Below are 57,671 nucleotides of genomic sequence, written 5' to 3'. Positions count from 1 at the left end.
TGCTCGTGTCGATCTGGGGTTTGGGCGTCTCGGCCGTCATTGAACGCTCCCATGAGTGGAGGCGGGGAAAGAACCTGGTGAAGGGGACCGCATCGCCGATGTGCCCGTTTCGGGTGATCCGGGTGGGGCGAGCGGTAACAGCGTATGCGATGGGGGGAGTTGCTGTTCGAATCAGGTGTGTATGTACGGGCGGCCGGATGCCACGGGCATACGGCCGGATGCGAGCCGGGCTGGGCTCGCACAGGATTCTCGTCCATACTTCCGGACGTGGAGCAGCGCATAGACTCGAATATCTGGCCCGAGCGTGCCGTGGGGAAAGACCCGGCGTACGTTCCCGGCCTCATGGTCCCCCGCCCCGCGGGCACAGCGGAGACGGACCCGGAGCAGGCGGAGACCGAGGAGCGCGCGCCCGAAGGCGGCGCCCCCTCGGACGCCCTTCCGGCGGCCGTTCCCGATGAGCCCGCCCTCGACGCGAACGGCACCACCACCGACAAGACCGAAGCGGCCGACGAGGTTTCCTCCGACGCTTCTTCCGAGGAGGACACCCCTGAGGACGGCGCCTCCGCCGAGGACGGCCCCGTCTTCGAGGTCACCGACCGCCGTGGCGCGATCATCGCGGACAGCAAGGGCGTCCGGTTCCGGCTGGACGACCAGGAGGCCGACTTCTGGTGGAGCGAGATCGGCGCGGTCGAGATCAAGACCCCTCGCTTCGGGCGCCGGTTCACCGTCACGGTGCATGTGTCGGAGCGCCGCTGGTTCGACGCCGAGGTCGAGGCCGACACCAGGAACCGCCTCAAGGAATGGACGGAAGAGCTCGACGCCGTCCTGGACGCCTACTTCGAGGAATCCTGAGCGGCCGATCCGCCGGCCGGGACCACGAGGCCCGGCCGGCGGCGGTCTGCCGACGCTGAACGGCGGTCTGCCGACGGCTGGTCCCCGGACGGCTGTACGCCGCGACTGATCGCATCCGGACGACGTCCCGGAAGTCCCAACTGAGCGGGGACGGCGACCGGCTGAGGGGGTATCCGCCGCGCCATGACGTGCCGCGCGGTCAGCCGCTCTTCGTGAGCACCCGGTCCCCGAGTCGCGCCCGGCGCCCGTCCGTCACGCCCTCCCGGCGGCGCTCCCGCTCGCCCTCCCGCACGCGCGCGAGCAGCAGCGCCGGGTCGGGGTCGGTCTGGAGCGCGGCCAGGAGCAGCAGCCACAGATCCGACAGCCCCTCCTCGATCTGCCGCCTCCCCTCCAGGGCGTCGGAGACCGTGTGCAGCCCGAAGAAGGCGCAGACGAGTCCGTGCGCGGCCACTTCGGGACATACGCTCTCGGCGAGCGATCCCTCGGCGTGTGCCTCTTCGAGCAGCCCGGTGACCGTCTCCAGCCAGCCGACGAAGGGCCGGGGCAACGTGACGTCGATGGCCGCGCGTTCCGCCCACAGCCGGGATCCGGCGCGGATGACGACATCGTCGCGGAAGGCCCTGGCCACATCGAAACTCAGGGCGACCAGTCTTTCCAGCGCCGGGCGGTCGGCCGCCTTGTAACGGCCGATCAGCTCCGGCCAGGTCGCGAAGTGCTCCTCCACAATGGCCAGGGCCAGATTCTCCTTGCTGGCGTAGTGGAAGTAGATGGCGCCGCTCGTACGGCCGGACCGCGCGCTGATGTCGCTGATACTGGTACCGGCATAGCCACGCTCATCGAACAAATGTGCCGCGGCCTCCAGCAGAAACCTGCGCGTCGCTTTCGCCCGAACCTGCTCCGCCCGAACCTGCACGTGTACCCCGGATTCCCGTTCCGTTAAATGACAGCACGCAATGTAGCGGCTTTTCACGCGGGGTGTGATGGCGTACGGCGGCGTTGAGCTGGGGTGCGAGTGTCGGAGAATTGCGATGTTCTTATCGCATGAATACATCGGTTGGTGACATCGCCGGGGAGGTCCGGCCGCTGTCCTGGTCGCGCACTGTCGCCCGGGAGATGGTGCATCGCGCCTCCGTGGCGGAGGTACTGCTGACCGACGTACGGGGGACCGAAAGCGGTGATTTCGAAGCCGCCGCCTCCTGGCCCCGGTCCCATCCGACTTTTCCGCGCGACGGCGCCGATCTGCACAGCCCGTTGATGATCGTGGAGACACTGCGTCAGCTCGGGATCTACATTCCGCTGCGGTATTTCGGCGTCTCGTCCGTCGCGAGCCTGGTCATCACCGATCTCTTCTTCGAGCTCGATCCCGTCTCGGAGCCGCGCGCTCTCTCCGGCGCCACCAGGGTCACCTGCCGGGTGCGGGTGACCCAGGTGCGACGCGGGCCCGACGGGTCCGCGACCGGGCTGCGCCTCCTGGTCTCCTATCAGGCCGACGGCGCGCTCTTCGCGCTGGCCGGCGGCGGTGCGCGCTTTCTCGAACCCGAGCAGTACGACGCCGTACGGGCGGGCCGCGCGGGCGCCGCCGCTCCGTCCGTCGTGCGCGCGGACGGCCACCTCCGTCCCGACGCCCGGCGGCTGGGGGTGACCGGCGCGCACGATGTCGTGATCGGTTCCGAGGGCGCCACGCTGCTGGTGGATCCCGCCGATATGCGGCATCCCTTCTTCTTCGACCACGCGACGGATCATGTCCCGGGCATGATCGTGCTGGAGGCCGCCCGGCAGGCCGCCGCCCTCGAAAGTGGCGGAAGGCTGCTACGGCCTACCGCCGGTCGGCTGAAAACGGCGCGCTTCATCGAATACCGCCCGCCCGCCCGCGTTCTGTGCGTGCCGCACCACGCGACCTGCGTCTTCCGCTTTCTCCAGGACGGCGAACAGAAGGCCTTTGGAGTCCTCCGCTACCAATAAACAGATTTAGACACTAAATGCAATCGCTTGACTGCCGAGAGTAGTCCTCTCTAGCGTAGCGATCGTTATGTTCCTGGCGGACGCCGGAACAGGCCTTCTCCATATGGCCGCGCCCGCCAGGGATCGCACCCGTCCGACAACGGGTGACCAACACGCCCGCGGTGTTTCGCACCGTTGCGGCGGCCAGCGCTGCCGCTTTTAGGGCACTCCTGAACGGAAGCACGCGGATGACAGCTCAACGCATCCTTTCCTGGACTCCCTCAGCCATCGTCTTCGACTGCGACGGCACTCTCATGGACACCGAATGCCACTGGCAGGACGCGCGCATTCTGGCGTTGCGCGAGTTCGGATTCACCCCCGCTCCCGGCTTCGCGGAGCGGGCCAAAGGGCTCCACTACAGCGAATGCGGGCGCCTGATGGCGGACGAGGCGGGGCGCCCGGACCTCGGCGAGGAGATGACCGACCGACTGCTCGCGCATTTCCGCGCCCTGGTCGCCGACAACCCCCTGACCATGCCCGGCGCCCGTCAACTCGTGGAAACGGCGGCGCAGTTCGCGCCGCTCGCCGTCGCCAGCAACTGCCCGCGGGAGGTCGTCGAGTCCTGCCTCGACACCGCGGGCCTGCTCGACCTCTTCGGGCACATCGTGGTGCCCGAGGACGAGATGCGGCCCAAGCCGCATCCGGACGTCTATCTCACCGCGGCCAGGCTCTGCGGCGCCGACCCGGCCGACACCCTGGCGATCGAGGACTCCCACTGTGGCATCCAGGCCGCGGACCAGGCCGGTATGCGCATCATGGGCGTGGGCCCCTGGCCCGACGCGCGGACCGTGGCCCTGGTCGACCTCTGGGTCCGCTCGCTGGACGAGCCGGAAGTCTCCGGCTGGGCCACCGGGCGCGTACCGCCGCAGTACTCACGCTGACCGCCGGCCCCGTCGGTCGCCACGCCAAGGGCTGTCCGGCGGGGCGGGATCGAACGGCCTACCATGAGTGCCAGAGGACATATCCGTCCAGAAGCTGCCGCACAGGGAGATGGCCATCGGATGGATGAGGATCGAGCCGGCCGTCTCGTGGCGTCGCTGCGCGCCCGTGGGGTGATGGCCCATCTGGCGCACCTGGGGGTCTACCAGTGCGGGGTGCAGATCGTGCTCGCCGAGGGCGGCGAGGCGATCTGGGACATCGACGGGGTGCTGGGGCTGCGGGCCGAGGTGGTGGAGGACGGCGTCCTCGTAGGATTCGTGCCGCATGTGCGGGGCTCCGAGACCTTCACCGAGGAGCAGCTCGTGGCGACGATCGCCGCCACTCGGTACGACAAGGAGGGCCTGCGCCTTCCGGCGGACACGGGCATCGGACCGTACGGCACCGACGGCGCGGACGGTGACGGCGCCCGACCGTACGAGGGCCGCTTCTCCGGCCCCGCGCTGCCGCGGCGGGCCGGCCGCCGCCGGTTCCGGCTTCCCTGGCGCCTTCGCCGGCCGAAGTGACTCGTACACCGGTTCGGCTCGACACTCGGCCGGATGGGCGTACGTATGTGCGGGTATGCGCGGTGTCACGCGGTCGGTGGTTCTTTCCGTGGAATCGCCCCGTGCGCCGTGGCTGTGTGGGCATGCTCGGGGCATGGCTGAGCTTGGTGAGAACGTGCCCGCGTACCGCACGATCCGGGTGTCAGGACCGGCGGGACCGGTCGAGGCGGTGGCCGATGTGGAGGCATGGCGCGCCCGGGAGAGCTATCCGGACATCCTCTCGGCGGGCGGGCCGCTCTTCGGAGTGGTGCGCGAACGCGAGGCGGGCGGCTGGGAGCTGGTCTCGTCGTTCTCGGGGCTGGCCCCGCAGGACGGCCGCGACAGCATGGGCTCCCAGTTCCGCAGACGGGCCGAGGAGTGCGAGAAGGCCGGTGACCGGGCCGGGTACGAGGAGTGCATGCGCGCCGCGGAGCGGATGGAGTGGGAGACGCTCGACGAGCTGACCGTGCTCGGTGTCCGCCACCGGGTCGCGCGGGCGGAGTGCTACGTACGCTCGGGGCCCGACGGACCGGAGCCCCCGCGGCCGGGCGATCCGGACCCCATGGCGTCCGGCGAGTCGCACAAGGCCCCGGATCCCACGGCCGGGTTCGTCTTCGATCCCGTCATCGCCACCGGTATGTCCCAGGGCATCCTCAAGGTCGAACTGCTCTCCCTCGTACGCAAGTCGGGGACGGTACCCGACGAGATCCGCGACGATTCCCGGATCGCGGCACGCACACACCCGGGAGGTGTCCTCCTGCCGCCGACCTTCATGACGGCGGAGAAGGAGTCCGGGCGCTGGCGGCCCGACTCCACCGGGACCTGCACCACACCGCAGGGCGCGCGGGACACCCTCGCCGTCGCGCTGCGCGTCATGATCCCCTGGCAGCTCGGCCTCGAAGCCGAGCGGCGCGCACCGTACTTGGCCGCGGCCGACCGGCTGGACGCGGAGCGCGGCAATGAAGTGGAGGTGGAGGGACGGCGGTTCAGGGTGGTACGGATCGAACGCCTGGTCCGTATCGGGCCGGACGGCCCCGAGGGCCCGCGCCCCTCCGACCCCGACCCGCAGCCTCCCGTGATGGTGCAGCACCAGCGGGCCGTCGCGGAGGGGCTGATCTCCGAGGACGACGACGAGGACGCCCCCATCGAACTCGACGAGAGGACACAGCGGCTGGCGGCGCTCTTCAGCGAGGAGGAGGCGCGCCGCAAGGAGCTGCTGGCCCAGCGGCGGGAGCGGGGCCGCGACGCCTGACCGGGGACGTCGGCGCGAGGGCGCACCCAACGAGCCTTTCAGCAGCGCGCGTTGACTCAGCAGCGCGCGTTGACATGGCCGGGCTCTCCGGCCGGTACGACATCCCGGTCCCGCAGGACGACCGAGAGCCGGTCGCCCCACTCCCGGCACGCGACGGTGAAGTCCGCCCGCCGGTACTCGATCACCAGCACCTTGTCGTCATAGGCCGCCGCGTACGCGTCGCACTCCTCGTAGCGCGCGCACTCCTCGGCCACGGCGAAATCGAAGCCGATCCCGTCCCCTGTCCCCGTCATCTCCGCCGCGTTCTTCTGGCCGATCGCCAGCCCGGCCCGGTGGGCGTGCTCGGCCAGCCGCTCCGCGAAGGCCGCCGCATCGGCGCGGTCGAGCAGGCCGTCCGAGCGCAGATACGAGTCCAGGTTGTCCGCCTCGACGGCATCGAATCCCCGGTCGGCACATCCGTCGATCCAGCCGCCGACGATGCCGGCGAGCCGGTCACGACGCTCGTCGGAGGAGATGTCCAGCAGTGGTTCCGCCCAGTCCTCGTCGATGACGGCCGCGCCGTCCGCGTCGCGCAGCAGCAGGTCGGGGTGGTTCTGCCGCCACCACGCCACGGCGTCCGGCTGGGTCTGGTACGCGTTGATGTAGCAGATGTTGTAGATGCCGGGGTCCGGATCCGGGGCCGCCGTACGGTCCCTGATGACCGTCCGCACCCCCTCGGGCGGGTCGTACGCTCCGCCGAGCTGGTAGTCGAAGGGATCGTTCGCCCGGGGCTCGCGTACCGCGTGACCGGTCGCGGCGGAGTTCTTGGACTCCTTGGCGGCGGCGCCGGAGTCATCGGCCGTGTCGGTGGCGGCGCATCCGGAGAGGGCCAGTGCCAGCGCGAGCAGTGGGGCCACCGATATACGGGCGGTGGGGGCGAACGGCACGGCGGTGTCTCGATTCCGGAGCGGTGGGAAGGACCTCGCAAGTCTCGCACCGTAGCCGGGGGCGGGGCGTGCCCGGCCCTGGGGCACGCGAGCGCACGCCCCCCTGAGCAGGTCGCGGGATCACACCGTCAGCAGACTCGGCCTGGCCGCGCGTTCGATGTGCAGGAACGCGTCGGGCACCGGGTACTGGCCCAGGAGGAAGCGCAGGATCGAGGCGTGCATCGCCTCGACGGGGGCGATCGTGGCCGCGGTCTCCGTCTCCGAGGCGCCTGTCAGGCCGTAGGTGGCCATCAGATAGGTCCCCGCGGCCTGTTCCTCCAGCTGCAACGCGAGCGCCGCGGCGTCGTCCGCGCTGGTGGCCTTGGCCAGCGTGGTGGTGATCTCCTTCTGGTCGGAGAGCGGCACCCCCGTGAGGGCGGGCTTGCCGGCGCGGGTCAGTACGTCGTTCCACACTTTGGCGTGGTCGCTGTGCTGGGCCATCGCCTCGGCGAGGAAACTCGTCAGCGCGCGCGGTACGGTCCCGAGCCTGCCCGACCTGGCCGAGGCCAGGGCCGACGTATAGACGCCGACGGCCTGGTTCTCCAGCGCGACCGCCAGCGCGACCGTCCGCAGATCGCCGGGGTAGGTGACGCGGTGCGCGATGACACTGGCCTCGTCGACGGGGGAGCGCGAGGACAGGTCGTTCCCACCGGAGCAGGACGGCAGCAGGAACGAGGCCCCCGCGCCTGACGCCCCCAGCAGGAACCTCCGGCGGCCGGGTCCATGGGTCCCGGTCTCATCGGCGGGAACGGTGGGACTGGTAGGACAGGTAGGACTGGTGGGACCGACGAGGGGCGCTTCCCGGCGGCCCCGTTCGGGTGCGGCACTCACCGCACGGCCCCTTCGGAGCTCGGCGAGGCCTTGCCCGTCGGATAGAAGGCGTCGGGGAATCCGACCGTCCCCGCGGCGGCGTGCAGTGCGTCGGCGTCCGTCGGGATCGCGATCAGATCGGTGTCGCCCGAGCCGAGGAGCGACTGAATGGTCAGCAGGGTGGCGCGGTGCTGCGCCTCGACCGGGGCGACGGAGGCGAAGAGCCGGCGCAGTCGCGCGGTGCCGGCCGGAGCCACGTTCTTGGTGTACGTCTGCGCGGCCACGTCCTCCAGCGAGAGAGCGAGCGTGATCACGTCCTCCGGGGTCCTGGCGGCGGGCAGCGCCTTCTGGACGATGGCCGCGTACTTCGGGTCGGTCCCGGTCTGTGGTTGGCCGCCCGCCTGGACGGCCGCCGTGTTGAACGCCTTGGCGTGCTCCTCGTGGTGCCGGGTGGTCGAGGCGATGAACTCCTGGATCGTGGCGTTGCCGTCCTTGATGAACGGCAGCTCGGCGGCGGTGCGGTAGACGCTCACCGCGAGGTTCTCCAGCGACGCCGCCGTCTGCAGCGCCATGATGTCGTCCCGCGGCGTGGGTTCCAGCAGCCGGGTGTCGATGTGCTCCGCGCCCATCACGCCCCTCCTTCCTCGGCGCCCGCACCACCGCGGGTGCTCTCTGTCACCGACACATTCGCGACGCGGGCGCCGCCGAGAGGCAGGACATCCGGGTCGGTCCGGGGTGTTTCACCTCTATGGCCCAGTACGCGTCCCTGGCGAGAACGCGACCGCCCCGTCGCCGTACCCGGCGACGGGGCGGTGCGGTCTGCCGGTCTCCGGCCGTACGGCCGCTACTCCTTGACCGCGCCCGAGTTGGCGCCGTTGACGAAGTAGCGCTGGAAGCAGAAGAACAGCGCGGCCACCGGCAGGGTGGACAGCAGCGCCGCCGCCAGCTTCAGCGGATACTGCGTGCCGCCGCCGAGACCGCCCGATATGAAGCGGGCGAGCCCGGTGGTGAGCGTCTCGTACTGACCGGACTGGGTGGCGACCAGGAAGTGCGTGAACTCGTTCCACGATCCCTGGAACGACAGGATCGTCAGCGTGATCAGCGCGGGCCTGGCCATCGGCAGGACGACGGACCAGAAGATCCGGAACACCCCCGCCCCGTCGACCCGCGCGGCCTCCTCGACCTCGCGCGGCACCGATTCGAAGAACTGCTTCATGATGAAGATGCCCGCCGCGTCCACCAGCAGCGGCAGGATCATGGCGGTGTACGTGTCGAAGATTCCGAAGGTGTTGAGCACCAGGAACTTCGGGATGAGCAGGGCCACCCCGGGCACCGCCATCACCGCGAGCACGAAGCCGAACAGCACCGTGCGGCCCCGGAAGCGCAGTCGCGCCAGCGCGTACCCGGCCATCGAGTTGAACAGCACCCGGCCCGCGGTCACGATCACCGTGACCAGCGTCGAGTTGGAGAGCCAGCGCAGGAAGGGCACCCCGTCCGCCGACTCGCTCAGCCCGAACAGCCGCTGGTAGGCGGCCGTCGTCGGAGTGGTCGGCACCAGGGAGAGGGGGTTCGCCGCCGCGTCCGGGTCCGTCTTGAAGCCCGTCACCAACTGGAGGAGGAACGGCAGCAGATAGAGCAGCGCCACCCCCACCACCAGGCAGTACCCCAGCACCCGCAGCGGGACCGGGAACCGCCCCAGGACCGGCGGACGGGCGGCGTTGCGCGCCGCGCGCCGCAGCCGGGCCCGCCCGACCCGGTCGCGTACGGCCGTACCACCGGCGCTCATCGCTTCCTCCCCTTACGTACGCCGCGCTCCCGCAGAACCCAGCGCTGGAACCCGGTCAGACAGAGGATCAGGGCGAGCAGGACGAACGCGATCGCGGCGCCCTGGCCGAAGTCCGCGTTGTCGAAGCCCGCGGAGTACGACAGGAACGCGGGCGTGAGTGTCGTATTGCCCGGGGCGCCCTGGCCCATCACATACACCTGGTCGAAGACCTGCCAGGTGGAGATCAGCCCCAGCGTGAGCACCAGGAACAGCACGGGACGCAGCGCGGGAAGCGTCACGTACCGCAGCAGCTCACGGCGGTTGACCCCGTCCAGCGCGGCCGACTCCTCCAGCTCCCTGGGGATGTCCTGGAGCGCCGCGAGGAAGATCAGCATGAAGGTGCCCGAGGTGGTCCACACGGCCAGCAGGATGATCGTGCACATCGCGATCGAGGGTCCTGACAGCCACTCGAACCACGAGAGCCCCATGAAGGAGTGGTCCGCCAGCACCCCGGAGGGCTGTTCGGGATCGACGATCCCCAGTTTGCCCAGGAACAGGGAGAGCACCCCGCGCGGGTCCGCGAACCAGTTCGGTCCCTTCACCCCGACCCAGGAAAGCAGGGAGTTGACGGCCCCGCTGCCCTGGAAGAGGAAGAGGAAGACCGTGGAGACGGCGATGGAGCTGGTGACCGACGGGAAGAAGAAGGTCGTACGCAGCGCACCGCGCGCCCGCAGCAGCTTCTGGTTGACGATCAGGGCCAGGCCCAGCGCCAGCCCGGTCTGCAGGGGCACGGTCAGCAGGACGTAGTAGGCGTTGTTGCGCAGGGCGGTCGCGAAGAGGGTGCGGTCGAGACCGTCCTGCGTGAACAGCGTCCGGTAGTTGTCCAGGCCCACGAAGTCGGCTTCGCCGCTGAACGGGTTCGACTGTCCGTCCCAGTTCAGCAGGGAAACCCAGAGCGCCATGAGGATGGGCAGGACCAGGAAGAGCCCGAGGACCAGCACCATGGGGCTGACGAACAGCCAGGCCCAGGCGGTTTCCCGGCGCGGGTCCCCGCGACGGCCCGCGCGCGGGGCGTTGGCACGGGCCGTCGCGGTCGTACCGGTCACACCGGGCGTGTCAGGTTCGCCCGATGTGCCGGTCGATCGGTGCGCGCGGGGCGCGCGCACGGTACGGAGGGGCATGGGGCTCAGTTGCCCTTCGCGATCGCCTGTTCGCCGTTGCGCTGGAGGTCGGCGAGGATCTTCTTCGGGTCCGCCGTACGCAGCGACTGGAGGTCGGTGTTGAACTGGCTGGCCACCTTGTCGAAGCCGGCGATCGTGACCGGGCCCTGCGCGTACGCGCTGCCGTCCACCCACGCCTTGGCCTGCGGCGTCTTCTCGGCGTACGTCTTGAGCGCGCTCGTCCGCGACGGCATCACACCGAACGCGTCGGCGAAGGCGAGCTGCTGCTCGGCGGAGGTCAGGTGCTTGACGAGGTCGACACTGGCCGCGTGGTGGGTGCTGTCGGCGGCGACGCCCCAGCAGGTGCTGAAGGCGAGCGTGCCCTTGCCCTTCGGACCCGCCGGCAGCTCGGCGACGGCGTACTTCACATCCGGGTAGTCGAGCTTCATGCCGCCGTCGAGCCAGTTGCCCTCGATGGTCATCGCGGCCTTGCCCTTGCCGAGCGCCTCGCCGCCCCAGCTGGTGTCCACCTGCTTGGCGAACTTCATCGAGCCCGACTTCAGCATCGACTGGACGAAGGCGAGACCCTCGGCGTTCTCCGGGGTGTCCGCGGTCATCTTCTTCTGGTCCGCGTCGGTGAGCCAGCCGCCCGCCTGCTTCATGAAGACGCCGAGGCGCTGGTACTCGTCGCTGGTCACCAGGCCGGTGACGCCGTTCGTGGTGAGCTTGTCCGCGACGCTCTGAAGCTCCTGCCAGGTCTTCGGGTAGTCCTTCTCCGTCAGCCCGGCCTTCTTCCACAGGTCGGTGTTGATGGTGAGACCGAGGGTGGAGGTGTCCTTGGGCAGGCACATCTGCTTCCCGCCGTACGAGAAGGACGTGAGCAGCTGCTCGGAGAAGTCGGAGGAGTCGGATATCTGGTCGCCGTACGGGTACAGCGAACCGCCCTTGGAGTAGTTCGCGAACTGGTCGGAGTTGACGTAGAAGACGTCCGGCGGCTTGTGCCCGGCGAAGGACTGCGCGAGCTGCTGGTTCATGTCCTTGGCGACCTCGACGGTCACCGTGTTGCCGGACTTCTTCGCGTACGCGGCGGCGGCGGCCTTCACCGCCTGGGTCTCGGCGTCACCCGAGGTGGCGATCAGGACGGTCAGCTTCTGCTTCTCTGCCTTGTCCTGCGCCTGGTCCTTGCCACTGTCGAAGTTGGACGAGCAGCCGGTGGCGGCCAGGAGCGCCGCGCAGGTGACGAGTGCGGCGGCGGCGGCCGTGCGGGTGACCATGAATTCCTCCAGAAGAGATGAAACGTGCGGCTATATGGCCCGGGAGAGACCTGGGGTGAATCGATGGCCCGGGAGCGTTCTTCGCCCCGGGGCGATGGTGGGCGCGGTCAGCTTCCCGGAGCGGGTGTGCTGTCGCGGACGACGAGGGACGGTTCGAGCACGACATGCTCGGGCGGGGCACCGGGCTGCGACATCCGGGCGAGCAGGAGACGTACGCACTCCCGGCCGACGGCCTCCAGCGGCTGGGCGACCGTGGACAGACCGGGGGAGAGCAGGGCCGCGGTCGGCGAGTCGTCGAAGCCGATGACGGCGACGTCCTTGCCCGGCGTGGCCCCCCGCTCGCGCAGCGCCTGGTAGCAGCCCATCGCGAGCATGTCGCTGGCGGCGATCACGGCCGTCGCACCGGTGTCGAGCAGCGGTGCCACGGCGGCCCGCGCCGAGGCGGTGTCGTCGACGCTCTGCGCGCGTCGGCCGCGTACCGGCAGACCGTGCCTGCGCATGGCGCGCTGCCAGCCCTCGGCCCGGTCGTCGCCGACACCGGAGCCGCGCGGCCAGCCGAGGAACGCGATTCTGCGATGCCCGAGGGCCACCAGATGCTCGACCGCGGCGTCCGTGCCCGAGGCGCCGTCGACATCCGCCCAGTCGCCTATCTGCCGGCCCGACCACATCCGGCCGAAGCCCACGAACGGTATGCCGCGCTTGGCCAGCCAGGCCTGGCGGGGGTCACCGCGGTCGGTGCCGCTGAGCACGAACCCGTCGACGCTGTGCAGATCGATGAGCTCCTCGTGCCCGTCCAGACTGGCGTTGCCGGGCGGCGAGGCGAACAACAGGATCCGGTAGCCGGCCTCGTCGGCCGCCTGGGACAGCGCGTGCAGGAAGCGGTCCATGACCGGGGCGGACATTCCTGGCGCACTGGGACGTATGCCATAGCCGATCAGTTTGCTGGAGCGGGTGCGCAGCGTCTGCGCCGCCCGATGCGGGCGGTATCCCATCTCGTCGATGGTGCGCTGAACCCGCTCCAGCGTCTCGGGGCGCAATAGTTCGGGCGAATTGAGGGCATTTGACACCGTCTGCGGGGAGACCCCGGCGCGCCGCGCGACCATGGCCAGGGTTACTGAACCGGCCTTGGGCGAGGGCGCGTTGGCGGGGCGGGGCATGACGGTCTCCGGGACGGTTTGTGCGAATCGATGAGTTCTTTTGGAGCGTTCCAATGCCATTGTCAACGAGCTGAACTCGTCGTTAGGGTTCTTGGAACGCTCCAATGACTGAGAGGTTCTGCTCTGTTGTCCACTACTGTCAAGACCCACGACACTATGAACTCCGTCGCAGCCGCGGTCCCCTCGGCCGAGGGCCTCCAGCCGTTCCTGCACGACGCCTGCGTGACCCTGTACGCGCCGAGCTTCGCGATCTCCCACGCGGACGGACAGATCGACGGCGGCGCCGACGGCTTCTACCACGCCGACAGCAGAGCGCTGTCCCGGCTGACGGTCGAGGCCGACGGGATCGCGATCGCGCCGGTACGCGGAGCCTTTGACGGTGCGGACCGGGCGGCCTTCCGCGGAGTGCTGCGCGGCCTCGGCGAGACGACCGCGGACCCCGCGGTCACCCTGCACCGGAAGCGGCATGTCACCCCCGGCCGGCTGGAGGAGACGCTGGAGGTCTCCAACGAGGGAGGGCGGCACGTCCGCGTCCGGCTGATCGTCACCGCCGCCACCGACCTCGCCGAGATGGAGCGCGTCAAGACCGGGCAGGCGCAGAGCCCGGTCCCCGCGACCGCCACCCCGGACGGACTCGGCTGGTCCAGGCAGGGGTTCGCCGTACGTCTCTCCTCCACCCCGGTGCCCACCGCCACCGCCCCGGCGTCCGGGCGGCTGGAGTACGAGATCGAGCTGGCGCCCGGAGAGGCCTGGACCGCCGTACTGCACGGTGACGCGGCGCACGAGGACGGCGACCAGTTCCCCGCCCCGGCGGCGGACAGCGTGCCCTGGCGCACCCCGGTGCTGCGCAGCGCCGACCGGCGCTTCGACCACTGGATCAGCCAGTCGGCCGCCGACCTCGACCGGCTGCGGCTGACCGACTCCGAGGAGCCCGCCGACCAGTTCCTGGCGGCCGGAGCCCCCTGGTTCCTCACGCTCTTCGGCCGTGACTCCCTGTGGGCCGCCCGGATGCTGCTGCCGCTGGGCACCGAACTCGCCGCCGGTACGCTGCGTACGCTCGCGCGCCGTCAGGGCGTGAAGTCCGACCCGGGCACCGAGGAGCAGCCCGGCAAGATCCTGCACGAAGTGCGCCGTGGGACCCAGACCTTCCACGACAACTTCTCGCTGCCGCCCTCCTACTACGGCACGGTCGACGCCACCCCGCTCTGGATCACGCTGCTGCACGACTCCTGGCGCTGGGGTCTCGCCCCCGACCAGGTCGAACGGCTGCTGCCGAACGCCGAGGCAGCCCTCGCCTGGATGCGCGACTACGGTGACGCCGGCGGTGACGGCTTCCTGAAGTACATCGACGGCACCGGCCGCGGACTGGCCAACCAGGGCTGGAAGGACTCCGGCGACGCCATCCGGCACCGCGACGGACGCCTCGCGAGCTCTCCGATCGCGCTGTGCGAGGTCCAGGCGTACGCCTACGAGGCCGCCCGGGGCGGCGCCGCGCTGCTGCGCGCCTTCGGCCGGCCCGGCGCCGACGAGTGGGAGGAGTGGGCGGAGCGGCTCTCCGACCGGTTCCGCAGCCACTTCTGGGTGGAGGACGAGCGCGGCGCCTACCCGGCCGTCGCCCTCGACCGGGACAAGCGGCCGGTGGACTCGGTCACCTCGGGCTTCGGCCATCTGCTGGGCACGGGCCTGCTCAACCACGAGGAGAGCGCCCTGCTGGCCGCCCGGCTCAGCGCGCCCGACCTCGACTCGGGCCATGGGCTGCGCACCCTGAGCAGCGACTCGGTGGGGTTCAACCCGTACGGCTACCACATCGGTTCCATCTGGCCGCACGACACCGCGATCGCGGTGCACGGGCTGACCAGGGCCGGTTTCCCGGACGCCGCCGCGGGGCTCGCCGCGGGGCTGCTGACCGCCTCCGCGGGCTTCGACGCCCGGCTGCCGGAGCTGTTCGCCGGCCATGGTTCGGCGACCGACGCGGTGCCCTCGCCCTATCCGGCGTCCTGCCGGCCGCAGGCATGGGCGGCGGCCTCGTCCGTCCTGGTCCTCCAGTCCGCGCTGGGGCTCTCTGCCGACGTCCCCGGCGGCACCCTCACCGTCGCGCCCGCGTTCGCCGAGGCGTACCGGCCGTTGAAGGTGGAGGGGTTCGATGTCGCGGGAGGGCGCCTGGACATATCCGTGGCCGCCGACGGCACGGCGCGCATCGAGGCGCCGGCCGGCCTGGAGGTGAAGAGGGAGTCCGTGACGCCCCGTTGAGGCCATGGGCGCGCGGTGTGAGGATGGGGCCCCGGCGAGACGGACTCACCCGTCTCGGGGGGCGGGGTCCCGGCGTCGCCCGGCGTCGCTTCGGCGCGCGGCGGCGGTTTTCCGGTCAGGGCCGATGAAGCCGGTCCGCTGCCGGGCCGTGTCGCTGTTGGGCCGAACGGGTGAGGCGCGGGAGGATGGCCGGATGCAGACACAGCGTACGGGCGGGGTGGTCCGATGAGCCGCTACGGCAGGTACGACGGATACGACGCGACCGACGAGCAGTGGGAGGGCCTGGCCCAGGTCGTGCCGCTGCGCGGTCGCAACGAATGGCCCTCGCGGGTCGATCACCGCACCGTCCCCCAGGACTTCGAGGCGGCGAACCGGCGCTTCATCGTGCTGCGGGTACAGGTGTTCGCGGACGCGCGGGAGGTCGCCGACCATCTGATCGCGCGGATCCCGGTACTGCTGGATCTGACCGGTGCGGAGCCCGATGTGGCCAAACGCATCCTGGACTTCAGCAGCGGGGTCGTCTTCGGGCTCGGCAGCGGGATGCACCGGGTCGACAAGAACGTCTTCCTGCTGGCCCCGATCGGCACGGAGGTCGAGGGGATCGCGGCCGACGCCGTCCCCCGATCGTAGGAAGGTGGCCAAGGCGTAACGGTTCGGCAGCTTTTGGGCCGCATACGGTCCGGCCATGGAAGCAACCCGCGCGCGTCCCACCATCACCGAACTAAGGCTCTCCGCCTTCACCTCGCACCGCGGAGCGGCTTTTCCCCTGAGCCCCATGACCCTGTTCACCGGAGCGAGCGGCAGTGGGAAGTCCACCGCGCTGCGGGCCTACGAGTCGCTTGCCAGACTCGGTGCGGGCGCGCCCCTCGCCGATGTCTTCCCGGATCCGGTGGCCTGCGTTCCGGAACGGGCCGCGCCCGACGCCCAGGGGCGGCGCGGCTTCCGGATCGGCTGCACCGTCGACGGCCCGGTCGGTCCCGTACGGCTCGATCTCGCCGTCCAGGCCGAGCCCGAACTCCGCATCGTCGGCGAGCGGCTGACCGGTCGCGGGCAGACCCTGCTCACCACGGCGCTGCGCGACCCGGGACGGCCCACGGTGCAGGCGGCCTGGCACACGGCAGGCGCCGTACCGGTGACCCGGGCGCCGCTCCCCGACGACCGGCTGGGCACGGCGCTGCTCCCGCTGCGGGTGGGGGGCCGTACGGAGGGCGAGTCGCTGGTGCTCGCCGCCGCGGAACAGACCGTGCTGGCCCTGCGGTCGGTCTTCGTCTGCGACCCGCAGCCCCAGCTCATGCGGTATCCGGTGGCGGCGGGGCAGGGGCGGCTGCGCCGGGGCTGCGAGAATCTGGCGGCGGTGCTCGACCGGACGCTGGACCGCTCGCGCGACGGCTGCGCCCGCCGGCGGGCCCGGCTGGCCGCGGCGGCGCGGGCCGGCTGCGCGGGGCCGGTGACGGAACTCGCCGTCGAGCAGCTCGCCGACGGTACGGTACGCGCGCTGCTCGCCCGGGACGCCTCGGGCACCAGGGCGGCCACCCCCGTGGGCCGGCTCGGTGAGGGCGAGCTGAGATATCTGGCGCTCGCGCTCGTACTGCTCACGGGACCGGGCGTACTGGCCGGCGACCAGACCCCTGAGGTGCCCCCGGGGCTGCGATCGCTCACCGTCCTCGCGGACGGATTCGACCGGAGCCTGGACCGGCGGCAGGCGCGCGAACTGCTCTCGCTGGCTTCGGCGGTCTGCGCGGAGGGGCGCATCACCCTGGTCGGGGCGGTCGGCGACGCCTCCTGCGCGCGGGGGGCCGCCGGGGTGACGGTGGTAGACCTGGATCCGTGACGGAACTCGATGTAGCGGAAATGCAGCGCAGACTGGCCCGGTTCGCGGCGGCGCGCGACTGGGAGCAGTACCACACCCCCAAGAACCTGGTGGCGGCGCTGAGCGTCGAGGCGTCGGAACTGCTGGAGATCTTCCAGTGGTTGACGCCCGAGCAGTCGGCGCGGGTGATGGAGGACCCGGACTCCGCCCACCGGGTCTCGGACGAGGTCGCGGATGTGCTCGCCTACTTGCTCCAGTTCTGCGAGGTGCTGGGGATCGATCCGCTCGTCGCGCTCGCCGACAAGATGGACCGGAATGAGGTCCGCTACCCGCCCAAGCGACCGGCGGTTGGCCGCGATTCTTCCTGATCGTCACTCTATGGAGTTGCCGAGTTATGCACAACGAGCCTGCTGTCCAGAGATTTCCGCATTGCTCTGGCCTTTCTGCCGCCAATACCTCACTCTGGGTAGTGGAGTGCGTGGGCAGGATTGTCGTACGAACGGGGGCAGCGGATGGATGCGGAACGGCTCATCGGAGTGAGCCGGCATGCCCTGGCCGGGAGCACGGACGAGTGGGATGTCATCGCGGAGGCCTGGCAGGCGCAGAGCCTGGCCCGGGCGATCGGCGTCCAGTTGGCGTTGAACGGACCGAAGGAGCTGAAGAGCGAGGCGCGGGAGCTGGCCGAGGGGGGCGGGCAGGACTGCGGACCGCCGGACGGACTGCTCGAAGGGCTTGCGGGGTTATCGGACCGTCCGGCGCCGCGCATCGGCCGGATACGGGCCGGACAGCTCTCCGGGGTGGCCGACATCCGGGCGGCCCTGACCGGGCTCGGCGCGCTGCTGGGCGAGGTCGGGATCGCGCTGGTGGCGGTGGCGTGCGCCACGGACGAGGAAGGGCTGTACTGGCAGTGCATCGACGCGATCGACGCGGCCGACGAGTCCAATGACCGGGTGGGCGTGATGCTGCGCAGGCTCGTGGCGCGGGACCGCGAGCGGGAGCGGGAGTGGGCGCGTCAGCGCGAGGAGCGGCAGCTCGGGCTGGAATGGCAGCGGCAGCGGCAAAGGGAACGGGAGGGGGAGTGGGAGCGGGAGAGCAGGATCGGCAGGGAGGTCAACGGGGACCCCTGCCCGAAGGTGCAGGATGGAGGACATGGATCTTCGAATCTTCACCGAGCCCCAGCAAGGGGCGAGCTACGAGACACTGCTGACCGTGGCCAAGGCCTCTGAGGACCTGGGCTTCGACGCCTTTTTCCGTTCGGATCACTATCTGAAGATGGGGTCCGCCGATGGGCTCCCCGGGCCGACGGACGCCTGGATCACCCTGGCCGGGCTGGCCAGGGAGACCAAGCGGATCCGCCTCGGCACGCTGATGACGGCCGGTACGTTCCGGCTGCCGGGCGTGCTGGCCATCCAGGTCGCCCAGGTGGACCAGATGTCCGGCGGCCGGGTCGAACTGGGCCTGGGCGCGGGCTGGTTCGAGGAGGAGCACAAGGCGTACGGGATTCCGTTCCCCAAGGAGAAGTTCCCCCGGCTGGAGGAGCAGCTGGCGATCGTGACCGGCCTCTGGGCCACGGAGACCGGCCGGACCTTCTCCTACGACGGCACGTACTACCAGCTGACCGACTCACCCGCGCTGCCCAAGCCCGCGCAGCGCAAGGTGCCGATTCTGATCGGCGGCCATGGCGCGAAGCGCACCCCGCGGCTGACCGCGCGGTACGCGGACGAGTTCAATCTTCCGTTCGCCTCCATCGAGGACACCGACGCACAGTTCGCCCGGGTGCGGGCGGCCGCCGAGGCCGTGGGGCGCGCGGCGGACGATCTTGTGTATTCGAACGCGCTGATCGTGTGTGTCGGCAAGGACGACGCGGAGGTGGCCCGCCGGGCCGCGGCCATCGGACGGGAGGTGGCGGAGCTGAAGGTGAACGGACTCGCGGGCTCGCCCGACGAGGTGGTCGACAAGATCGGGCGCTACGGCGCGGTCGGCGCGTCGCGGATCTATCTCCAGGTGATGGATCTGGACGATCTCGACCATCTGGAGCTGATCTCCTCACAGGTCCAATCCCAGCTGAACTAGCTTCGTTCGGCGACCGGGGCAGGGGCAGAGCCTGGTACCTGCCCCTGTCCCTGCCGTACCGCGTACTGGAGCGACCGTGAAACCCACCCGCACACTCGCCTCCGCCCTTGCCGAGGGGACCGTCGTTCTCGACGGCGGTCTCTCCAACCAGCTCGCCGCGCAGGGCGCCGATCTGTCCGACGCCCTCTGGTCGGCACGGCTGCTCGTCGAGGGCCCCGAGCAGATCGAGGCGGCCCACGTGGCGTATGTGCGGGCGGGTGCGCGGGTGTTGATCACCTCCAGCTATCAGGCGACATACGAGGGGTTCGCGCGGCGCGGGGTGTCGCGCGACACGGCGGGCGCGCTGCTGGTGCGCAGCGTGGAGCTGGCACGCCGGGCGGGCGAGGCGGAGCGGGACGAGGTGTGGGTGGCGGCCTCGGTCGGACCGTACGGCGCGATGCTCGCCGACGGCAGTGAGTACCGGGGCCGGTACGGACTGTCGGTGCGGGAGCTTGAACGGTTCCACCGGCCGAGGATCGAGACCCTCGCCTCGGCCGGTCCCGACGCGCTGGCGCTGGAGACCGTCCCGGACACCGACGAGGCGGAGGCGCTGCTGCGGGCCGCCGCCGGCTGCGGGGTGCCGGTCTGGCTCTCGTACTCCATCGAGGGCGAGCGCACCCGGGCCGGACAACCGCTCGCCGATGCCTTCGCCCTGGCGGCGGGCGACGACCAGGTGATCGCGGTGGGGATCAACTGCTGCGAGCCGGGGGACACGGACGGCGCGGTCGAGCTGGCCGCCTCGGTGACCGGCAAGCCGGTCGTCGTCTATCCGAACAGCGGGGAGAGCTGGGACGCCGGGACGCGGAGCTGGCGCGGGGACGCCACGTTCGACCCGTCCCGAGTGCGGTCCTGGCAGGCGGCGGGGGCGCGGCTCGTCGGGGGCTGCTGCCGGGTCGGGCCGGAGCGGATCGCGGAGCTGAGCGCGCTCACCGACGCGGACGCACGCTGAGGGCCTGCCCTCCGGGGCCACCGAGTTCCGCTGCCCGCCGAGGACGATCGCGCTGCTGCCATCGCCTCCGCCACCCGCACCCCGGGGCGGGACAGCCGCTCGGACTCACCGCGTAGTGCGCGAGCGCCGTCGCGGACCCGGCCGTTCACCGAGTGAACCGCGCTCCATGCGGTGAGGATGGGAGACATGGGATTCCATGTCGACTCCGAGACCGGGCGGCTGCGCCGCGTCATACTGCACCGCCCCGATCTGGAGCTGAAACGCCTCACACCCGGTAACAAGGACACACTGCTCTTCGACGACGTGCTCTGGGTACGCCGCGCTCAGGAGGAGCACGACGCGTTCGCCGCGCTCCTGCGTGAGCGGGGGGTTCAGGTGCATCTCTTCGGCGATCTGCTGCGGGAGTCCCTGGACCTCCCGGCGGCCCGGCGGCTTGTTCTGGACCGGGTCTTCGACGAGAAGGAGTACGGGCCGCTCGCCACCGGCCATCTCCGGGCGATCTTCGATGAACTGCCCACGGACCGGCTGGTCGAGGCGCTGGTCGGCGGGATGACCAAGCGGGAGTTCCTGGAGCAGCACGCGGAGCCGGTGTCCGTACGTTTCCACGCGATGGAGCTGGACGACTTCCTGCTCGACCCGCTGCCGAACCATCTCTTCACCAGGGACACCTCGGCCTGGATCTATGACGGCGTGAGCATCAACGCGATGCGCTGGCCCGCCCGGCAGCGCGAGACCGTGCACTTCGAGGCGATCTACAAACACCATCCGCTGTTCACCGGGCCCGCCGCCGGGGCCTTCCACCACTGGTCGGAGGGGCAGGACGACTACCCGTCCACCATCGAGGGCGGAGACGTCCTGGTCATCGGCAAGGGCGCCGTACTGATCGGGATGAGTGAGCGGACCACTCCGCAGGCGGTCGAGATGCTGGCGCGCGGGCTCTTCGCGGCAGGCTCCGCCACCACGATCGTGGCGCTCGACATGCCCAAGCGGCGGGCGTTCATGCATCTCGACACCGTGATGACGATGGTCGACGGCGACACCTTCACGCAGTACGCGGGCCTCGGCATGCTCCGCTCGTACACCATCGAACCGGGCGGTGACGGCCGGGAACTCAAGGTCACCGACCATCCGCCGGAGCATATGCACCGTGCCATCGCGGCGGCCCTCGGCCTGGCGGACATCCGGGTACTGACCGCCACCCAGGATGTGCACTCGGCGGCGCGCGAGCAGTGGGACGACGGCTGCAATGTGCTCGCCGTCGAGCCCGGGGTCGTCGTCGCCTACGAGCGCAATGTCACCACCAACACGCATCTGCGGAAACAGGGCATCGAGGTGATCGAGATCCCGGGCGGCGAGCTGGGCCGGGGGCGGGGCGGGCCGCGCTGTATGAGCTGCCCGGTGGAACGCGACGCGGTGTAGAGACGCGGTGTGGAGACGCGGTGTGGAGCCGGGGCGCGGCGACAACGAGGCGCGACTGTATAGCGATGCAGGTTGTCGTATATAGTTCCAGTGTCCGGTATCTTCGCCCCTCTTCGCGACTCGCGCCCCAGGAGCAGCCATCATGGCCATACACCTCGAAGGCCGCCACTTCCTCAAGGAGCTGGACTTCACGGCCGGGGAGTTCCGCGGTCTGGTCGATCTGGCCGCGGAACTCAAGGCCGCGAAGAAGGCGGGCGCCGAGGTCCAGCGGCTGCGCGGCAGGAACATCGCCCTGATCTTCGAGAAGGCCTCCACCCGCACCCGGTGCGCCTTCGAGGTGGCGGCGGCGGACCAGGGCGCCTCCACCACCTATATCGACCCGGCCGGCTCGCACATCGGGAAGAAGGAGTCGGCGAAGGACACCGCCCGGGTGCTCGGGCGGATGTTCGACGGTATCGAGTTCCGCGGGGACGCCCAGGAGACCGTGGAGGAACTGGCCGCGTACGCCGGCGTCCCGGTCTTCAACGGCCTCACGGACACGTGGCACCCCACGCAGATGCTCGCCGATGTGCTGACGATGACCGAGCACACCGACAAGCCGCTGACGGAGATCGCCTTCGCCTATCTCGGGGACGCCCGCTTCAACATGGGCAACTCGTATCTGGTCACCGGCGCCCTGCTCGGCATGGACGTACGGATCGTCGCGCCGCGCGCCTACTGGCCCTCGGACGACATCCTCGCCCTGGCCCGCGAGGCCGCCGCGAGCAGCGGGGCGCGGCTCACGCTCACCGAGGAGATCTCCGGGGGTGTGGCGGGCGCGGACTTCGTGGCCACCGATGTCTGGGTGTCGATGGGGGAGGCCAAGGAGGTCTGGGACGAGCGGATCAAGGCGCTCGGTCCGTACGCCGTGACGATGGACGTGCTGCGCGCGACGGGCAACCCCGACGTGAAGTTCCTGCACTGCCTGCCGGCCTTCCATGATCTCGGCACGGCGGTGGGCCGGGAGATCCATGAGCGGCACGGTCTGACGGAGCTGGAAGTCACCGACGAGGTCTTCGAGTCGACGCACTCGGTCGTCTTCGACGAGGCCGAGAACCGGATGCACACCATCAAGGCCGTGCTGGTCGCGACGCTGTCCGGGAGCGGCGCCGCCCAGTAGGGAGCGGCCCGGTGGAGCGGCCGAAAAGTACGGGTTGGATTCAGAACGCCGGAAGCGTGAACCAGACCGCCTTGCCCTGATCCGTGGCGCGGTGGCCGCAGGCGGCGCTGAGTGTACTGATCAGCAGCAGGCCCCGGCCGCCCTCCTGCCATGGATCCGGCATTGTCCCCGGGTGCGACAGATTGCCCGGCGGGGCCGGGTCGCAGTCGTGCACCTCGACCTGGCAGCCGGTCGGCAGCAGCTCCACGACCAGCTCGATCGGATCGCTCCCCGGGGTGTGCTGGATGGCGTTGGCGACGAGTTCGGCGGTGAGCAGCTCCGCCGTGTCGCTGTGCGTCGGCTCTTCCAGATGTGCCAGAGCGTCACGGACGAGGGCGCGCGCGATCGGCACGGCTTCGACAGTGTGGGGCAGCGTGACTCTCCAGGGGGAGTCCCCGGCTTCTGGCATGGCGGGCGATCCGATCAAGGCACACATACGGCAGGGGGGTGCGGGGGCAATTGCTATCACGTTCAACCATACGGAGCGTGAGCGGGTTAACAAGAGGCGCCGGCCCGCCTGACACGGGACCAATGGCCCTTGCCCATCCGGACCTTTGACGGCGTACGGGTGGTATCTCGCGGAATTGTTACGAAAGGGACGCGAACGCATCGCGGGCCCGTCACGGGCGTATCGCGTACTCGTGACGGGAGTCAGATTCAGGTGATACGTTTTCATGGCGCTGAAGCTCGCCAAGGCCGCCATGGCCGCGGAGGTCTCTGAGGTCGTCGCGGCCGCCGAGGTTCGTTGAGGTTCGCCGAAGGAGGTCGCACTCCATGAGCCCGTTCACCGGCTCCGCGCCCCGCACCGAGGAGTGGCGCCATCTGCGCCTGACCCGTGACCCGGACATCGGGGTCGCGACCGTCACCCTCGCCCGCCCCGAAAAGCTCAACGCGCTCACCTTCGGCGCCTACGCCGATCTGCGCGATCTCCTCGCCGAGCTGTCCCGGGAACGCTCCGTCCGCGCCCTCGTCCTGGCGGGTGAGGGCCGCGGCTTCTGCTCCGGCGGCGATGTCGACGAGATCATCGGCGCCACCCTCGCCCTGGACACCGCCCGGCTCCTCGACTTCAACCGGATGACCGGCCAGGTGGTCCGGGCGATCCGGGAGTGCCCCTTCCCGGTGATCGCCGCCGTGCACGGGGTCGCCGCGGGCGCCGGCGCCGTTCTCGCGCTCGCCGCCGACTTCCGGATCGCCGACCCCTCCGCCCGCTTCGCCTTCCTCTTCACCCGGGTCGGCCTCTCCGGGGGCGACATGGGCGCGGCCTATCTGCTGCCCCGCGTGGTCGGGCTCGGGCACGCCACCCGGCTGCTGATGCTCGGCGAGCCGGTGGCCGCGGCCGAGGCCGAACGGATCGGGCTGATCAGCGAACTCACCGGCGCGGGCGGGGCCGACGCGCGCGCCGCCGAGCTGGCCCGCCGGCTCGCCGAGGGCCCGGCGCTCGCCCACGCGCAGACCAAGGCCCTGCTCACCGCCGAGCTCGACATGCCGCTCGCCGCCGCCGTGGAACTGGACGCGGCCACCCAGGCGCTGCTGATGAACGGCGCGGACTACCGGGAGTTCCACGCCGCCTTCACCGAGAAGCGGCCCCCGAAGTGGCAGGGCCGCTGATGGCCACCGTCCCGCGCGTCGCGGTCATCGGCGGCGGACCGGGCGGGCTCTACGCCGCCGCCCTGCTCAAACGGCTCGACCCCGGCCGCGAGATCACCGTCTGGGAACGCAACGCGCCCGACGACACCTTCGGCTTCGGTGTCGTGCTCTCCGACGAGACACTCGGCGGTATCGAGCACGCGGATCCCGTCGTCCACCGGGCGCTCCAGGCCGAGTTCGTACGCTGGGACACGATCGACATCGTGCATCGCGGCCGTACCCTCACCTCGGGCGGCCACGGCTTCGCGGCGCTCGGGCGGCGCCGGCTGCTGGAGATCCTGCACGAGCGCTGCGCGTCCCTCGGCGTACGGCTGCGATTTCGCACCGAGTCCCCGCCCGCCGCCGAACTCGCCACCGCCCACGACCTGGTGATCGCCGCCGACGGGGTCCACAGCCTCACCCGCGCGGCCCACGCCGAGGTCTTCGCCCCCACGATCACCACCCATCGCTGCCGCTATGTCTGGCTCGCCGCCGACTTCGCCCTCGACGCGTTCCGCTTCGAGATCGCCGAGACCGAGCACGGCGTGATGCAGCTCCACGGCTACCCCTACGCGAACGGTGCCGCGGGCGCGCGGAGCACGGTCATCGTCGAGATGCGCGAAGAGGTCTGGCGGGCGGCCGGATTCGACGACCTCGACGAGCGGCAGTCGGCGGAACGCTGCGCCAAGATCTTCGCCGACGCGCTCGGCGGACGGCCGCTGCGCGCCAACGCCTCGTCCTGGAGCGCGTTCCGCACCGTGGTCAACGAACGGTGGAGTCATGGCAATACGGTCCTGATCGGCGACGCCGCCCACACCGCCCACTTCTCCATCGGCTCCGGCACCAAGCTCGCCGTCGAGGACGCCCTCGCGCTCGCCGCCTGTATCGAGGAGCGCCCGGAGCTGCCGGACGCGCTCGCGGCGTACGAGAGCGAGCGCCGCCCGGTCGTCGAGTCCACCCAGCGTGCCGCCGCCGCCAGCCTGCGCTGGTTCGAGGAGCTGGCCGTCTACACCGACCAGCCGCCGCGCCGGTTCGCCTTCGGACTGCTCACCCGCAGCCGCCGGGTCACGCATGACAATCTGCGGCTGCGCGACCCCGCGTTCACCCGGGCGGTGGAGCGGGACTTCGGCTGCCCGCCCGGCACCCCGCCGATGTTCACGCCCTTCCGGCTGCGCGGGCTGACCCTGCGCAACCGCGTCGTCGTCTCGCCGATGGACATGTACTCCGCCGTGGACGGTGTCCCGGGCGACTTCCATCTCGTACATCTGGGGGCCCGCGCCCTGGGCGGCGCCGGGCTCGTCATGACCGAGATGGTGTGTGTCAGTCCGGAGGGCCGTATCACCCCGGGCTGCGCCGGACTCTACAACCGGGAGCAGGGCGACGGCTGGCGCCGGGTCACCGAATTCGTGCACACGCGCTCACCCGGGACGGCCATCGGTGTCCAGCTCGGACACGCCGGGCGCAAGGGCGCCACGCGTGTGATGTGGGAGGGCATGGACGAGCCGCTGCCCGCGGGCGGCTGGCCGCTCGTCGCCGCCTCACCGCTGCCGTACCGTCCGGGCGTCAGCGAGGTCCCGCACCAGCTCGACCGCCGTCAACTCGACACGATCCGCGAACAGTTCACGGCCGCCGCCCGACGGGCCCAGCGTTGCGGCTTCGATCTGCTGGAACTGCACTGCGCCCACGGCTACTTGCTCTCCGGCTTCCTCTCCCCGCTGACCAACCGGCGTACCGACGCCTACGGCGGTTCGCTCACCGCCCGGCTGCGCTTTCCGCTCGAAGTCTTCGACGCCATCCGCGCCGACTGGCCCGACGACCGGCCCATGACGGTCCGGATCTCCGCCACCGACTGGGCGCCGGGCGGTACCACCCCCGAGGACGCCGTCGAGATCGCCCGCGCCTTCGTCGCACACGGCGCCGACGCGATCGATGTGTCGACCGGCCAGGTCGTCGCCGACGAACGGCCCGAGTTCGGCCGCTCGTACCAGACCCCGTTCGCCGATCTGATCCGTAACACCCTGTCCGTACCGGTCATCGCCGTGGGGGCCATCTCGTCCTGGGACGATGTCAACTCCCTGCTGCTCGCGGGCCGTACCGATCTGTGCGCGCTCGCCCGCCCCCATCTTCACGATCCGCAGTGGACACTGCACGCCGCCGCGGCCCAGGGGTACGAGGGCCCGGCCGCGCCGTGGCCGGCGCCGTACCGCGCGGGCAGCCGCACACCCCCGGCGGGCCGCGCCGACGACCCGAAGCCGCGCCTCACTCTTCGCTGACCGGTCGCTCCACGAACGCCAGGCCCCTTTCCCGCAACCGGGTGTGCAGACGGGTGAAGACCTCCGCGGACCGCTCTCCCGGCCAGTTCTTCGGAAGCAGCTCGGCGGGCAGTCCTGGATCGGCGTACGGCAGATGCCGCCAGGAGTCCAGGGCCAGCAGATAGTCGCGGTACGCGTCCTGCGCCGAGCCCGAGTCCCCGCGTCGGTTCGAGCCCGGGCCCCGGCTCTCCCAGGCGCGCAGCACCGGCTCGTGCGCGTCGAGGAATTCCTCGTGCCGGGTGGCGATCGCGTCCAGATCCCACCAGCGGGCCACGGCGTCGGCCGTCGCCTCGAAGCCGAGATGGCGCCCGCCGAACAGATCGACATACGAGTCGAGCCGCAGTCGCCGCAAGGTGTGCCGGGTCTCCTCGTACAGCCGGCCCGGCGCGATCCAGACCCCGGGCGCCGCCGTCCCGAAGCCCAGCCTGCCCAGCCGGGAGCGCAGCAGATGGCGCTTGTGGCGCTCGGACTCGGGGACGGTGAAGACCGCCAGGACCCAGCCGTCGGACAACTCGGGCGCGGGCCCGGCGTAGATCCTGCGGTCCCCGTCGTCGAGCAGCTGGCGGGCCTCGGCCGACAGCGCGTATCCGGCCCCGCCCCGCGCCGTGCGCTCCGGGACCAGCAGGCCACGGCGTTTGAGCCGGGAGACCGAGGAACGTACGGACGGCGCGTCCACATCGAGGACCCCCAGCAGACGGATCAACTCCGCCACGGCGAGTGGGGAGTCGTCCGGTGTGCGCCCGTACGCGCCGTACAGAGTGACGATCAGGGATCGGGGGGTGTGCTGCTCGGCCACGTGATCACTTTAGAGCCTCTCCGACAGAGCCCCGGCTCCGTCGACGGCCCCTCCGGGGCCCGGAACCCGCAGCCGGAAGCGCTGGAGTTTGCCGGTGGGGGTACGGGGGAGCGCGTCCAGGAAGACCACCGCGCGCGGGCACTTGTACGGGACCAGCCGCGCCCTGACGAACTCCCGTAGCGCCGCCGCGGTTGTCTCGCCGCGCTCCACGCCGTCGCGCACCACGACATACGCCGCGACGATCTGGCCGCGCAGCTCGTCGGGCAGACCGACCACCGCCGCCTCCACGACATCGGGATGGGCCAGCAACGCCTCCTCGACCTGTGGGCCCGCGATGTTGTACCCGGCCGAGATGATCATGTCGTCCGCGCGGGCCACATAGCGGAAGTAGCCGTCGGGCTCCCGTATGTAGGTGTCGCCGGTCAGATTCCAGCCGCCCCGCACATACTCGCGCTGGCGTGGATCCGCCAGATACCGGCAGCCCACCGGGCCGCGTACGGCCAGCAGCCCCGGCTCGCCGTCCGGCACCGGCGCACCCGAGCCGTCCATGACGCACGCCTGCCACCCCGGCACGGGCACCCCCGTGGTGCCCGGCCGGATCGCCTCGTCCGCCGCGGAGATGAAGATATGGAGCAGCTCGGTCGCCCCGATGCCGTTGATGACCCGCAGCCCGGTGTGCTCCCGCCACGCCTGCCAGGTGGCCGCCGGCAGATTCTCGCCCGCCGAGACACAGCGGCGCAGGGAGGAGATGTCGTACGGGTGTGCGGCCAGCTCGTCCAGCATCAGGCGATAGGCGGTCGGCGCGGTGAACAGGACCGACACCCGGTGCCGGGCGACCGCCGCCAACAACTGGGCGGGCCGCGCCTGTTCGAGCAGCAGCGCGCAGGCCCCCGCCCGCAGCGGGAAGACCAGCAGACCGCCGAGGCCGAAGGTGAACCCGAGCGGTGGGCTGCCCGCGAAGAGGTCGTCGGGCCCGGGGCGCAGCACCTGTCGCGAGAAGGTGTCGGCGATGGCGAGAACGTCACGGTGGAAGTGCATGCACCCCTTGGGCCGGCCCGTCGTCCCCGAGGTGAAGGCGATCAGCGCCACATCGTCCGCCGCCGTCTCCACCGCCGTGTATCGCGTCGGCTTGTCGTCCGTCAGCCGCAGCAGATCGTCCGCCGAATCCGCGCCATAGGTCGTGATCCGCAGCCCCGGGATCTCCGCCCTGATCAGCTCGTCCACCGACCTGATGTCACACAGGGCATGGCCGATCCGCGCCATCTCGCCCATGGTGGCCAGCTCCGCCGCGCGCTGCTGGGCCAGCACCGTCACGGCCACCGCGCCCGCCTTGAGCACCGCGAGCCAGCAGGCCGCCAGCCAGGGCGTGGTCGGCCCGCGCAGCAGCACCCGGTTTCCCGGCACCACGCCCAGATCGGTGGTGAGGACATGGGCGATCCGGTCGACGCGCCCGCGTAACTCCCCGTACGTCCAGACCTCCCCGCCGGGCCCGCGCAAGGCGGGCCGGTCCGCGCCGAAGCGTTCGACCGTACGGTCCAGCAGCTCGGCCGCGCAGTTCAACCGGTCGGGATAGCCGGGAGGGAGGGGGAGGCCGGGGGAGTCCGGCACGGACGGGAGAGGAAGGAGCAGGGGCCACTGGTCCGCGGGCGGCAGATGGTCGCGCGCGAAGGTGTCCCGGTGGGCCGACGGTGTCAGCTCCATGGTGCGCCCCCTTGCGGTGGTGGGGTCGTCCATCGAGGTGCTGTGGTGGGCTCGCTTATCGAGCGTATCGTGAAGATGACGACAGTCAACGGTCCGCGATAGACGCGCTGGAAGTGGGGGCCCGGATGCCCGTATTCTCGCTCGATCCGGAACAGAGCGACTGGTGCGCACGGCTGCGCGCCCTCGCCGTGGAACGGCTGCGACCGATCGCCGAGAAGGGCGAACCCGGCGCGGTGAACCGTCCGTTGATCGCCGCCCTGGGGGAACTCGGCCTGCTGGAAAGGCTGTTCGGAACCGGGGCACTGGAACTCTGTCTGCTGCGCGAATCCCTCGCCCAAGGCTGTACGGAGGCCGAGACCGCGCTCGCGCTCCAGGGCCTCGGCGCGTATCCGCTCGTCCTCGCGGGCACCGGCGGGCAGCGCGCACGCTGGCTGCCCGAGGTGCGCGCGGGCCGCGCCGTGGCGGCCTTCGCGCTCAGCGAGCCGGGCGCCGGATCCGATGCCGCCGCGCTGGCCCTGCGGGCCGTTCCGGACGGCGAGGGCTGGCTGCTGACCGGCGAGAAACGCTGGATCTCGAACGCCCCCGACGCCGACTTCTACACCGTCTTCGCCCGCACGGACACAGGAACCGGCAACCGTGGCGGGAACGGCTCCACCACCGTGAACGGCACCACCACCACCACCGGCACCGGCACCACCACCGGCACCGGCACCGGGGCCCGCGGCGTCACGGCCTTTCTCGTCCCCGCCGACCGTCCCGGGCTCACCGGCACCCCGATCGAGATGCTCTCCCCGCACCCCATCGGCGCCCTCGCCTTCGACGCCGTACCCGTGACCCGCGACGACGTCCTGGGCGAGGTGGACCACGGCTTCCGGGTGGCCATGGGCACCCTGAACCTGTTCCGTCCCAGCGTCGGCGCCTTCGCCGTCGGTATGGCACAGGCGGCGCTGGACGCGGCCCTGGAACACACCGCGGAGCGCCGGGCGTTCGGCGGCCCGCTCAGCCGGCTCCAGTCCGTGGCACACCAGATCGCGGAGATGGCGACCCGTACCGAGGCGGCGCGGCTGCTGGTGTACGCGGCGGCCACGGCGTACGACACCGGCGCCCCCGACGTACCGCGGCGCTCGGCCATGGCGAAGCTGTTCGCCACCGAGACCGCGCAGTATGTCGTCGACGCCGCCGTCCAGTTGCACGGCGCCCGCGCCCTCCAGCGCGGCCATCCGCTGGAGCATCTCTACCGCGAGGTCCGGGCGCCGCGGATCTACGAGGGCGCCACCGAGGTCCAGCGCACGATCATCGCCAAGGAGTTGTACGGACCCTCGCGCCAGGACCGGGGGCGGGCGCGATGAGTCTGGAACGCCTCAACCCCGCCGGGCTCTCGCCCGCCACCGGCTTCTCGCACGCCGTCACGGCCACCGGCGGGCGGCTGGTCCTGCTGGCCGGTCAGACCGCGCTCGACACGAGCGGCGCCGTGGTGGGGGAGACGCTTCCCGCCCAGTTCGAGACCGCGCTCGGCAATCTCCTCACCGCGCTGGCGGCGGCGGGCGGCGGGCCGGCGGATCTCGCCCGGGTGACCGTGTACGCGACCGATGTCGCGGACTACCGCGCCCACGCCGCCGAACTCGGCCGGATATGGCGCCGGCTGGCCGGGCGTGACTATCCCGCGATGGCGGTCATCGGGGTCGTACGGCTCTGGGACGAACAGGCGCTGGTCGAGCTGGACGGTATCGCCGTACTGCCCTGACCGGCACGGCCGTTGGCGGGGGCCGCCCGCCTCTCGTAGCGGCCCGCCTCTCGTAGCGGAGGGGGCCGCCCGCCTCGTAGCCAGGACACCGGTGGCCCGGCCCCATGGACAGCCGGCCCCCTCGGAGCGACGGTCGGTCAGGTGGGGATGGGTTTGGTCCGGGTGCAGTTCTTCCATTCGACCCAGGGGCGGGCGCCGCCGCTCTGTGGGCCTTTGGCGTAGGTGGGGTCGCCGGTGATGGTCTGGTTCTTCTCTTCGTGGGTGATGTCGATGCCGAAGAGTTTGAATCCGAGGGTGAGTTGTCCGGCGGAGATGCCGAAGCCGATGCCGAGTGAGGCGTTCCACCAGTCGGTGTTGGCGTTGTAGTCGAGGCGGGTGAGTTTTCCCTTGTCGTGGAGGAGGCGTTCGATGGGGCCGGCGTCGTCGTCGAGTGCTTCGGCGGCGTCGGAGGGGGTGGGCAGTGGGTTGCTCGCGGGGGTGTCGCCGCGTCCGCGGNCGGTGTTGGCGTTGTAGTCGAGGCGGGTGAGTTTTCCCTTGTCGTGGAGGAGGCGTTCGATGGGGCCGGCGTCGTCGTCGAGTGCTTCGGCGGCGTCGGAGGGGGTGGGCAGTGGGTTGCTTGCGGGGGTGTCGCCGCGTCCGCGCAGCCAGTCCTCGACGGTGGTGCTGTCGGTGTCGTTGTCGAGGGTGACCTCGGCGGATTCGGTGTGGATCTGGGAGTTGATGGTTCCGCCGCCGCCGCCGACGTCGATGGTCACGGGGCCGGCGTTGGCTCCCGCGCCGGTCTGGATGCCGGGGCCGTCGCCGGTTTCCTGGCTGGTGGTGATGGTCAGTTTCTGTGGGTGGTGTGGTTTGCCGTCTTTTTCTTCCTGGTCGTAGGCGGCGGCGTCGTAGGTGACGGCGACCTGCTGCATTCTGCTGCCTTTGGCCTGGCCGACCGCGCCGGCTGTGCCGCTGACGCTGAAGGTGTAGACGAAGGTGATCTTGCCGGCGTCGGGGCCGGTTTTGGCGCGCATGACGACGACGTCCTCGGTCATCGAGCCGGACAGTCCTTCGGCGGAGATGCTGCCGAGGTCCTTGGGGCCGTCGGCGCCCTTGCCGTCCTTGCCGCCCTTGGTGTCCTTCCCGCTCTTGCCGTTGCCCTTGAAGGACTTCCCGAAGCTCACTCCGCCGGACGCCTCGACGGAGGTCTTGGTGATGTCGACGTCCGGCGCCCTCTCCGGATCGAGGTCGGGCTTCTTCTTGTTCGCGTGGTAGCCGCAGATCATGCCCAGTTCGGAGGAGCGTGGTCCCGCCGGCCGGCTGTTGCAGTCGTCCATCGCCTTCAGATATTCGGCGAACTGCTGGGCGTCCTCCAGGTTGGCCGCGAGATCCGCCTGGGGATCGCCGCTCTTGTTCCCGTTGAAGAGCCACTGCCCGCCGCTGCCACTGCCCTTCACATAGCTGCCGCTGAGCGAAGCGCTGCCGCCCCAGTCCTTCAGGCCGGGGATGCCGGCGGAGATGCTGGCCGTGACGCCGCCGCCGGTCTCGGTCACGCGTTCCAGGGTGACGGTGCCGTCGGACCACTGCTGGAGCTTGAGCGTCTCCGAGTTGCTGATCTTGATGAAGAGGATCTGGATGACGACGGTGGTCTTCGTCTGGTCCTGGGACAGCAGACACTTCGCGGGCTCGAAGGGATCGCCGTTGGGTACGAAGGGATCGTCGGGGCCGCCTCCGCCCCCGCCGTCGCCCCCTCCGCCGTCGTCGCCCGCGTAGTCACCCGAGGAACACGCCTCGGCGCCGCTGAGCGGGTGGAGTATTCGGCACACCGCGCTCTTCAGTCCGGTCGCCGTGTCGGCGGGCACGCTCAGACCGACGATCGCCGCGACGACCAGCGAGACGACACCGACCATCGCGGCGTACTCGGCACCGCCCTGCCCCCGGTCGCGGCGCGACGGGGGAACGAATGGGTGGTCATGCGCATGCCATCTGTGAAACCTTTCCGCGCCCTTCATCGGTTCTCCTCGCCCGCGTCGTCTCCCGTTCCCCCAAGTGACCGCAGCCTAAGGATGGGTCCGGGCCCAAGCGGAGGGCCCCCGGACCCAGTTGAGGGCCCACTACCATCGGGACGTGGCCGAAGGCGCTCGGAAATGTGGCGTCAATTCGACGGTTGTGCGAAGGAACCCCTCGGGTCCGCCCGCCGTCTTCCGTGCCGACGTTGGATCCGGTTGATCACCACGCATCCCGGCAGGCGTCGCTTGGGCTCGTTCAACACAACACCTCACCTTTGGGGGAGAGTTGCTCAGAAAGACAAGCAGGGCGGGCGCGGCCATGGTGGCGGCGCTGCTCACCGCGGGGCTCACGACGGGTGCCGCCTCGGGGGCCGCGTCCGGAAGCGCTTCGGCCGACGAGCGCGCGGAGACCTTCGCCGCGAAGGCGCGGCAGGCGAAGGGCGAGCCGTCCGTGGTCACCCTGATCACCGGGGACCGTGTCCATGTGGACGCCAAGGGCCGGGTGACACGGGTGGAGCCGGCCGAGGGCCGCGAAGGTGTCCGAATAGCCGTCAACCGAATAGCGGGCGCCACCTATGTGCTGCCCTCGGACGCGTCCCGGCTGGTGGCCCAGGGCAAGCTGGACCGGCGACTGTTCAATGTCAGCCGGCTGATCGAGGACCGCTACGACGACGCGCACCGCGCGACGCTCCCCCTGATCGTGTCGTACGCCAAGGCCGCCGAGGACAAGGCGCGGGCGAAGTCGGCCATCTCGGCCGCGGATGTCTCGGTACGTCGCGTCCTGCCCGCGGTCAAGGGCGAGGCGGTGACCGCGCCCAAGACCGGTACCTCCGAGGTGTGGCGCGCCCTCACCGCGACCGGCGAGCGGCGGAGCGGTGAGCGTACGGTCGCGCCGGGCATCGAGCGCGTATGGCTCGACGGCAAGCGCCGGGCGAGCCTCGACAAGAGCGTTCCGCAGATCGGCGCGCCCGCCGCCTGGCAGGCCGGATACGACGGCAAGGGCGTGAAGATCGCCGTTCTGGACACCGGCGTTGACGAGACCCACCCCGACCTCAAGGGTGTGGAGCTGGCCCAGAAGGACTTCTCGGGCTCAGGCAACGTGGTCGACCACTTCGGCCATGGCACGCATGTCGCGTCCACCGCCGCGGGTTCCGGCGCCAAGTCCGGCGGCAAGTACAAGGGCGTCGCGCCCGGTGTGAAGATCCTCGACGGCAAGGTGCTCGACGACTCCGGATTCGGCGACGACTCCGGCATCATCGCGGGCATGCAGTGGGCCGCCGACCAGGGCGCGAAGGTGGCCAACCTCAGCCTCGGCGGCGGCGACACCACGGAGACGGACCCGCTGGAGGCGGCGGTCGACAAGCTCTCCGCCGAGAAGGGCATCCTCTTCGTCATCGCCGCGGGCAACGACGGTCCGGGCGCCGCCACGATCGGCTCGCCCGGCAGCGCGGCCTCCGCGCTCACCGTCGGCGCGGTCGACCGCGCCGACAACATCGCCGACTTCTCCAGCGTGGGTCCGACGGCCGACGGCTCGCTGAAGCCGGACATCACCGCACCCGGTGTGGACATCGTCGCGGCGAAGGCGGCCCAGGGGCAGATCGGTGACCCGGCGGCCGACGGCTATGTGTCGATGTCGGGCACCTCGATGGCGACCCCGCATGTCGCGGGCGCCGCCGCGCTCCTCGCCCAGCAGCACCCGGACTGGACCGGTCAGCGGATCAAGCAGACGCTGACCGCGTCCGCCAAGCCCAGCACCGGACTGACGGCCCATCAGCAGGGCACCGGCCGCGCCGATGTGGCCAGGGCGATCACCCAGACGGTGGTGAGCGAGCAGACGTCGCTGGGCTTCGGCGTCCAGCAGTGGCCGCACACCGACGACAAGCCGGTGACCAAGCGGCTCACCTACCGCAACAGCGGTGCGAAGCCGGTGACCCTCGACCTGTCGGTGGCGACGGTCGGCCCCAAGGGCAAGCCCGCCCCGGCCGGCTTCTTCGCGCTCGGCGCGAAGCAGGTCACCGTACCCGCGGGTGGCACCGCCGATGTCGACCTCACCGCGAACACCAGCGTCGGCACCCTGGACGGCACGTACTCCGGCGCGGTCACGGCCAAGGCGGCCGAGGGCGGTCAGCAGGCCCGTACGTCGTTCGCCGTGACCCGCGAGGTCGAGTCGTACGACCTCACGATGAAGTTCATCGACACCAAGGGCAAGCCCGCCCGGGCCGAGAGCACCGTCTTCGGTCTCACCGCCGAGTTCTGGCAGAACCCGTACGACAGCGACGGCGACGGCAGCGCCAAGATCCGGGTACCCAAGGGCGCCTACGCGCTCGACGCGCCGGTGCAGACCCCCAACGGCGGCGAGACGCCCCCGGACATCGCGCTGATGGTGCACCCGAAGTACTCGATCACCAAGAACACCACGGTCACTTTCGACGCCCGCAAGGCCAAGCCCATCTCCATCACGGCACCGGACTCCGCGAAGCTGGGCGACGCGTACGTCAACTACTCCCTTCAGGCGGGGGACAACGGCCTGGGCAGCACCTGGTTCCTGGACTCGTTCCAGGGCTTCCGTACCGCGCATCTCGGCGCGGCGCTGCCCGCCGGGGAGTTCAGCAGCCAGGTGGGCGGTACCTGGCAGAAGGGCAGTACCAGCTACAACCTCCTCTACAACCGCATCGGTTCGCTGCACACCGGCTTCAGCCACACCGCGTCCAAGAGCGAGCTGGCCCTGGTGAACATCACGACCGGCGCCTCGGCCAAGGGCCGCAAGGGCACGGTCAACCCGTTCTGGACCGCCCCGGAGTCCTTCGGCGTCGGCACGGTCACCCAGCCGTTCGCCCTCCCCGGCACGGCCAAGACGTATGTCACCGCTCCCAAGGGCTTCAACTGGGAGTTCGGCATCAGCCAGGACGGCAGCAGCGAGGAGGGGGGCATGTACCTCCAGTCCGACCCGCCCCGCGCGTACCAGGCGAAGAAGACCTACGAGAAGACATACAACGTCGGTGTCTTCAGCCCGAAGGTGGACAAGGACAACACCGCGCTGCGCCTGGGTGACGAACTGGCCGTCTGTATCCCCGTGTTCACCGACGGAGCGGGCCACTTCGGCCAGTCGGAGGTCTCCAAGCAGCGCACGGTGATCAGCGTCGACGGCAAGAATGTCCTGGACGAGAAGGACGGTCTCTGCCAGTTCATCGGGGGTCTGCCCGCGAAGTCGGCCGCGTACCGCATCAGCACGGACGCGTCGCGCTCCACCAAGGTCGCCGGGGTCAGCACGCGTATCACCGCGGAGTGGGCGTTCGCCTCGAAGCAGCCCGCCGATGACATCGTCGCCACCCTTCCGCTCTCCACCGTCCGCTTCGCCCCGAAGCTGGATCTGGGCAGCGCCGCGGCGGCCGGCAAGAAGCTCACCGTCCCGCTGACCCTCCAGGGCCCGGCGGCGGGCAAGGGCTTCAAGTCCCTGTCCGTGCAGGTCTCCTACGACGGTGGGACCACGTGGGCCAAGGCCCCGGTCACCACCGGCAAGGACGGCGGGAAGAGCCTGTCGCTGAGCCACCCGAAGACGGCCAAGTCGGTCTCCTTCAAGGCGAAGCTCACCGACAAGAACGGCAACACGTACGAGACGACCATCGTGAAGGCGTACCTGCTGAAGTAGCGCGCCAGTCGTCCGACCCGTAGTCGGCCGCGCCCGGGGGATGAAGTCCTTCCCCGGGCGCGGTGTCGTGCTGCCGCCGACCGCCTATGGATCTGTGACCTCTGTCACAGTGGTGGGTGGATACGTGTAGACGCCACCACCGCGGAGCCGGTACCCCGGAGGTGAGGTTCCTCATGGCATCGGCTGACGTATGTCATGCGCATGTCTGATAAATGTCATGGCGTCGAAATGGCGTTGGAATTATCCGTTCCATTTGCGGTGTGAGCCACGTCATACTCGCCCAGTTCGAATAGCTGCTTGTATCTCATCCCGGGTGAGTCCGAGCAGGTAAAGGGCTGCGCATCCATCCCTTTCCCCGGCCGCCTTCCGTGTGTCCACCGTCCACCGCACATTCCTCATGGGGAGGGACAAATGATCGAAGACAAGTTCAACGCACAGATGGAGAGCCTCGGTGGGCTCTCCGAGGAGACCCCCGGCTGGCTGGCGCATGAGACGTCTCCGGTTCTGGCCACGCCTGCCCTCGCCTTCGCGGGTGGCGCGGCTCTCGTCACGGGCGCCTACGCCGTCGGCAAGGTCGTCGGGGCTGCCCAGCCCGCGGGCCTGCCGCAATAGTGATTCCGCACCGTACGCGATAGCAATTCCGCACCGTACGAAAGAAACCCCGCCGGGCCGGAGATGATTTCCGGCCCGGCGGGGTCCATGTGTGTCCGTATATTCCGGCCGAATGTCGCGGAATGTCGCGGAAGGGAACGGTCGGCCGCCGGGTGTCGGCGCGCGTGAATTACCTTTCGGGCGCTTCACGCTCATGTGCGTCAACATATCGGGAAATCCCGGAGGAGGCCCGCCACCACGGCGCTCGGCTCACGCGGTCGACTCCAGGGTGCTCTCGCGGGCCACTCTGCCGTCGGCGATCTCGACCAGACGACTGGCACACCGGGTGGCCAGTCGCGGGTCGTGCGTGACGATCAGCAGGGTCTGCCCGATCTGATTGAGGTCGATCAGCAGATCCATGACCTGCTCGCCCGAGCGGCTGTCCAGCGCGCCGGTCGGCTCGTCGGCCAGCAGCAGGGCCGGACGGTTCATCAGCGCCCGTGCCACGGCCACTCGTTGCCGCTCCCCGCCGCTCAACGCGGCCGGATAGGTGTCCTTGCGGCCGGCGACGCCCAGCTCGTCGAGGAGCTCCAGCGCGCGACGGCGCGCCTGGCGGGCGGACGTGCCGGTCAGCTGGGCGGCCAGCGCGACATTGTCGAGTGCCGGCAGATCGTCGATCAGATTGAAGAACTGGAAGATCATGCCGATGTGCCGCCGCCGGAACAGCGCCAGCCCGGTCTCGTTCAACTGCCCCAGATCCTGGCCGTGGACCCGCACCGTGCCCGACGTCGGGCGGTCCAGGCCCGCGACCATGCTGAGCAGGGTCGACTTGCCGCACCCCGAGGGCCCCATCACCGCGACCGCTTCCCCGGCACGGATCTCCAGGCGGACGCCGTCCAGGGCCTTCGCGTCGCCGTACTCCTTGTGGACGTCGTCCAGCCGCACGACGACCTGTGGGGAGCTGTCCAGATCAGTAGTCATGGCATGAACCTAGAAGCCGCGGTACGGGGGCGACGTCCCTCCCCGGATGTAACCGGCTCCGCGGGTCATCCCGGGGATGTAGGGGACCTGGAGCCGGAGCGTGACACGGGTCAGGCGAGGATCGGGATGAGGCCGAGCGCGAAGACGACATAGAAGCCGGCCGCGACGGCGAGGCGGGCCGGGGTGAGTCTGTGGGCCCGCATCGTGGCCAGCAGATAGGCGATCGCGGCCATGGTGATGATTCCGGACCACAGCAGGGCCCCGTCGAAGTGCCACTTGGTGAACAGCAGGCCGATGCCGCTGGGGACGGTGGCCTGGATCATCATCGAGCCCGAGATGTTCGCCAGCGCCAGCTTGATCTTGCCCTGGCGCACCCAGATGACCGCGTTCATGATCTCCGGGAGTTCGGTGGCGATGGGGGACAGCAGCAGGGCGGTCACGGTGGCGGACAGGCCGAGCATCGGGCCGATGACATCGAGCTGTGCCACGAAGTAGTGCGCGGCGAGGAAGATGATGCCGAGGGTGGCCAGGGTCTGCGCGACCACGGCCCAGGTGGCGGGAGATGCCTTCTTGGGCTGGAACTTCAGCGGCTCCAGTTCCTCTTCCTCGTTGCCCTCGTTGCCCTCGTTGTCCTCGTCCGCGCGGCTGCTGCGGATCTCGCGCCAGAAGTAGACGGCGTAGGCGGCGAAGAACAGCAGGCCGAGGGCGGGCTTGAAGACGAAGGCGACCAGGCCGAGCGAGACCTTCACGAGGAAGATCGGCAGGAACCACTGCTGGTCCTTGGCCAGGCGCTTCATGTCCTTCTCCTCGCCCAGCGCCTCGCCGCCGCCGGGGCCGCTGGGCGGCATACCGGTATCGGCCAGCACGAGCAGCCGTTCCCNAGACGAAGGCGACCAGGCCGAGCGAGACCTTCACGAGGAAGATCGGCAGGAACCACTGCTGGTCCTTGGCCAGGCGCTTCATGTCCTTCTCCTCGCCCAGCGCCTCGCCGCCGCCGGGGCCGCTGGGCGGCATACCGGTATCGGCCGGCACGAGCAGCCGTTCCTTGCGGCGCTTGAGGAGGAGCACCGCTCCGGTCACGCCGTAGGCGACGGTGGCCAGCGCGAGGGGGCCGCCCATCGCGGCGCCCACCCCGATGTTCTTGGCCTCCTCGGTCGCGCCGGTGGTGACCGCGACGAGGGTGACCACGGATTCGGGGAGCGCGGTGCCGAACGCGGCCAGGATCGTGCCGACCGCCATCTTCCCGACCTTGAGCCGCAGGCCCAGCCATTCCACCGCGTTGACGAACCACTCGCACGCGAGATAGATCGCCACCGCGCACACGATGAGCAGGAGAAAAGCAATCACGGGACTCGTTCAGCCTTCCCGCGCCGGCGGGGGCTCCGAAGGTCGACCAGCGCGGGGGCGGCGGCACCACTTCGGCCCCGCCGACGCGCAATCAGTCGTCGACAAAAGGGCCGAAGGTCTCGCCCGCCCGTCTCATCACCTGACACAGGCCCGGCCACCGGGAACCCGCGGGCGGGTTCCAGTGTGTCGACGACCGGTTCGCGGGGCTACTCCCCTTCGCAGCCGCCCACCATACACCTGGTCATCGGCAGTCCGTGGCCCGTCCCTCGGGGCCCGCGCCCACCCCGGCCAGGGACCGGGTGACAGCGACGACGGCCGCGTCATCGCCGAGATCACCGTCGGTGTGCCGGAGCAGGTCCTTGTGTATGCGGTCGACCAGGGTCTGCGGGTCCGCCTCGTTCCAGGAGGCCACCTGGTCGGCCAGGGGATAGAAGCCGCCGCTCCGGTCCCGGGCCTCGACGACACCGTCGGTGTACAGCAGCAGCAGATCGCCGGGCGCGAAACGGAACGTCTCGACCACGTACTCACCCTCCGAGGTGGCACTCAGACCCAGGGGCGGTGCGGGCTCGTCGACATCCAGCGCGCGCACCGTGCCGTTACGCAGCAGCAGTGGCGGGGGATGCCCGCAGTCCACCAGGTCCACGTACGGGCGATCGTCGTGGACATCCAGGATCAGCGCGGTCACGAAGGACTCCGCGGCGTCGGCGTCCACCTCGGCGCGGTGGACGATATTCCAGTGGGTGAAATTCCCCAGGTGTGCCGCGATGGCGGGCAGCGAGAGGTTCCGGTACGCGGATCCGCGGAAGGCGGCGACCAGACCCGCGGCGTCCTCGACCGCGGCCAGGCCCTTGCCGCGGACATCCCCGATGACCAGTCGGATCGCGCCCGCGACGGAAACCACGGCGTACAGGTCCCCGCCGATCTGCGCCTCCTCCTCGGCCGCGACATACACGGAGGCGATCATCAGCGGTCCGATCCGCCGGGGAAGGGGCCGCAGCAGCAGCTTCTGTGCCGCGACGGCCACCGACCGTACCCGGTGCATCTGCCGCTGACGCCGGTCCATCGCGAAGCGGAAGAGTGTGACGAAGACAGAGATCAAGATCAGAGCGGCGGTCTGCGCCTGATGGTTCGCGGTCATCAGGGCGTCCTGCGAGTACTGGATCAGGACCTGGGCCCCCACCGCGAGGGCCCCGACGGCGGCGGTGAGACCGGCGCCGCCGAACGAAGCCGTGATCGCCGGCGCCGCCACCAGGAACGGATCGAGATGGATCTTCTGCGGAGTGCGGAAATCGACGAGGGTGATCACCAGGATGATCGCGAGCGGCACGGCGACCAGTCCGTTGCCGGGCCGCCGTGACCCGCCGAAGCGGCCCAGGAAATGCCGCACATCCATGTCTCCTGCATACACCTCCTCCCGCCGCCACGCCCGTTCGCGCGGCAGGAGACTTCCTCCCGCCCACCGGTGGCGTCGGTCCTCAGGTCATCGCGCGGCCTGTCCACGGGTGCGTGCCCGCCCGCATAATGCGGCGATGAGTAACAACCATGGCGTTCTCGGCCGCGGAATACCGATCGAGGAGCGCGTCGGGCAGCTCGCCGAAGCATGGCTACGCGACGATCGTGGCGGCGATCACCTGCTGACCGGCAGGGCGTTCTTCGCCGTGTACTCCTGGTACTTGTGGTCCTCGCGGCGGGGAGCCGACCATGACACCGCGTGCGCGCAGTACGTCGCCGCCTCGTACGACGCCATCGGCGGCGGCGACGGCTGGAACGCCATGCTGCGTGAGCGGGCCGTGTGCGAGAGCTGCTGGGACACCTACCGGCTGGAGAACATCGGGGTGTGCACCGGATGCATGCGGTACACCTGCTACGCCTGCGACGCCCACGGGTCCTGCGCCGGCGAGATCGTCTGACCGGCGACCCGGCGACCCGGCGACCCGGCGACCCGGCGACCCGGCGACCGGCGACCGGCGCCGCCCCCGCACGCTCGGTCAGCCCGAATGGCCCAGCCCGATCAGGTCGGGACTCACCAGCCCTGGACCCGATGTCCGGGCTTCCCCGGGCGTTCCCGGAATTGCGGACAAAGGGCCGAGGCGTACAGTCCGGACCAGGTGAACACCACCGCACGAAGGAGCACGCGGATGGGCGCGAAACGGTGGCTCGGCGCATGGCCCGTATACCGGCAGCTCGTGGGGACGGACCGGCTGGGCCGGGGCAAGGCCGCCGAGTCCGGACGCTCCGCCGGCCTCGCGCCCAGGACCGGGGGCGCCGACCGGGTGGCGGACTCGATCTGCCCCTACTGCGCGGTGGGCTGCGCGCAGCGCGTCTATGTGAAGGACGAGCAGGTCATCCAGATCGAGGGCAACCCGGACAGCCCGATCTCGCGCGGTCGCCTCTGCCCGAAGGGCTCGGCCAGCAAGCAGCTCGTCACCGGTCCGCAGCGCGAGCTGAAGGTGCGTTACCGGCCGCCCTACGGAACCCAGTGGCAGGACCTGGACCTGGACACGGCCATGGACATGGTGGCCGACCGGGTGCTGGACGCGCGGCGCAGGGGCTGGCAGGACACCGACGGGGCCGGGAAGACGCTACGGCGCACCATGGGCATCGCCAGCCTCGGCGGCGCCACGCTGGACAACGAGGAAAACTACCTGATCAAGAAGTTGTTCACGGCTCTGGGAGCACTACAGGTCGAGAACCAGGCGCGTATTTGACACTCCGCCACGGTTCCCGGTCTGGGAGCCTCGTTCGGGCGCGGCGGCGCGACCGATTACCAGCAGGACCTGGTCAACTCCGACTGCGTCATCATCATGGGCTCGAACATGGCCGAAGCCCATCCGGTCGGGTTCCAGTGGGTGGTGGAGGCCAAGGCGCGCGGTGCCCGGGTCATCCACATCGACCCGCGGTTCACCCGTACCAGCGCTCTGGCGGACCAGTACGTCGCGCTGCGGGCCGGTACCGACATGGCCTTCCTCGGCGGCGTGATCAACTACATCCTGTCCCACGGTCTGGACTTCCGGGAGTACGTGCGGGCGTACACCAACGCGCCGTTCCTGCTGAGCGAGCGGTACCAGGACACCGAGGACCTGGACGGGCTGTTCAGCGGGTACGACCCGCACACCGCCTCGTACGACCCGTCGAGCTGGCTGTACGAGAGCACCGAGGCGGCGCGGCGACCGGGCCGCCACGAGGCACAGGAGGCACCGGACCCCCACGGGGGACCCGGCTGCCACGACAAGGAGCAGTCCGCGCCGTACCAGCACGGCGCCAGTGGTCCGGCCGTCGAAGGGGCCGCCGGCGAGATCGCCTCCGACCCCACCCTGGAGCATCCCCGCTGCGTGTTCCAGGTGCTCAAGCGGCACTTCTCGCGCTACACCCCCGAGATGGTGGAGCGGATCTGCGGGGTACCCCAGGAGCTGTTCCTGGGAGTCTGTCGCGACTGGACGGCGAACTCCGGCCGGGAGCGCACCACCGCGCTGGTGTACAGCGTCGGCTGGACCCAGCACTCCGTCGGCGCCCAGTACATCCGGGCCGGGTCGATCATCCAGCTTCTGCTGGGCAACATCGGCCGCCCCGGCGGCGGGATCTTCGCGCTGCGCGGCCACGCCAGCATCCAGGGGTCCACCGACATCCCGACCCTGTTCAATCTGCTGCCCGGGTATCTGCCCATGCCGGACGTCACCCACGGGAACCTGGCCGCCTATCTGGACACCGTCCGCCCCCGTAACCAGAAGGGATTCTGGGGCAATGCCGACGCCTACATGATCTCGCTGCTCAAGGAGTACTGGGGCGACGCGGCGACGGCGGAGAACGACTACTGCTTCGACTACCTGCCACGGATCAACGGCGACCACGGCACATACCGCACCGCGATGGACATGATCGACGGGAAGGTCTTCGGCTACTTCCTGCTCGGCCAGAACCCCGCCGTCGGCTCGGCCCACGGCCGGCTCCAGCGCCTGGGCATGGCCAATCTCGACTGGCTGGTCGTGCGCGACCTCGCCATGATCGAGAGCGCCACGTTCTGGAAGGACGCCCCCGAGACCGAGACCGGCGAGATCGTCACCGAGCGCTGCCGCACGGAGGTGTTCTTCTTCCCCGCGGCCTCGCACGTGGAGAAGTCCGGCACCTTCACCCAGACCCAGCGGATGCTGCAATGGCGGGACCAGGCCGTCGAGCCGGCCGGTGACCAGCGGTCGGAGCTGTGGTTCTTCTACCACCTCGGCCGGCGGGTCAAGGAGAAGCTGGCCGGCTCCGCCGACGAGCGCGACCGCCCCGTCCTCGATCTGGCCTGGGACTATCTGGCCGAGGGCGACGAGCCGTCCGCCGCGGACGTGCTGCGCCACATCAATGGGATCGACCTGCGCACCGGGCGGACGGTCAGCGGTTACCCCGACCTCAAGGCCGACGGCAGCACGGCCTGCGGCTGCTGGATCTACAGCGGGGTGTACGCCGACGAGGTCAACCAGGCCCGGCGCCGTAAGTCCCGGTTCGAGCAGGGACCGTACGACGCGGAGTGGGGCTGGACCTGGCCGATGAACCGGCGCGTGCTCTACAACCGCGCCTCCGCCGACCCGCACGGCAGGCCCTGGAGCGAACGGAAGGCCCTCGTCTGGTGGGACGAGCAGCGGCGTGAGTGGACCGGACGCGACACACCGGACTTCGAGAAGGGCAAGCCGCCCGATTACCGGCCGCCCGAGGGGGCATCGGGGACCGAGGCGCTGCGCGGCGACGACGCGTTCATCATGATGTCCGACGGGAAGGCATGGCTGTTCGCACCGGCCGGACTCGCGGACGGTCCGCTGCCCACCCATTACGAGCCGCACGAGTCGCCCACGCGCAACCTCCTCTACGGTCAGCAGGGCAACCCCGTGCGGAAGGTGTACGGGCGTCCTGACAACCCGTCCAACCCCGCTCCGCCCGAGGCGCACAGCGAGGTGTTCCCCTATGTCTTCACCGCGGCGCGGCTCACCGAGCACCACACCGCGGGCGGCATGAGCCGGCAGCTCCCGTATCTGTCGGAGCTTCAGCCGGAGCTGTTCGTGGAGGTGTCACCGGAGCTGGCGGCCGAACGCGGCCTGCGCCATCTGGACTGGGGACATGTGATCACCAGCAGGACCGCTGTGGAGGCCCGGGTCGTCGTCACCGACCGGATGGCGCCGCTGCGGATCGACGGCCGGATCGTCCACCAGGTCTGGATGCCCTACCACTGGGGGCAGAGCGGACTGACCACCGGGGACGTGGTCAACGACCTGATCGGCGTGGTGGCCGAGCCGAATGTGTTCATCCAGGAGAGCAAGGTGCTGACCTGCGACGTCCGGCCCGGGCGCCGCCCCCGGGGTCCGGCCCTGCTGGAGTACGTCGACGGCTACCGCGACCGGGCCGGGATCACACGGGAGACCGGCACCCGCGTCGTGACGGTCGGCGACGGCCCCAGGCCGCCCCACACCGAACCGGGCCCATCGGAGGAACCAGCATGACGCACGAGCACAGCTTGTACGGGCCGCTCGCCGATCCCGCGGCGGACGCCGGCCACCGCGACCATCCGCCCCGGGTGGGCTTCTTCACCGACACCTCCGTCTGCATCGGCTGCAAGGCGTGCGAGGTGGCCTGCAAGGAATGGAACAACGTGCCCGAGGACGGCCTCGACCTGCTGGGCATGTCGTTCGACAACACCGGCATGCTCGGGGCGAGTTCCTGGCGGCACGTCGCCTTCATCGAGCAGGAGCGTCCGCTGGGCCGGCAGGACGCGGGCCTGGCCGCCCTTCCCACCGGCGCCTCCAGCACCGATGCGGCGGAGGCCGCGGTGGCCGGCGCTCTCGCTCATGCCGAACGAGGCGGCGGCGATCTGGGCACCGCCCCGGTCCACCTCGGATTCCCCTCCTTCGAACTGCCCGGCGCCGGCACGGGCGCGGAGAGCCGCACGGCCTTCCGCTGGCTGATGTCCTCCGACGTGTGCAAACACTGCACCCATGCCGGATGCCTCGACGTGTGCCCCACCGGGGCCCTGTTCCGCACCGAATTCGGCACCGTGGTGGTGCAGGACGACATCTGCAACGGCTGCGGCTACTGCGTGTCCGGATGCCCCTACGGGGTGATCGACCGGCGGCCCGACGACGGACGGGCCTGGAAGTGCACCATGTGCTACGACCGGCTGCGCGGCGACCTGGAACCGGCCTGCGCGAAGGCGTGCCCGACGGACTCCATCCAGTTCGGCCCGCTGGACGAGCTGCGGGAGCGGGCCGACCGGCGGCTGGAGCAGCTGCACGAGGCGGGGGTCGCCGAGGCCCGGCTGTACGGCCGCGACCCCGATGACGGGGTGGGCGGCGACGGCGCGTTCTTCCTGCTGCTGGACGAGCCGGAGGTGTACGGACTGCCGCCCGACCCGGTCGTGCCCACGCGTGACCTGCCCACCATGTGGAGATACGCGGGCGTGGCCGCCTCGGCCCTGCTGGCCGCCTCGGCCGCCGTCTTCCTGGGCGGAGGCCGGCGATGACCGACGACGGCGGAAGCCCCCGGGAGCCGCGCGGCCGGACCGGATCGACCGGTGTCCGGGCACGCACCGGCGGCGCGGGCCCGGACGGTGACGGGGGCCCTGAGCGGTCGACCGTACCGAGCACGGAGTTCCGCTCCTACTACGGCCGGCCCGTGCTGAAGCCACCTGTGTGGGAGTGGAAGATCCCGGCGTACCTGTTCACCGGTGGGCTGGCGGCCAGTTCGGCCCTGCTCGGGGCGGGTGCCGATCTGACCGGGCGTCCGGCGCTGCGCCGCGCGAGCCGGCTCGGCAGCTTCGGCGCCCTGGTGGCCAGCACCTATCTGCTGGTCGCCGACCTGGGCCGGCCCGAGCGGTTCCACCACATGCTGCGGGTCGCCAAGCCGACCTCCCCGATGTCCGTCGGCACCTGGATCCTGGTCGCCTTCGGGCCCGGCAGCGCCTTGGCGGCCACGGCCGAGCTGCTACCCGCGTCCGTGCGCGCCACCCTGCCCGGTCGGCTGCTGCGGATGGCCGCGCGCCCCGCCGGGTTGTCCGCGGCGGCCTTCGCCCCCGGGCTCGCCTCCTACACGGCCGTGCTGCTCTCCCAGACGGCCGTACCGGCCTGGCACGACGCCCGCCGGGAAATGCCGTTCGTGTTCACCGGGTCAGCCGCGGCCAGCGGAGGCGGCTTCGGGATGCTGCTGGCGCCGGTGGCCGAGGCCGGTCCCGCCCGTCGGCTCGGCGCGGCCGGGGCGGCGGCGGAACTCGTCGCCTCCCGGCTGATCGAGCGGCGTCCCGGCCTGGTGACCAAGGCGTACACCACCGGGCGGGCGCACCGGCTGCGCCGGGCGTCCGAATACCTCACGCTGGGCGGGGGGATCGCCGCGCTGACCGTCGCCCGGCGCAGCCGCCCGGCCGCCGCCGCGGCCGGTCTTGCCCTGCTGGCCGGCAGCGTCCTGCAGCGCTTCGGCACGTTCGAGGCGGGCGTCGCGTCCACGAAGGATCCCGCCTATGTCGTGGTGCCGCAGCGGGAACGCCTGAGGGCCCGGGACGCCGAGCGACCCGGAACGTGACATCGCGGGGTACGGCCACGGGCCCCGACGGCAACCGTACGGGACGCGCTGCCCGCGCGGCCCGACGCCGGATCAGCGGATGACCAGCCGGTGTTCTCCTTCGGGGACGAGTTCCCCGATGACCGGCGCCCCGGGAACCTCCCCGGCCACCAGCAGTCCGCCGGACGTCTGGGCGTCGGCCAGCAGCAGCCGGGTCAGCTCGTCCGTACCGCCGAAGTCGGTGCCCGGGGCGACCCAGGCGAGATTGCGGCGGGTGCCACCGCTCACATATCCGGCCCTGGCGGCCTCCCGTGCCCCGTCGAGGACGGGGACCGCCGAGGCGTGGACCACGGCGGTCACGCCTGAGGCACGCGCCAGCTTGTACAGGTGCCCGAGCAGGCCGAATCCGGTGACATCGGTCGCGCAGACCGCCGACCCCGCCAGAGCGGCTGCCGCGGCGTCGCGGTTGAGCGTCACCATGGTCCGCACGGCCTCGGGGAAGACCTCGCCGGTGGCCTTGTGCCGGTTGTTGAGGACACCGAGGCCCAGCGGCTTGGTCAGCGACAGCGGCATCCCCGGTCGCCCGGTGTCGTTGCGGAGCAGGCGGGCGGGATCGGCGACGCCGGTGACCGCCATGCCGTACTTGGGTTCCGGGTCGTCCACGCTGTGGCCGCCCGCCACATGGCAGCCCGCCTCGGCCGCGATGTCCAGCCCGCCGCGCAGCACCTCCCGTACCAGTGCGAGAGGGAGCACGTCCCGGGGCCATGCCAGCAGATTCACGGCCACCAGGGGGGAGCCGCCCATGGCGTAGACGTCGGACAGCGCGTTGGCGGCGGCGATCCGGCCCCAGTCGTAGGGATCGTCGACCACCGGGGTGAAGAAGTCGGCGGTGGCGACGACGGCCTGTGCGCCGGCCCCGCCCGGCAGCCGCACCACGGCGGCGTCGTCCCCGCTGTCCAGGCCGACGAGAAGGTCCCCGGCGCGGCCCGGGAGAGGTGTGCGGCCGGTCAGCCCGGCGACGACCTCCTCCAGCTCGCCCGGGGGGATCTTGCAGGCGCAGCCGCCGCCATGGGCGTACTGGGTCAGCCGGACGCCGTCCCGCCGGGTCGCTGTCGTCGTCATCACGATTCCCTTCTCACGTCGGCTCTCACGTCGGCTCCCACAGCGGCTCCCGCATCGGCCCCGTACCGCGGCCGGTACGGGACCGAGGTCCCAGCGCGGCGCGTTGACACCCGCCCGACCGGGAGATTCGATGGGCCCTCGGACAGGCCCCAGGTCCGGCAGGGAGGCGTAGAGGTGCCTGGTGGCCCTCCCGGTCTTCAAAACCGAGGTGCCCGAGCAACTCGGGCAGGCGGGTTCGATTCCCGTCCGTCTCCGCTCAGCGGCTGTGCCGCGGCGCGCGGGAGGAGCGATCCGTCGTACGGGCGGCGCTTCTCCGGCGCTGTCAGCCCGCATCCGTCGGGCCTCTCCCGTCCCGGGAACCGCCCGTCACGCCCGCCACGCCCGTCGCACCCACCACGCAGCGGCGCAGAGCGCCGTCCAGGCGGACCGTGTAGTTCCGCCGGTCGAGGTGTTCCAGCAGGGGGATGGCGACGCGGCGCGTGGTGTCCAGGGCCCGGCGCGCCTGACTCGCGGTGAACGGCTGCTCCAGCCGGGAGAGGACCGTCGCGGCCCGCGCGTCCGCGCCCGGCAGCAGCACGATGCCGTCTCCGATACGCAGCAGGGCCCCGGCCGCCGCGGCGGCGGCGAGCATACGGGACGTCAGACCGAGCCGCTCCAGCCGCTCGGCCTCGGGGGCGCGGAACGGGGCTCGGGCCAAGTCGGCTCGTACCGCCTCGACGGCTGCCTCGACCGGCGGCGGAAGCGCCGGGCGGGCCCGGTCGCCGTAGAGCCGGCCGTCGCGCTGCCGCAGCCCGGGGTCGGCCGCCAGCAGCGCCTCGACCAGGCAGCGCTCCGGCAGGCCGAGCGTCTGACGGGCCGCCTCCAACGGGAGGCCGGGCTCCAGCGGATGGCGGACGGCGTGCTCCTCGACGGCCTGCCGGAGCCTGTCGCGCAGGACGGCCCAGTGGGCGGGGTCGGCCAGCCACTCCCCGGCCACCGGGTCGGACGGCGGACGTACTCCCATGGCGACCAGTTCCGTGCGGCGCACCAGCCTCCGGCGGCGCAGCTCCACGGCTCCGTCCGGCGGTCCGGTCACCGCGTGGAGTTCACGGGCCCGGGCGGCGGCGGAGCCACGCCGGGTGAGCGGCGGCGGGCGGACATCCAGCACGGTCACCCCGGCCGGGACGTGGTGCCGCCCGGGGTCGCGCAGCAACGCGACGTCGCCGATCCGGAGCGGCAGAGGTCCGGCGAGTCTCAGCCGGGCGGTGTCCTCGCCCAGCGGACGGAACGTCACCGGGACGGCCGCCGAGCCGACATGCAGGGTCAGCTGCCGTGGCAGGTCGCCGCGGAGAGCGCCGCCCAGCCGTACGTCCACGGTGTCGGTGGTGAGCCAGCGCCCCGGGGTGAGCAGCGCGTCCCCGCGGTGCGGCGCCCCGGCTCCGGGCCCGTGCAGGTTGACCGCCACCCGGGCGACCGCGCTCACCTCCTGCCGGGGTTCCTTGAGCGTCTCCAGGCCCCGTACCCGCAACGGCCTGCCGTCCCGGGCCAGTTCGAGGTGGTCGCCCACCCGGATCGCGCCCGCGCCGAGTGTGCCGGTGACGACCGTGCCCCGGCCGCGCACCGTGAAGACGCGGTCGACCCACAGCCGTACGTCCGCGACGGGATCGGGAGCGGGGAGCGCGCGGACCAGTTCGGTCAGGGCCGTACGCAGCTCGTCCAGACCGGCGCCGGTCACCGAGCTCAGGGCCACGGACGCCACGGTGCCCAGCGAGGACTTCGCGATCCGGGCCAACGCCTCCCCCCGCGCGGCCGCCGGGTCCGCCAGATCACCGCGGGAGACGGCGAGCACCCCATGGCGCACACCGAGCGCGTCCAGGACCGCGAGGTGTTCCTCCGACTGCGGTTGCCAGCCCTGGTCCGCGGCGACCACGAACAGCACGGCGGGGACCGGCCCCACACCGGCGAGCATGGTGCCCACCAGCCGCTCGTGTCCCGGTACGTCGACGAAGGCCAGGTCCCCGGCGCCGGGCAGCCGGGTCCACACGAATCCCAGGTCCAGGGTCATGCCCCTGCGCTGTTCCTCCGCCCACCGGTCGGGCTCCATCCCGGTCAGGGCCCGCAGCAGGGCGGACTTTCCGTGGTCGACATGTCCGGCGGTGGCGACGACGTGCACGCGCCCTCACCTCCCCCGCTGGTCGGGGCGGCCGGGCGGTACGGGGCACGCCCGCCGCACGGCGGCCGCCAACGCGGGGTCCGCCGCCTCCGGGACCGCTCGAAGGTCCAGCAGACAGCGCCCGGACTCCACCCGGCCCATCACCGCGGGCGCCGCTCGGCGCAGCGGGTCCGCGCAGTGCGCGGGCAGCGACACCGCCGCGCTCGGCAATGTGACACCGGGGGCGCCGCCGCCGCCGATCACCGCCTCGCTGTCGACCGCCCGGCTGTCCAGACCGTGCCGGCGCAGCTCCGCCGCGAGCCGCTCCGCACGCTCCCGAAGCCGTCCGCGGTCCGTGTGAAGCGCGGTGTGGACCGGGGGCGCGGGGCCCCGCAGGGTGGCTTCCAGAGCGGCGAAGGTCAGCTTGTCCACGCGCAGCGCACGCGCGAGAGGGTGGCGGGCGAGCCGCCGCACAAGGTCGGCGCGTCCCAGCAGGAGGCCGCACTGCGGACCGCCCAGCAGCTTGTCGCCGCTGGCGGTCACCAGCGAGGCACCGGCGCGCAGCCAGCTGGTCGCGTCCGGCTCGTCGGGAAGCGCGGGCTCGGGGGCCAGCAGACCGGAGCCGATGTCCGCGACCACGGGCACCCCCAGCCCGCTCAGGTCGGCGACGCCGACATCCCGGGTGAAGCCGGTGATACGGAAGTTGGAGGGGTGGACCTTGAGGATGAACCCGGTCTCGGGTCCCACGGCCGAGGCGTAGTCCGCGAGGGCGGTGCGGTTGGTCGTGCCGACCTCCCGGAGCCGGGCGCCGGTGCACACCAGCAGGTCAGGCAGCCGGAAGCCGTCCCCGATTTCCACCATCTCGCCCCGGCTGACGACGATGTCCCTGCCCTTCGCCAGCGCGGTCGCCGCCAGCACCAGCGCCGCCGCCCCGTTGTTGACCACCTGGGCGGCTTCCGCGTCCGGCACCTGCTGGAGCAGTGCCTCGATCACCGACCCGCCGCGCCGGGAGCGCACGCCCGTGACCAGGTTGAGTTCGACGTCCGTGGTGCCGCTGGCGGCGAGCAGGGCCTCGCACGCCGCCGCGGACAGGGGCGCCCGGCCCAGGTTGGTGTGGAGGAGCACACCGGTCGCGTTGATCACCGGCCGGAGCCCGGACGCCGTGGCGGGCAGCGCGGCCACCGCCCGCTCGGTGACCTCCGAGGGAGGGATCTCACCGGCGCGGGCCCGCTTCTGTACGCCGACCACCACGGCCTTCACCAGCTTCCGGCCGAGCCGGTCCGTCGCGGCGGCCAACCGGGGGTCGGAGAGGACGGCGTCGGTCGGCGACAGGGAACGGCGTGCGTCGTCAGGCATGGTGGGAATGTGGTCGCCTTCCATCTCCTGGGCCCTGACGGTCCGGCACGGCCGGAAGGAGAGCAGGGCCGGCCCCTGGTGTCCGGCCGGGGTCAGCGTACGGTCGGCGCGGGGCCCGGCGGCGGAGCCACACCGGGGCCCGGCGCGGGCCGGCCGTCAGGGGGCCTGCTCGAAGTGGAACGACTTGATGAAACAGTCCCGGGGCTGGCCGAGAGCGAAGAACGCACACTCCGCGACGGAGTGGGCCGTCAGCATGTCGTCGGAGCCGCGCGGAGTGCTCTCCCACTCGGGGGACAGGGGGTCCGGGTTGCGGAAGTCCGGCGGATAGAGCGAGACAACCCGCACACCTCGGGGGCGCAGTCGCCGGGAGAGGATGTCGGCGAAGCCGGCCTGTGCGCTCTTCGCGGCGTAGAAGGCGTCATGCGCGGTGGAGCGGTGGTGGCCAGAAAGCCCGGCGGCGGAGATCATGTTGACCACGTCAGGCCGGTCGGACGCGAGCAGCAGCGGCAGAAGACGCTTCACCATCAAGACCGTACCGGTGGCTCCGGCGGCGATGGTGTCGATCACGTCCTCGTCACTGGCGGACAGGAGATCCGGCCCCTCCAGCCACCGGGCGCCGTTGTTGACCAGCACGTCCACCCGGTCCGTGCACTCCGCGACGTCAGCGGCGAACCGTCTGATCGAGGCGGCGTCGGCGAGGTCGCAGGCGAAGGCGCGCACCTTTTCGTGGCCGAGGTCACGTATCTCGTCCGCCACGCGGCGCGACCCCTCCAGCGTGCGGGAGGACACGAAGACCTCAGCGCCGAGCCCGGCGAATCGGATGGCGAGAGTCCGGCCGAAGTCGCGGGAGGCACCCGTGATGACGACACGTCGCTGTTCGAAGTTCATGTGAATATCCGCTGTCCAGGCATTTCGACATCATCACCACGCCGATCGGGGAAGGGGAAGCGGGACCTTCGGACCAGGACCTCCGGTGGAGGGAGACGTGGGTCACATTCGCCCATGTCACAGGAGGCCGGGCCGCCTCGTCTCAGGGGGTGTAGCCACGACGACCTCGGAGGAGCACATCATGGACGCGCGACTGAACTACTTCACCAGCCCGACCGCGGGCAAGGCACTCAAGTACTTCATGTCGGCGGGCAAGGCGCTCAAGGAGTCGCCGCTGCCGGCCGTGACGCAGGAACTGGTGGCGCTGCGCGTGAGCCAGATTAACGGCTGCGCCGCCTGCATCGACATGCACACCAAGGAGGCCGCCGCGGCGGGCGAGACCTCCGGGCGGCTGAACCTGGTCGCGGCATGGCGGGAGGCCACGGTCTTCACCGAGGCCGAGCGTGCCGCGCTGGCGCTGGCGGAGGAGGGCACCCGGGTCGCGGACGCGGCCCATGGGGTCAGCGACGAGACATGGGCGTACGCCGCCGAGCACTACGACGAGGAGCAGCTCATCGCCCTGGTGTTCATGGTCTCCTTCATGAACTCGGTGAACCGGCTGAACATCATCACCCGGCAGCCGGCCGGCGACTACAAGGCCGGGCAGTTCCACTGAAGACCGAAGGCGGAGGTTCGATCGACGAGGGGTTCGAGAACGGCTTCTCGGCATCGGCCGAGGGAAGGGGGTCGGCGTGAGCAAGGTCGAGGAGTTCGAGGAGCTGCGGCCGCTGCTGTTCTCGATCGCCTACCGGATTCTGAGCAGTGTGGGCGAGGCCGAGGACGCGGTGCAGGAGACCTGGCTGCGCTACGACGCCTCGCCGACCCGGCCCGTGTCCACCAAGGCGTTCCTGTCCACCACGGTGACACGGATCTCGATCGACGTACTGCGCTCCGCGCGGGTGCGGCGCGAGGCGTATGCGGGCCCGTGGTTTCCCGAGCCGCTGCTCAGCGATCCGTACCAGGATCCGGCGCGTTCGGCGGAGCTGGCCGACTCGGTGTCCATGGCGGCGCTGCTGCTCCTGGAACGCCTCAGTCCGCTGGAACGCTCGGTGTTCGTGCTGCGGGAGGTGTTCGCCTTCGGGTTCGACGAGGTCGCCGCGGCGGTGGGGCGTTCCGAGGCGGCGTGCCGGCAGTTGCTGGTACGGGCGCGGCGGCACATGGAAGCGGGACGGCCGCGGTTCGAAGCGGACCGGCAGGAGCGGCAGGAACTGGCGACGCGGTTCTTCGACGCCCTGAGGAACGGTGATGTGGGCGGGCTGCGAAACCTGCTGGCCGCCGACGTGTCGATGGTCGGGGACGGCGGCGGCAAGGCCCCGCAGCTGGCCAGGTCCGTCATGGGCGCGGAGCGGGTGGCCCGCTTGCTGGGCACGGTCTTCCCCTTGCTGAGCCGGGTCGATGTGACGTTCGAGCCGCACGAGGTCAACGGTCAGCCCGGCGCGATCTTCCGTGACCGGGACGGCAAGGTGCTCCACACCCTGGCCCTCGACGTGCTCGACGGGCGGATTCACACCATCCGCGGGGTGATCAATCCCGACAAGCTCGGCCACATCGGCCCGGTCGCCGACGCCTGGGCCATCGACCGCGAGGTGAAGCGGGCCCGCCGACAGCCGGACTGACCGCGGGAGTGGTGGGGCCCGGCTCGTTCACCGGGGCTCATGTCAGTGGTCCGGCGCCGGCGTACCGGTCGATCCCGCGCTGGTATGTTGGTGGATCCACGAGATGGCCACGTGGGCGACGCGACCGGGGATTCGACTGATGGCGTGGATGGCCGACTTGGAGGTGGCGGGCGTCAACGGGTCGTACGCGGGCGAGGATGACGGCGCACGCTCGCGAGGGACGCTTGTGGTTCTGGAGCGCACGTGACCGGAGTTCCTTTGATCGCGGCCGACGGCGCGACGGTGACGCTGGGCGACACCACGCTGCTCGCGCCCACCACGTTCGAGGTGATGCCGGGCGAGTTCTGGTGTGTCACCGGCGGCAACGGCTCGGGGAAGACGACTCTCCTGCGTGCCTTCCTGGGCAGTCGGAGCCTGACGGCCGGTTCGTGTTCGGTGAGGGGCGAACCCGCCGACCTGGCGAAGCCGCTGCACCGACGTCTCCTGGCCTCGCTCGTCGAACCGATCCCCGTCGCCCGGGACATGACGCTGCGGGAGCAGGTGACACTGGTAGCCGCCTCCTGGTACGGCAATACCCCGGAAACCGGCGAGCGCGCGCGATGGGTCATCGAGCGACTGGGGCTCTCCTCGCTGGCCGAACGGTTTCCCCATCAGGTCTCGTCCGGACAGTTCCAACTCTTCCATCTCGCGCTGACCTTGGTCCGTCCCGCTGAAGTCGTCCTGCTCGACGAGCCCGAGCGGCACCTCGACGGCAACCGCGTCGAGCTGGTCGCCACCCTGCTCACCGAGCGGGCGAAGGAGGGCACGGCGTTCCTGGTCGCCACCCACGAGCCCGCGCTGGTCGAAGCATGCGACGGGCGCGTGGAGTTGGGATGACACCGCACAGCATCACGGCGCCCGACGCGGAGGAAAGGGCGCGTGTCCAGGCCGTACGGCACCGGTGGGCCCGCCGCGGCGACCGCGCCACGGTGCGCGGCCGCGCGTACACCGCCTACCTCGTCGCCCTGTTCACGGTCTTCTATCTCGTACCGGTCTTCCACGCCGCGAGCACATCGCCGGGGTTCCTCTCCGTCGGGTCTCCCGCCGAGGCGGTGCCCGTGGCGTGCGTGCTCGCGGTGGCGGTGTGCTGGGGTGCCCAACTCACCGGCCGGATATGGGGACCGCTGGTGATCCAGCCCTTCCTGTTGCATGTGTTCATGTCCACGGACATCACACCGACGCGTTACCTCGGCACGATCGCCCGGCGCCGACTGGCGTACGCGGGCACGGCCACACTGCTGTTGACATGCACGGCGGCGTACCTCGCGACCGACCTGTTCGATCACCTCGACACCGCGCTGGGGGGTCTCGCTGTCGGTGTGGGGCTCGGCGCCGTAGCCGCGGTGGCCTGGTTGTGGGGTCAGGTCCGAGCGGTACGCGACAATCTCTTGCTCGCTTCCGCCGCGGGCGCCCTGGCGCTCGTGGTGACCCTGACGAGCCGCATGGCTCCGGACAACGGGAGCGGCCTCTGGCTCGTCGCCGGCCTGCAGGCGGCCGTGGCCGGGGCCCTCGGACGGGGGGCCTTCCGGTCGATCCGGACCGTCGACCTCGCCAGACTCGCCCGCGAGTCGGCGCGCTCCTCCCAGGCCCAGGCGTATGCGTGGACGGGTACGCTCCACCACGCGCTCGACCTGTACCGGCCGGAGCCGCGCGGGCACACCTCGGCCCTGATCCGCTCGGACGGGCGCCTGCGCGGCTATCTCGCACAGGGTGCGTTCCGAGCGCTTCGCACGCCCGGTCGCGCGCTCGCGGCCGTGGGGTTCCTGCTGATCGGCGGCGCCGTGCTGACACTCGGGGCGGCCCGTCCGGAAGGCACCCCGGCGTTGTTGTCGTGGATCGCCGGATCGGTCTGCGTGTATCTGGGATCCGGGTGGGTGAGCGAGACATGGCGCGGTCTGCGCGACGAGTTGACCCGGCCCCCGCTGTTCGGCGAGTGGTGGGGCGGGACGCTCGCCCGCGCGCTGGCATGGCCCGTCGTCGCCGTAGCGGTCGGAGCCTGCCTGGGAGGCGGCCTCGCGATCATGACCCGGCCCCCTCACGGCGGAGGCCTGGCGAACACGGTCCTCCTGGTCGGGGGATCGGTGGTGCTGGTGCTCGGTGCCCGATTCCTGCGTGAGATGAAGCTGCATCTGCCGCTCGAACTGCTCCTCCCGATCATCACGCCACTCGGCGACCTCTCCGGACTGCGCATCGTGGCATGGCAGTTCGACGGACTCGTCGCCGTGGTGATCGGCATCCTCGTGATGAACACCGTCCCGTCCGCGCTCGGCGCGACCGCGCTCGCCATCGGTATGGCCGCCTGCTGCGTCTGGGCGGGGCTGCGCCGAACAGGCTGGGCGCACCGGGGACTGCTCTCCCGCCTCAGCCGGATGCGGCACCGTGAACGCGGCCGTTGCTCCCGTAGGGTGCGCGGAATGTCGTGACGAGAAGGCGGTTGGGGACATGGCACCCAGAGCGGTGACTCGGGAGCAGTTGGCGGGTGCGGCGAGGGCCGCGCTGGGCGGCGGGCGCCGGCTGGAGGCGGTTGAGCGGGTCGCGGGCGGCAGCAAGAAGGGCGTGTACCGCCTGGCCGAGACGACCAGGCCGTCGGCGTGCAGACGCTGCAGTGAGCTGGCTACCCGTTCCTGGTTCAGCACCGTGGCGGCGCTGATCTTGGAGAGGGGCGCGTCGGGGTTGCCGGACAGGTAGGCGACGACACGGGTGTCGCGGCGGCGGAGGTGGTCCTGGAAGATCCCGGCGGTGTACAGCAGCAGCACCCCGCAGCAGACCTGGGGGATGCCGCGCGAGGCCATGCCGGAACCCGTGATGGCGTCGTAGGCCGCGAACACGGCGGTGCCGGAGCCGACGACGTGGTTCGCGATTCTCACGAGGTCATCGGAGTAGATGGCGGGACGGGCCGTCGTCGGCCCGCCCCCGTAGTTCGGCGGTCAGCGCGAGGAGTGAGTGACGAGGGCGGCGAGGAATCCGGCGACGGCCTCGGAGGGGGTGTGGATGCCGAACTCCTGCACCCACACCTCGCCGTCGGCGGGCAGCACCTGGACGCGCCAGACGATCTCGCGCGCCCAGGCGGAGGGGTCTTCGGGGAGCCAGCCGACGTAGACGCCGCCGTCCGGGCTGGTCGCGTGGACGTTGGCCTCCGGGGTCTCGGCGATCGTCCAGCCGAGAGCGGCCAGGAGGTCGAGCACCGGAGCGGCGCAGTGGTCGGAGGAGAGCCAGTGGCGGTCTTCCACGGCGGGGCGGACGACGGCGGGCAGGAGGGTGGCAGAGGCGTTCACGGTTGGACGATCCATTCGTTGACCTGCGGGTTTCCCGACACCCGTACGTTGGCATGCAGCATGCCGAAGTGCGTAGTCGTTTCCCCGGGGATGCCGTCTGCCGTGGGCGAACTGGAGACCACAGCCGAGCGGTCGGCGGGACGGGAATGGATCGGCGACCGCGGTTGTCATACCTGGGTTGCGGTGAGGGACCGCACGTCGGTGAAGGGGAGCAGGGGATGGCCGAGGCGAGTAGAAACTGGGACGGCGTCGGACTGGAACGCAAGATCCGCGCCGCCGGACGGGCCTGGACCGTGGGCGACATCGCGATGGTCGCCGACGGCCAGTGGGGAGTCGGCGCACAGCCCGACCGGTGGCCGGACGAGGAGACGGTGGAGCGCCGGGTCGCCGAAGGCCGGCGCGTGGAGCTGACGGTGGAGGAGCTACTGAACTTGATCGAGTGATGTCGGACAGTTCGCCTGACAGCGGCTGAGTCGGGCCGGTAGCTGTGTGGTGTGAGATACGCGCAGGGCGGG

General features: G+C 71.0%; 48 protein-coding genes, 1 tRNA gene and 3 pseudogenes (1 of these 52 running past the window's edge). 31 read left to right on the top strand and 21 right to left on the bottom strand.

Annotation, left to right across the window (positions count from 1 at the left end; all coding sequences use genetic code 11):
* Positions 1–40, bottom strand: the 5' end (the start) of a protein-coding gene (locus tag M1203_RS30110) for an SAM-dependent methyltransferase (RefSeq protein WP_249952986.1). The gene continues 761 nt to the left of window position 1, outside the view; the window shows 40 of its 801 coding nt (coding positions 1–40); the start codon lies at positions 38–40; its stop codon lies beyond the left edge, outside the window.
* A 227-nt stretch (positions 41–267) separates the two neighbouring features.
* On the opposite strand from M1203_RS30110, the gene M1203_RS30105 reads away from it, so the two are divergent.
* Positions 268–852 (top strand): hypothetical protein, encoded by a 585-nt coding sequence (locus tag M1203_RS30105; protein ID WP_249952985.1) that lies wholly within the window; start codon positions 268–270, stop codon positions 850–852.
* Positions 853–1,051: 199 nt separating this feature from the next.
* On the opposite strand, the gene M1203_RS30100 is transcribed toward M1203_RS30105, so the two are convergent.
* A complete protein-coding gene (locus M1203_RS30100) occupies positions 1,052–1,765 on the bottom strand; it encodes a ScbR family autoregulator-binding transcription factor (RefSeq protein ID WP_374404349.1) in 714 nt (237 codons plus the stop codon).
* 128 nt (positions 1,766–1,893) lie between these two features.
* On the opposite strand from M1203_RS30100, the gene M1203_RS30095 reads away from it, so the two are divergent.
* The 4 genes from M1203_RS30095 (at position 1,894) to M1203_RS30080 (ending at position 5,565) form a co-directional block, all read left to right on the top strand.
* A complete protein-coding gene (locus tag M1203_RS30095; RefSeq protein WP_249952983.1) occupies positions 1,894–2,814 on the top strand; it encodes a ScbA/BarX family gamma-butyrolactone biosynthesis protein in 921 nt (306 codons plus the stop codon).
* Positions 2,815–3,041: 227 nt separating this feature from the next.
* On the top strand, positions 3,042–3,734 hold the full coding sequence (locus M1203_RS30090; protein WP_249952982.1) for an HAD family phosphatase: 693 nt from the start codon (positions 3,042–3,044) through the stop codon (positions 3,732–3,734).
* Positions 3,735–3,854: 120 nt separating this feature from the next.
* On the top strand, positions 3,855–4,295 hold the full coding sequence (locus M1203_RS30085; RefSeq protein WP_249952981.1) for a hypothetical protein: 441 nt from the start codon (positions 3,855–3,857) through the stop codon (positions 4,293–4,295).
* Positions 4,296–4,428: 133 nt separating this feature from the next.
* On the top strand, positions 4,429–5,565 hold the full coding sequence (locus M1203_RS30080) for a DUF5954 family protein (protein WP_249952980.1): 1,137 nt from the start codon (positions 4,429–4,431) through the stop codon (positions 5,563–5,565).
* A gap of 56 nt (positions 5,566–5,621) precedes the next feature.
* Here the strand turns inward: M1203_RS30080 and M1203_RS30075 are convergent, their stop codons facing one another.
* The 7 genes from M1203_RS30075 to M1203_RS30045 form a co-directional block, all read right to left on the bottom strand.
* Positions 5,622–6,491, bottom strand: coding sequence for an endo alpha-1,4 polygalactosaminidase (locus M1203_RS30075; protein ID WP_249952979.1), 870 nt, complete (start codon positions 6,489–6,491; stop codon positions 5,622–5,624).
* Between the two features lie 120 nt (positions 6,492–6,611).
* A complete protein-coding gene (locus M1203_RS30070) occupies positions 6,612–7,361 on the bottom strand; it encodes a ferritin-like domain-containing protein (RefSeq protein WP_249952978.1) in 750 nt (249 codons plus the stop codon).
* Entirely contained in the window at positions 7,358–7,969 is a 612-nt protein-coding gene (locus M1203_RS30065) for a ferritin-like domain-containing protein (RefSeq protein ID WP_249952977.1), read from the bottom strand. The genes M1203_RS30070 and M1203_RS30065 overlap by 4 nt, the downstream gene beginning before the upstream one ends.
* A gap of 215 nt (positions 7,970–8,184) precedes the next feature.
* Entirely contained in the window at positions 8,185–9,126 is a 942-nt protein-coding gene (locus M1203_RS30060; RefSeq protein WP_249952976.1) for a carbohydrate ABC transporter permease, read from the bottom strand.
* Complete coding sequence (locus tag M1203_RS30055) at positions 9,123–10,286, bottom strand: carbohydrate ABC transporter permease (RefSeq protein ID WP_249952975.1); 1,164 nt, start codon at positions 10,284–10,286, stop codon at positions 9,123–9,125. Before M1203_RS30055 ends, M1203_RS30060 begins: the two co-directional genes overlap by 4 nt.
* 5 nt (positions 10,287–10,291) lie before the next feature.
* Positions 10,292–11,539, bottom strand: coding sequence for an extracellular solute-binding protein (locus M1203_RS30050; RefSeq protein ID WP_249952974.1), 1,248 nt, complete (start codon positions 11,537–11,539; stop codon positions 10,292–10,294).
* 107 nt (positions 11,540–11,646) lie between these two features.
* On the bottom strand, positions 11,647–12,696 hold the full coding sequence (locus M1203_RS30045) for a LacI family DNA-binding transcriptional regulator (RefSeq protein ID WP_249952973.1): 1,050 nt from the start codon (positions 12,694–12,696) through the stop codon (positions 11,647–11,649).
* Between the two features lie 156 nt (positions 12,697–12,852).
* Between M1203_RS30045 and M1203_RS30040 the strand changes: the two genes are divergently transcribed.
* The 9 genes and pseudogenes from M1203_RS30040 to argF all read left to right on the top strand — a co-directional run bounded on the left by M1203_RS30040 (position 12,853) and on the right by argF (position 22,395).
* On the top strand, positions 12,853–14,946 hold the full coding sequence (locus M1203_RS30040; RefSeq protein WP_249952972.1) for a glycogen debranching N-terminal domain-containing protein: 2,094 nt from the start codon (positions 12,853–12,855) through the stop codon (positions 14,944–14,946).
* A gap of 225 nt (positions 14,947–15,171) precedes the next feature.
* Positions 15,172–15,576 carry a cell division protein SepF gene (locus M1203_RS30035; RefSeq protein WP_249952971.1) on the top strand — a complete coding sequence of 135 codons (405 nt, stop codon included), beginning with the start codon at positions 15,172–15,174 and terminating at the stop codon, positions 15,574–15,576.
* Between the two features lie 55 nt (positions 15,577–15,631).
* Positions 15,632–16,777 carry an ATP-binding protein gene (locus tag M1203_RS30030; protein ID WP_249952970.1) on the top strand — a complete coding sequence of 382 codons (1,146 nt, stop codon included), beginning with the start codon at positions 15,632–15,634 and terminating at the stop codon, positions 16,775–16,777.
* Positions 16,774–17,124 carry a nucleotide pyrophosphohydrolase gene (locus M1203_RS30025; protein ID WP_249952969.1) on the top strand — a complete coding sequence of 117 codons (351 nt, stop codon included), beginning with the start codon at positions 16,774–16,776 and terminating at the stop codon, positions 17,122–17,124. The genes M1203_RS30030 and M1203_RS30025 overlap by 4 nt, the downstream gene beginning before the upstream one ends.
* A gap of 144 nt (positions 17,125–17,268) precedes the next feature.
* Positions 17,269–17,754, top strand: a pseudogene (locus M1203_RS30020) (DUF6099 family protein); the annotation flags it as partial.
* A gap of 151 nt (positions 17,755–17,905) precedes the next feature.
* Positions 17,906–18,829, top strand: coding sequence for an LLM class F420-dependent oxidoreductase (locus M1203_RS30015; RefSeq protein WP_249952968.1), 924 nt, complete (start codon positions 17,906–17,908; stop codon positions 18,827–18,829).
* 76 nt (positions 18,830–18,905) lie between these two features.
* Entirely contained in the window at positions 18,906–19,817 is a 912-nt protein-coding gene (mmuM, locus tag M1203_RS30010) for a homocysteine S-methyltransferase (RefSeq protein ID WP_249952967.1), read from the top strand.
* A 186-nt stretch (positions 19,818–20,003) separates the two neighbouring features.
* Positions 20,004–21,236: an arginine deiminase gene (locus tag M1203_RS30005; protein ID WP_249952966.1), complete on the top strand. Its 1,233-nt coding sequence runs from the start codon at positions 20,004–20,006 to the stop codon at positions 21,234–21,236.
* Positions 21,237–21,378: 142 nt separating this feature from the next.
* Positions 21,379–22,395 carry an ornithine carbamoyltransferase gene (gene argF / locus M1203_RS30000; RefSeq protein ID WP_249952965.1) on the top strand — a complete coding sequence of 339 codons (1,017 nt, stop codon included), beginning with the start codon at positions 21,379–21,381 and terminating at the stop codon, positions 22,393–22,395.
* 40 nt (positions 22,396–22,435) lie between these two features.
* Here argF and M1203_RS29995 read toward each other — a convergent pair whose 3' ends face one another.
* Complete coding sequence (locus tag M1203_RS29995; RefSeq protein ID WP_249952964.1) at positions 22,436–22,843, bottom strand: ATP-binding protein; 408 nt, start codon at positions 22,841–22,843, stop codon at positions 22,436–22,438.
* Between the two features lie 365 nt (positions 22,844–23,208).
* On the opposite strand from M1203_RS29995, the gene M1203_RS29990 reads away from it, so the two are divergent.
* Positions 23,209–24,042: an enoyl-CoA hydratase family protein gene (locus M1203_RS29990; protein ID WP_249952963.1), complete on the top strand. Its 834-nt coding sequence runs from the start codon at positions 23,209–23,211 to the stop codon at positions 24,040–24,042.
* On the top strand, positions 24,042–26,333 hold the full coding sequence (locus M1203_RS29985) for a bifunctional salicylyl-CoA 5-hydroxylase/oxidoreductase (protein WP_249953108.1): 2,292 nt from the start codon (positions 24,042–24,044) through the stop codon (positions 26,331–26,333). Before M1203_RS29990 ends, M1203_RS29985 begins: the two co-directional genes overlap by 1 nt.
* Here the strand turns inward: M1203_RS29985 and M1203_RS29980 are convergent.
* Both M1203_RS29980 and M1203_RS29975 read right to left on the bottom strand, forming a co-directional pair.
* Positions 26,320–27,168, bottom strand: a complete 849-nt coding sequence (locus M1203_RS29980; protein WP_249952962.1) for a PaaX family transcriptional regulator C-terminal domain-containing protein — start codon at positions 27,166–27,168, stop codon at positions 26,320–26,322. The genes M1203_RS29985 and M1203_RS29980 overlap by 14 nt on opposite strands.
* Positions 27,169–27,177: 9 nt before the next feature.
* A complete protein-coding gene (locus M1203_RS29975; RefSeq protein WP_249952961.1) occupies positions 27,178–28,869 on the bottom strand; it encodes an AMP-binding protein in 1,692 nt (563 codons plus the stop codon).
* Between the two features lie 125 nt (positions 28,870–28,994).
* Here M1203_RS29975 and M1203_RS29970 point away from each other — a divergent pair, with 125 nt between their 5' ends.
* The 4 genes from M1203_RS29970 (at position 28,995) to M1203_RS29955 (ending at position 36,862) form a co-directional block, all read left to right on the top strand.
* Positions 28,995–30,218: an acyl-CoA dehydrogenase family protein gene (locus tag M1203_RS29970; RefSeq protein ID WP_249952960.1), complete on the top strand. Its 1,224-nt coding sequence runs from the start codon at positions 28,995–28,997 to the stop codon at positions 30,216–30,218.
* Positions 30,215–30,613 (top strand): RidA family protein, encoded by a 399-nt coding sequence (locus M1203_RS29965; protein ID WP_249952959.1) that lies wholly within the window; start codon positions 30,215–30,217, stop codon positions 30,611–30,613. Before M1203_RS29970 ends, M1203_RS29965 begins: the two co-directional genes overlap by 4 nt.
* A 2,274-nt stretch (positions 30,614–32,887) precedes the next feature.
* Entirely contained in the window at positions 32,888–36,250 is a 3,363-nt protein-coding gene (locus M1203_RS29960) for a S8 family peptidase (protein ID WP_249952958.1), read from the top strand.
* A gap of 411 nt (positions 36,251–36,661) precedes the next feature.
* Positions 36,662–36,862, top strand: a complete 201-nt coding sequence (locus M1203_RS29955) for a hypothetical protein (RefSeq protein ID WP_249952957.1) — start codon at positions 36,662–36,664, stop codon at positions 36,860–36,862.
* 249 nt (positions 36,863–37,111) lie between these two features.
* Here M1203_RS29955 and M1203_RS29950 read toward each other — a convergent pair whose 3' ends face one another.
* From M1203_RS29950 to M1203_RS29935, 4 genes and pseudogenes are all read right to left on the bottom strand, one after another.
* Positions 37,112–37,822: an ABC transporter ATP-binding protein gene (locus M1203_RS29950; protein WP_249952956.1), complete on the bottom strand. Its 711-nt coding sequence runs from the start codon at positions 37,820–37,822 to the stop codon at positions 37,112–37,114.
* A gap of 110 nt (positions 37,823–37,932) precedes the next feature.
* The gene (locus tag M1203_RS29945) at positions 37,933–38,688 is read right to left on the bottom strand and encodes a sodium:proton exchanger (RefSeq protein ID WP_249952955.1); all 756 of its coding nucleotides are present in this window, start codon (positions 38,686–38,688) and stop codon (positions 37,933–37,935) included.
* A 241-nt stretch (positions 38,689–38,929) separates the two neighbouring features.
* Positions 38,930–39,136 (bottom strand): annotated as a pseudogene (locus tag M1203_RS29940) (sodium:calcium antiporter); the annotation flags it as partial.
* Positions 39,137–39,410: 274 nt separating this feature from the next.
* Entirely contained in the window at positions 39,411–40,562 is a 1,152-nt protein-coding gene (locus M1203_RS29935) for a PP2C family protein-serine/threonine phosphatase (protein ID WP_249952954.1), read from the bottom strand.
* A gap of 136 nt (positions 40,563–40,698) precedes the next feature.
* Here M1203_RS29935 and M1203_RS29930 point away from each other — a divergent pair, with 136 nt between their 5' ends.
* From M1203_RS29930 to nrfD, 4 genes are all read left to right on the top strand, one after another.
* Positions 40,699–41,079, top strand: a complete 381-nt coding sequence (locus tag M1203_RS29930) for a hypothetical protein (protein WP_249952953.1) — start codon at positions 40,699–40,701, stop codon at positions 41,077–41,079.
* A gap of 228 nt (positions 41,080–41,307) precedes the next feature.
* Positions 41,308–44,643, top strand: coding sequence for a formate dehydrogenase (gene fdh / locus M1203_RS29925; protein WP_249952952.1), 3,336 nt, complete (start codon positions 41,308–41,310; stop codon positions 44,641–44,643).
* A complete protein-coding gene (locus M1203_RS29920) occupies positions 44,640–45,659 on the top strand; it encodes a 4Fe-4S dicluster domain-containing protein (RefSeq protein ID WP_249952951.1) in 1,020 nt (339 codons plus the stop codon). Before fdh ends, M1203_RS29920 begins: the two co-directional genes overlap by 4 nt.
* Positions 45,656–46,711: an NrfD/PsrC family molybdoenzyme membrane anchor subunit gene (nrfD, locus tag M1203_RS29915; protein ID WP_249952950.1), complete on the top strand. Its 1,056-nt coding sequence runs from the start codon at positions 45,656–45,658 to the stop codon at positions 46,709–46,711. The genes M1203_RS29920 and nrfD overlap by 4 nt, the downstream gene beginning before the upstream one ends.
* 72 nt (positions 46,712–46,783) lie before the next feature.
* Here nrfD and selD read toward each other — a convergent pair whose 3' ends face one another.
* Positions 46,784–47,812, bottom strand: a complete 1,029-nt coding sequence (selD, locus tag M1203_RS29910; protein ID WP_249952949.1) for a selenide, water dikinase SelD — start codon at positions 47,810–47,812, stop codon at positions 46,784–46,786.
* 162 nt (positions 47,813–47,974) lie between these two features.
* Between selD and M1203_RS29905 the strand changes: the two genes are divergently transcribed.
* Positions 47,975–48,068, top strand: a tRNA-Sec gene (locus tag M1203_RS29905).
* 66 nt (positions 48,069–48,134) lie between these two features.
* On the opposite strand, the gene M1203_RS29900 is transcribed toward M1203_RS29905, so the two are convergent.
* The 3 genes from M1203_RS29900 to M1203_RS29890 all read right to left on the bottom strand — a co-directional run bounded on the left by M1203_RS29900 (position 48,135) and on the right by M1203_RS29890 (position 52,187).
* Complete coding sequence (locus M1203_RS29900) at positions 48,135–49,964, bottom strand: selenocysteine-specific translation elongation factor (protein ID WP_249952948.1); 1,830 nt, start codon at positions 49,962–49,964, stop codon at positions 48,135–48,137.
* Between the two features lie 6 nt (positions 49,965–49,970).
* Positions 49,971–51,299, bottom strand: coding sequence for an L-seryl-tRNA(Sec) selenium transferase (selA, locus tag M1203_RS29895; protein WP_249952947.1), 1,329 nt, complete (start codon positions 51,297–51,299; stop codon positions 49,971–49,973).
* Between the two features lie 156 nt (positions 51,300–51,455).
* Positions 51,456–52,187 (bottom strand): SDR family oxidoreductase, encoded by a 732-nt coding sequence (locus M1203_RS29890; protein WP_249952946.1) that lies wholly within the window; start codon positions 52,185–52,187, stop codon positions 51,456–51,458.
* Between the two features lie 181 nt (positions 52,188–52,368).
* On the opposite strand from M1203_RS29890, the gene M1203_RS29885 reads away from it, so the two are divergent.
* From M1203_RS29885 to M1203_RS29865, 5 genes and pseudogenes are all read left to right on the top strand, one after another.
* On the top strand, positions 52,369–52,842 hold the full coding sequence (locus tag M1203_RS29885; protein WP_249952945.1) for a carboxymuconolactone decarboxylase family protein: 474 nt from the start codon (positions 52,369–52,371) through the stop codon (positions 52,840–52,842).
* Between the two features lie 76 nt (positions 52,843–52,918).
* Positions 52,919–53,842, top strand: coding sequence for an RNA polymerase sigma-70 factor (locus M1203_RS29880; protein WP_249952944.1), 924 nt, complete (start codon positions 52,919–52,921; stop codon positions 53,840–53,842).
* 243 nt (positions 53,843–54,085) lie between these two features.
* Positions 54,086–54,718, top strand: coding sequence for an ATP-binding cassette domain-containing protein (locus M1203_RS29875; RefSeq protein ID WP_249952943.1), 633 nt, complete (start codon positions 54,086–54,088; stop codon positions 54,716–54,718).
* Positions 54,715–56,304 carry a hypothetical protein gene (locus M1203_RS29870; RefSeq protein WP_249952942.1) on the top strand — a complete coding sequence of 530 codons (1,590 nt, stop codon included), beginning with the start codon at positions 54,715–54,717 and terminating at the stop codon, positions 56,302–56,304. The genes M1203_RS29875 and M1203_RS29870 overlap by 4 nt, the downstream gene beginning before the upstream one ends.
* Positions 56,305–56,323: 19 nt before the next feature.
* Positions 56,324–56,452, top strand: a pseudogene (locus M1203_RS29865) (aminoglycoside phosphotransferase family protein); the annotation flags it as partial.
* A gap of 356 nt (positions 56,453–56,808) precedes the next feature.
* Here M1203_RS29865 and M1203_RS29860 read toward each other — a convergent pair.
* Positions 56,809–57,156: a DUF317 domain-containing protein gene (locus M1203_RS29860; RefSeq protein WP_249952941.1), complete on the bottom strand. Its 348-nt coding sequence runs from the start codon at positions 57,154–57,156 to the stop codon at positions 56,809–56,811.
* 218 nt (positions 57,157–57,374) lie between these two features.
* Here M1203_RS29860 and M1203_RS29855 point away from each other — a divergent pair, with 218 nt between their 5' ends.
* Positions 57,375–57,599 (top strand): hypothetical protein, encoded by a 225-nt coding sequence (locus M1203_RS29855; protein WP_249952940.1) that lies wholly within the window; start codon positions 57,375–57,377, stop codon positions 57,597–57,599.
* The last annotated feature ends 72 nt before the right edge of the window (positions 57,600–57,671 follow it).

The organism is Streptomyces sp. 35G-GA-8 (genome assembly GCF_023534745.1).
GTDB lineage: Bacteria > Actinomycetota > Actinomycetes > Streptomycetales > Streptomycetaceae > Streptomyces.
This window is presented reverse-complemented; position numbering and strand designations above follow the sequence as displayed.

What these genes read in the sequence shown, in the direction of transcription:
- M1203_RS29965 (WP_249952959.1), top strand. Translation starts at nt 30,215, where the DNA reads ATGAGTCTGGAACGCCTCAACCCCGCCGGGCTCTCGCCCGCCACCGGC.
- M1203_RS29995 (WP_249952964.1), bottom strand. Translation starts at nt 22,843, where the DNA reads ATGCCAGAAGCCGGGGACTCCCCCTGGAGAGTCACGCTGCCCCACACT.
- M1203_RS30005 (WP_249952966.1), top strand. Translation starts at nt 20,004, where the DNA reads ATGGGATTCCATGTCGACTCCGAGACCGGGCGGCTGCGCCGCGTCATA.
- M1203_RS30040 (WP_249952972.1), top strand. Translation starts at nt 12,853, where the DNA reads ATGAACTCCGTCGCAGCCGCGGTCCCCTCGGCCGAGGGCCTCCAGCCG.
- M1203_RS30060 (WP_249952976.1), bottom strand. Translation starts at nt 9,126, where the DNA reads ATGAGCGCCGGTGGTACGGCCGTACGCGACCGGGTCGGGCGGGCCCGG.
- M1203_RS30050 (WP_249952974.1), bottom strand. Translation starts at nt 11,539, where the DNA reads ATGGTCACCCGCACGGCCGCCGCCGCCGCACTCGTCACCTGCGCGGCG.
- argF (WP_249952965.1), top strand. Translation starts at nt 21,379, where the DNA reads ATGGCCATACACCTCGAAGGCCGCCACTTCCTCAAGGAGCTGGACTTC.
- M1203_RS29990 (WP_249952963.1), top strand. Translation starts at nt 23,209, where the DNA reads ATGAGCCCGTTCACCGGCTCCGCGCCCCGCACCGAGGAGTGGCGCCAT.
- M1203_RS29970 (WP_249952960.1), top strand. Translation starts at nt 28,995, where the DNA reads ATGCCCGTATTCTCGCTCGATCCGGAACAGAGCGACTGGTGCGCACGG.
- M1203_RS29950 (WP_249952956.1), bottom strand. Translation starts at nt 37,822, where the DNA reads ATGACTACTGATCTGGACAGCTCCCCACAGGTCGTCGTGCGGCTGGAC.
- M1203_RS30065 (WP_249952977.1), bottom strand. Translation starts at nt 7,969, where the DNA reads ATGGGCGCGGAGCACATCGACACCCGGCTGCTGGAACCCACGCCGCGG.
- M1203_RS29855 (WP_249952940.1), top strand. Translation starts at nt 57,375, where the DNA reads ATGGCCGAGGCGAGTAGAAACTGGGACGGCGTCGGACTGGAACGCAAG.
- M1203_RS29930 (WP_249952953.1), top strand. Translation starts at nt 40,699, where the DNA reads ATGAGTAACAACCATGGCGTTCTCGGCCGCGGAATACCGATCGAGGAG.
- M1203_RS29920 (WP_249952951.1), top strand. Translation starts at nt 44,640, where the DNA reads ATGACGCACGAGCACAGCTTGTACGGGCCGCTCGCCGATCCCGCGGCG.
- M1203_RS30015 (WP_249952968.1), top strand. Translation starts at nt 17,906, where the DNA reads ATGGATCTTCGAATCTTCACCGAGCCCCAGCAAGGGGCGAGCTACGAG.
- M1203_RS29985 (WP_249953108.1), top strand. Translation starts at nt 24,042, where the DNA reads ATGGCCACCGTCCCGCGCGTCGCGGTCATCGGCGGCGGACCGGGCGGG.
- M1203_RS30030 (WP_249952970.1), top strand. Translation starts at nt 15,632, where the DNA reads ATGGAAGCAACCCGCGCGCGTCCCACCATCACCGAACTAAGGCTCTCC.
- M1203_RS29975 (WP_249952961.1), bottom strand. Translation starts at nt 28,869, where the DNA reads ATGGAGCTGACACCGTCGGCCCACCGGGACACCTTCGCGCGCGACCAT.
- nrfD (WP_249952950.1), top strand. Translation starts at nt 45,656, where the DNA reads ATGACCGACGACGGCGGAAGCCCCCGGGAGCCGCGCGGCCGGACCGGA.
- M1203_RS29890 (WP_249952946.1), bottom strand. Translation starts at nt 52,187, where the DNA reads ATGAACTTCGAACAGCGACGTGTCGTCATCACGGGTGCCTCCCGCGAC.
- M1203_RS29885 (WP_249952945.1), top strand. Translation starts at nt 52,369, where the DNA reads ATGGACGCGCGACTGAACTACTTCACCAGCCCGACCGCGGGCAAGGCA.
- M1203_RS29870 (WP_249952942.1), top strand. Translation starts at nt 54,715, where the DNA reads ATGACACCGCACAGCATCACGGCGCCCGACGCGGAGGAAAGGGCGCGT.
- M1203_RS30055 (WP_249952975.1), bottom strand. Translation starts at nt 10,286, where the DNA reads ATGCCCCTCCGTACCGTGCGCGCGCCCCGCGCGCACCGATCGACCGGC.
- M1203_RS30035 (WP_249952971.1), top strand. Translation starts at nt 15,172, where the DNA reads ATGAGCCGCTACGGCAGGTACGACGGATACGACGCGACCGACGAGCAG.
- selA (WP_249952947.1), bottom strand. Translation starts at nt 51,299, where the DNA reads ATGCCTGACGACGCACGCCGTTCCCTGTCGCCGACCGACGCCGTCCTC.
- M1203_RS30045 (WP_249952973.1), bottom strand. Translation starts at nt 12,696, where the DNA reads ATGCCCCGCCCCGCCAACGCGCCCTCGCCCAAGGCCGGTTCAGTAACC.
- M1203_RS30080 (WP_249952980.1), top strand. Translation starts at nt 4,429, where the DNA reads ATGGCTGAGCTTGGTGAGAACGTGCCCGCGTACCGCACGATCCGGGTG.
- M1203_RS29935 (WP_249952954.1), bottom strand. Translation starts at nt 40,562, where the DNA reads ATGGATGTGCGGCATTTCCTGGGCCGCTTCGGCGGGTCACGGCGGCCC.
- M1203_RS30085 (WP_249952981.1), top strand. Translation starts at nt 3,855, where the DNA reads ATGGATGAGGATCGAGCCGGCCGTCTCGTGGCGTCGCTGCGCGCCCGT.
- M1203_RS30090 (WP_249952982.1), top strand. Translation starts at nt 3,042, where the DNA reads ATGACAGCTCAACGCATCCTTTCCTGGACTCCCTCAGCCATCGTCTTC.
- selD (WP_249952949.1), bottom strand. Translation starts at nt 47,812, where the DNA reads ATGACGACGACAGCGACCCGGCGGGACGGCGTCCGGCTGACCCAGTAC.
- M1203_RS30095 (WP_249952983.1), top strand. Translation starts at nt 1,894, where the DNA reads ATGAATACATCGGTTGGTGACATCGCCGGGGAGGTCCGGCCGCTGTCC.
- M1203_RS29955 (WP_249952957.1), top strand. Translation starts at nt 36,662, where the DNA reads ATGATCGAAGACAAGTTCAACGCACAGATGGAGAGCCTCGGTGGGCTC.